Origin of the sequence: Nocardiopsis coralli, from assembly GCF_014892575.1 — a bacterium.
GTDB lineage: Bacteria > Actinomycetota > Actinomycetes > Streptosporangiales > Streptosporangiaceae > Nocardiopsis > Nocardiopsis coralli.
Genome location: NZ_JADBGI010000026.1, coordinates 56,837 through 99,950 on the forward strand (window position 1 = coordinate 56,837; position 43,114 = coordinate 99,950).

Consider the following 43,114-nt stretch of genomic DNA (forward strand, 5'->3'; position numbering starts at 1 on the left):
CCGAGTCGCGGGCCAGTGTGTGCTGGGCGGTCTCGATCAGTCCGGTGAGTTCGTGCGTGGCCCGGGCGTAGGACTGGGCGGCCTCGCGGTGCACCCAGGCGATGGAGCTGCCCGGCAGGATGTCGTGGAACTGGTTGAGCAGCACCGTGTGCCACAGCCCCTCGAGCTGCTCGTAGGGGTAGGCGGCGCCGGTGCGTACCGCGGCGGTGGCCGCCCACAGTTCGGCCTCGCGCAGCAGGTGTTCGCAGCGCCGGTTGCCCTGTTTGGTGGCCACCTGGCTGGTGTAGGTGCCGCGGTGGAACTCCAGGTACAGCTCGCCCCACCACACCGGGGCCTGGGGGTACTCGGCGCGGGCGCGCGCGAAGAAGGTCTCGGGGTGTTCGATCTGCACCCTGGGCGAGCCCTCCAGGTCCCGCAGCCGCCGGGCGCGGCCCAGCATCTCGCGGGTGGGCCCTCCTCCGCCGTCGCCGTGGCCGAAGGGCACCAGGGAGTGCGAGGAGCCGCCCTTGTCGCGGAAGGTGCGCGAGGCGTGGGCGAGCTCGGCGCCGGTGAGTTCGGCGTTGTAGGTGTCCACCGGCGGGAAGTGGGTGAACACGCGGGTGCCGTCCAGGCCCTCCCACCAGAACGTGTGGTGGGGGAAGGCGTTGGTCTGGCTCCAGGAGATCTTCTGGGTGAGGAACCAGCGCGACCCCGACAGCCGCACGAGCTGGGGCAGGGCGGCCGAGTACCCGAAGGAGTCGGGCAGCCACACCTCCTGGGTGTCCACGCCCAGCTCGTCGCGGAAGAAGCGTTTGCCGAAGCTGAACTGGCGGGCCAGGGCCTCGGACCCGGGCATGTTGGTGTCCGACTCCACCCACATTCCGCCCACGGGCACGAACTGGCCCCGGCGTGCGGCCTCGGTGACGCGGGCGAACAGGTCGGGTTCGTGCTCCTTGAGCCACGCCCACTGCTGGGCCTGGCTCATCGCGAAGACGAACTCCGGGTGCCCCTCGGCCAGGGAGACCACGTTGGCGCTGGTGCGCACCACCTTGCGCACGGTCTCGCGCACGGGCCAGAGCCAGGCGGAGTCGATGTGGGCGTGACCCACGGCCGAGAGCCGGTGGGCGGCGGGGGAGGCGGGCGATTCCAGGGCGGGTGCCAGGTGCCGGCGTGCGTCGGCGGCGGTGGCGGGGACGTCCTGCAGGTCGAGCGCGTCCAGGGTGCGTTCGAGGGCGCGCAGCAGTTCCCAGCGGCGCGGGTCGCCGGTGTCGAGCTCGCGCATGAGCCCGCCGGCCACCTCCAGGTCCAGGACCAGTTCCCACACCTGGTGTTCGAGGACGGCCAGGTCGGCGCGGGCGAGCCGGTAGAGGGGTTCGTCCTCGGGCCCGCGCCCGGAGCCGCGGTCGGTGGGCCGGAACGGCGGGTGACCGAGGATGACGGGGTTGGCGGCGGCCTCCACGTGCAGGGCCACGTCCTCGCCGCCGCGGGCCGCGTCCGTGACGGGGATCCAGGCGTTGCGAGGGTTGAGCCCTTTGACGATGCTGCCGTCGGGGCGCCGGACGAGCCCTTCGGCCTGGAACCCGGGGTTGGCGTCGTTGAAGCCGAGGTCGACCAGCGCCTCGACGGTGCGCCCGGCCCACGCCTCGGGCACCTGCCCGCGCAACCGGAACCAGGTGGTGCCCCAGGCCGGGCCCCAGGCGTCGCCGACGCGGGCGGGGGAGTGGGGCGCTGCGAGGGCCTCGTCGGCGGGCACGGGTTCGCCGGGTGCGTCCCAGCGGGCCACGTCCAGGGGGTGGAGGGTGGTGTGCACGGCTGGTCGGATGCGTTCTTCGAGGACCCGGTCCAGTCGTGCTTCGGTCAGCCGCCGGTCGTCGTGCACGCAGTTACCCCGTTCGGTCGTCGGGCCGGCTCACGCCGGTCACGCTCCCACCGCGCGGGGGCCGCGTCAACGGTCCGGGCCGGGGCCTGCGTGCGCGCCCAGGGAGCGCAACAGGTAGGGCAGGAGCTGGTCGGCCATCCGGTGTCCGGGGCCGGGCCCCTGGCCCGGGGTGTGGGGGATGAGGAAGGTGTGGCTGACCATGGGGCCGATGACCATCTCCCCGACCACGTCGGGTTCCTGCACGGGTTCGATCTCCCCGCGTTCGGCGGCACGCTCCAGCAGGGCCGAGACGCGCTGTTGCAGGGGCACGACGAAGTCGTCGAAGAGCACGTCGGCCAGGGCGCGGTTGTGTGCGGCCTCGCCGAGCACGGCGCGCAGCAGGCGCCCGGAGGCCCCGTCCAGGGCGCGTGCCTTGTCGTGCAGCAGGGTGGACAGGTCGCTGCGCAGGCTCCCGGTGTCGTGGTCGGGGCCCAGGTCCTCGGCCCAGGTCTGGGCGGCGCCCACGACCAGGTGTTCCTTGGAGCGCCAGCGGCGGTAGAGGGTCGCGGTGGAGACCCCCGCCTCCTTGGCGACGGCGGCGGTGGTCAGGCCGCTGTAGCCGTGGGACTGCAGGACGGAGAGGGTGGCCTCCATCAGCGCGCGGTCCCGCGTGGTGTCGCGGGGCCGTCCCCGGGTGGAGGCGGGTTCGGCCTCCGGCAGGTGCTCGGTGGTCATGACCGGAATCTTATGCGGGTCCCGTCGGGGGGTTGGAAACGAAACACTTTCGTTTACCATCGGTCCATGACGCGAACCGAAACCCCCGGCGAACCCCTGACGCTGACCACCGACATCCCGCCGACCGTGGCCCGCCTGCGTTCGGCCTTCGCCTCCGGGCACACCAAACCCCTGGGGTGGCGCCGCGCCCAGCTGCGCCAGCTCCGGAGCCTGCTCGTGGAGCAGCGCCCCGTGCTCGAGCGCGCGCTCGAGGAGGACCTGGGCAAGAGCCCGGTCGAGGCGCACACCACCGAGATCGGTTTTGTGATCAACGAGATCGACCACACGCTGCGCCACCTGTCCGGTTGGCTGCGCCCCAAGCGTGTGGGCGTGCCCATGGCCCTGGCCCCCGCCAAGGCCCGCACGGTGCGCGAACCGCTGGGCACCGTGCTCATCATCGCGCCGTGGAACTACCCGGTGAACCTGTCCCTGGCGCCCCTGGTCGGCGCGCTGGCGGCCGGCAACGCCGCCGTGCTCAAGCCCAGCGAACTGTCCCCGGCCACTTCCGGTGCGCTGGCCGAGCTCCTGCCGCGTTACCTGGACACCGAGGCGGTGGCCGTGGTCGAGGGCGGTATCCCCGAGAGCACCGCCCTGCTCGAGGAGCACTTCGACCACATCTTCTACACCGGCAACAGCGCGGTGGCGCGCATCGTCATGTCCGCGGCGGTCAAGCACCTGACCCCCGTGACGCTGGAGCTGGGCGGCAAGAGCCCCGCCATCGTCGAACCCGGGGTGGACCTGGCCACCACCGCCCGGCGCCTGGCCTGGGGCAAGTACACCAACGCCGGCCAGACCTGTGTGGCCCCCGACTACGTGCTGGCCGTGGGCGACACCGCCCAGAAGCTCCAGCAGGAGCTGGCCGCCGCGATCACCGAGATGTTCGGTGAGGATCCGCAGAAGAGCCCCGACTTCGGGCGCATCGTCAACGAGCGCCACTTCGAGCGCCTCAACGCCCTGCTGGAGAGCGGAACCGTCACGGCCGGCGGGCAGACCGACCGCGAGGACCTCTACATCGCCCCGACCGTGCTCGGCGGCGTCGAACCCGACACCCCCGTGATGGCCGAGGAGATCTTCGGCCCGGTCCTGCCGGTGATCAGCGTGCCCGACCTGGACGCGGCGATCCGGTTCGTCAACGAGCGCGACAAGCCCCTGGCCCTGTACGCCTTCACCGACTCGGCCGAGACCAAGCGCCGCCTGACCGCCGAGACCTCCTCGGGCGGGCTCGCCTTCGGGCTGCCCATCGCGCACCTGGCCGTGCCGGACCTGCCCTTCGGCGGGGTCGGGGAGAGCGGTATGGGCGCGTACCACTCCAGCGCCTCGATCGACACCTTCTCGCACGTGAAGTCGGTGCTGGACAAGTCGCTTGCCATGGACACCATGCGGGTGGCCTACGCGCCCATCGACTCCTTCAAGGAGAAGGTGCTGCGGCGCATGCTCTGAGGTCCAGGGCCTGCTTGGCGAACACCCGGTTGCCCGGTGTCACCGAACAGGCCCTCGCCTCACTGGAACCAGGGGTCGTTCCCGGGTTCGGACTGCCCGTCGTCCCCGCTGTCGGGCTCGGGCGTGGACCCGTCGACGTCGCCGGGCTGGGGCGTGTCCTGCAGTTCACTGCCGTCACCGGGCTGGGGCGTGTTCTCCAGCTCGGTGCCGTCGCCGTACTCGGGCCCGCCGTCGGGCCGGGCGTGGTTGTAGGTCGCGCCCGACTCCAGCTCCTGGCCGTCGAAGAGCTGGTCGACGGTCACGAAGGTGAAGCCCTGCTTGTCGAGCTCCTTGAGCACGTACGGGATGGCCTCGACGGTGCTCTCGTGCACGTCGTGGAAGAGCACGACGCTGCCCTGGGCGGTCTCCTCCACGGCCACGTCGGTCACCGCTTCGGGGTCCAGGCTCTGCCAGTCGAGGGTGTCCACGTCCCACAGGAGCATGGGGTGGTCCACGGTCTGGCGCACGGTCTCGTCGAGTTCGCCGTAGGGCGGGCGCATGGTCTCGGGAACCTCGCCGGTGACCTCGGCGATGGCCTCGTCGGTGCGCTCGATCTGCTCCGCGATCTCCTCGGTGGAGAGCGTGGGCAGTTCGGGGTGGTCCCAGGTGTGGTTGCCGACCTCGTGGCCCTCCTGGGCCATGCGCTCGACCGTGGCGGCGTGGTCCTCGACCTTGGACCCGAGCAGGTAGAAGGTGGCGGCCGCCCCGTGTGCGTTCAGGGTGTCCAGGAGCTCGTCGGTGTACTCGTCCGGACCGTCGTCGAAGGTCAGCGCGACGCACTGCTCGACGGAGCAGTCGGGCTCCGGCTCCTGGTACTGGTGCTGGGTGTCGGCGGCGGCACTACCGGGTCCGGCCAGCAACAGCCCTCCGGAGAGCAGGAGGGTGGAAGTTGCAGCAAACCCGAACTTTGGTATCGATCGCGTAACGTTCACAGCATGCACTGTAAATGATGGGGTGACCTGCGTGGGGTGGGCCCGCTCACGTTCTGCTGGTGGCATGGACGACACGGAACCGGCTCAACCTTTTCCGCACACACGCCGGCGCCCGCGATCCCGGGCGGATCGCGGGCGCCGGCGGTCGGGGTCCTGCCTTCCGGGTCAGCCCATCCGGGCGTCGGTGAGCACGTCACCCGACCCCATGCCACCCAAACCGAACAGGTCGGTGATGGTCACGAAGTGGTAACCCTCTTCGTGCAGGCCGTCCAGGACGTCCGGGACGGCGTCGACCGACTTGCCGTGGATGTCGTGGAACAGGACCACGCTGCCGGTGTCGGTGTGGGTCAGGGCGTGGTCGGCCACCTTGTGCGAGTCCCGGCTCTGCCAGTCCTGGGTGTCCACGTCCCACAGGATGATCGGCTGGTCGACCGCCCCGCTGACGGTGTCGTTGACCGACCCGTAGGGCGGGCGGATCGTGGGCGGATCCGACCCGGTGATCTCGCTGATCGCGTCGTTGGTGCGCGCGATGTCCTGGCGCACCTCCTCGGCCGACAGCTCGGCCAGGTCGTCGTGCTTCCACGTGTGGTTGCCCAGTTCGTGGCCCTCGTCGGCCATGCGTTCGAGGGCCTCGGGGTGCTCGGCCACCAGCTGGCCCAGCACGTAGAAGGTGGCCCGGGCGTCGTACTCGTCCAGGATGTCCATGAGCCGGTCGGTGTGCTCACCGGGACCGTCGTCGAAGGTCAGGGCCACGCACTTCAGCCGCGCGCAGTCCATGCTGACCCCCTGCTCGTCGGTGGATCCGTCCAGCGGGAACTCCCCGGGGCCGGACTCGTTGTTCAGGGCGGCATCGCGTGCGGCCAGGCCCAGCTCGGACAGCACACCCTCGGTGGCCTCGGCCTTGACCGGAAGCACGACCGCCTGGCCGCCCGAGGCCTCGGGCACCTCCCCGGGGGCCATGTCGACCGCCATGCCCCCGGCCGTACTGAAGGCCAGGTCCTCCAACGGGGAACCGGCCCAGTCCTCGGCGGCCTCGGCGGCCTGCTCGGGGTCGGACAGGTCGAGCGAGTCCTCCGGGGCGGCCGCCTCCTGGTTCTCACCGTCGGCCGCGGCCTCCTCGGTCTCCTGTGCCTCGTCGGCGCGGGAGGCGACCTCACCGAGCACCCCGGGCAGCTGCTGGGCGGTCATGCCGTACTCTTCCTGCAGCGCGGCGGCCGCGGACAGATGGGCCCGTTCCAGCGCAGCCTCGTCGGCGAACAGGGAGGTCCAGGGCAGGACCTCGTCGGAGGAGGCGTCGTACCACAGGGTCTGGTTCTCGTCTTCGTCCTGCACGCCCGAGGAGACCGCGGCGGTGATCCGGGCGCCCACCACCTGGGATGAGACGGCCAGGAACGTCGCGTCCTGCTGCAGTTCGGAGCCGCCCTGGTCCGGCAGCCCTTCCAGGAACTCGGTCTGGCGCTCGGCCATGCGGGTGCGCACTTCCATCATCAGCGGGTGCGAGGCGGCCACACGCGGGTAGCTGGTACCCACGGTGCTGTGACCGGCCTCGACGGTCGTCGATTCGACCGCGACCCCCTCGAAGGCGTCCAGCGGGGTGCGGATCGCTTCCGCGGGTGCTGCGGGCTCCTCGGTCGCCTGGCAGGCAGGGATCAGGAGCAGTCCGGCGGCGGCGGTAACGGACAACGTTCTGCGCAGTGAGGTGTCAGCCACGGGGGGACCATAACGGAGCGGCCCCGCACAAATAGAGACGCACCGCAGTCGGTTAACTACTCTGGGTCGATCATTGCCCCAGAAGTTCCGGATGTGTCAGGACGTGTCCCCCGGGGCTACGGACGCGGATGACCTCACTCGGGCAGGGCCGATTCGGCGGCGGCGGCGACCAACGCGCGTGTCTGCTCAAGGATCTCGGCCCCCTGTTCCTTGGGCAGGTGCACGTGCCCGGACGGCAGGCCGCGCTCCGAACGGTCGCGCAGCAGGGTGTTGCGGTAGGCGATCTCGTTGGACAGGTAGTCGCCGCCGCTGCCGCGCACCGCTACCGAACCCGGCGTGGGGCCGTCGTGGCGCTCCACCTGCGGGTCGCCCTCGACCACGTGCGTGTTGACCCGGACCGGGACCGGACCGGCCGCCGCCCGGGCCATCTGCTCGGTCGGCAGCGACGTGCGGGTCCACTGCGGGCCGCCGCCGGGTACCGGGATGGTTCCGCTGCGCCGCACCCCCAGGTTGTCGGCGCCGCCACCGCGGTGGGCCCCGTTCCACACTTCCAGGTCGAATCGGCCGCTGCGACCGCGGCTGAGGGTGAGCACCGCCTCGGCGCGCTCGTGCTGCTCGGCCAGGGCCTGTTCCACGAGCCCGTCGTCGAAGTCGGCCCAGCGCACGGGGAAGATCGCCGCGCGCACCACGGCGGTGCGCCGGCCCACGGGGAAGGTCCACCCGTTCAGGTCCAGGGCCGCGGCGCCGGAGGGGTTGGAGCAGGAGGGGTCCTCGTCCAGGCGGAACGGGTCGAACCCGGTCACCACCACACGCACCCACCGCTCGCCGGGCGGGAAGTCCAGGTCGGTGATCCCGCGCGACTCCACCTCCAGCACCCGCATGAGGTCGGCGCGGCCGGCCGGGTCCAGGGCGAAGGAGGGGCGCCAGGTACGCAGCCGGGCGGCCAGCGCCAGGCGCGCCCAGTACAGGGGCCGGTCGTCGAGCTCGTCCAGGCCGGTGCGGGTGGCCTCGGTCCACAGGCGCGAGCCGTGTGCGGCCACCACCTCACGCGCCTGGGCCAGGTCCTCGGCATCCTTGAGGTCGGCGGTGAACAGGGGTTCGGCCGCACCGAAACCGGAGCGGGCCAGGAGCCGACGGGGCTCGGGGAGGTCGACGCGGGCCTCTTCGGGCGTGGTGTCGTGGTGCACGGGGTCGCAGACTGGTGTCGGGGTCGGAATCGGGGGCGGTCGGGGCGCCGGTCCGACAGCACAGCCTAACGTCGCCGGGTCCTGCGCGTGCGCCCGGATCCGGGCCCTGGCGGGGGAGAGGGGATCCTCACGTACGGCCGCGGCCGGGTCTGGACCGGCGGGCCCGGACTTGGCAGGGTGTGGAGTGTCCACCGTCCCTCTCAACGGAGAGAGAAACACATGAGCACTGCTGCCCTCCCCGAGACCGAGGTCCTGGCGCAGCGGGCGCGCACCGCCCTGGAGCGCTGCGGCCTGGCCCGGCTGCCCGAACCGGTCGGGGCGGCCGGTATGGCGCGCACCCCCATCACCGGGCAGTACCTGTTTCCCGTCGAGTACGACACCCCCCAGTCCGCCGGGCGTGCCGTGGGCGCCGCCCAGGAGACCTTCGCCTCCACCTGGCGTGAGACCCCCGCCCCCGAGCGCGGACAGCTCGTGCGCCGCTTCGGTGAACTGCTGCGCGAGCACAAGGCCGACCTGGCCGAGCTGGTCACCATCGAGGTCGGCAAGATCCGCTCCGAGGCCCTGGGCGAGGTCCAGGAGATGATCGACATCTGCGAGTTCGCCCTGGGGCTGTCCCGGCAGCTGTACGGGCGCACCATGCCCTCGGAGCGCCCCGGCCACCGGCTCATGGAGACCTGGCACCCGCTGGGTGTGGTCGGTGTGATCACGGCGTTCAACTTCCCCGTGGCCGTGTGGTCCTGGAACACCTGTGTGGCGCTGGTGTGCGGCAACACGGTGGTGTGGAAGCCCTCCGAGCTGACCCCGCTGACGGCGCTGGGCTGCCACAGCCTGCTGCGCCGGGCCGCCGAGGACGTGGGCGCCCCGGCCGACGTGCACCGCCTGGTGCTGGGTGAGGCGCAGGTCGGCGAGGCCCTGGTGGAGGACGAGCGGGTGGCCCTGCTGTCGGCGACCGGATCGACCGCCATGGGCCGCACCGTGGCGCCGAGGGTCGCCGCCCGGATGGGCCGGTACCTGCTGGAGCTGGGCGGCAACAACGCGGCCGTCGTGGCCCCCTCGGCCGACCTGGACCTGGTCGTGCGCGGCAGTGTGTTCGCCGCCGCGGGCACGGCCGGGCAGCGCTGCACCAGCCTGCGCCGGCTCATCGTGCACGAGGACGTGGTCGACCGGGTGGTGGAGGGCGTCGTGGGCGCCTACGGCCAGCTGCGCGAGCGCATCGGCGATCCGTACCAGGAGGAGACTCTGGTGGGTCCGCTGGTGGCCGAGCGCGCCCACACGGCGATGCGCGCGGCCCTGGAACAGGCCGAGGCCGAGGGCGGGCAGGTCCTGGCCGGCGGCGCACGGTGCCTGGAGAAGGAGGCGCCCGACGCCTACTACGTCGAGCCGGCCGTGGTGCGCATGCCCGAGCAGACCGACACCGTGCGCCGGGAGACCTTCGCGCCGATCCTGTACGTGCTGACCTACCGCACCTTCGAGGAAGCGGTGCGGCTGCACAACGACGTGCCCCAGGGCCTGTCCTCGGCCGTCTTCACCCAGGACCAGGCCGAGGCGGAGCGTTTCCTGGCGGCCTCGGGCTCGGACTGCGGCATCGTCAACGTCAACATCGGGACCTCGGGCGCCGAGATCGGCGGTGCCTTCGGGGGCGAGAAGGACACCGGCGGCGGCCGCGAGTCGGGCTCGGACGCCTGGAAGGCCTACATGCGCCGGGCCACCAACACGGTCAACTACGGGGGTGAACTCCCGTTGGCCCAGGGGGTGCGTTTCCTCTGAGGCCCCGGCCGGGGTCCCCTCTCTGTATGGGACGGGGATCCCTCGGGCCGAAATAGTTGCCCACAACCTTGTTGTGCGCAACCAACCTTGTTAGCGTGAGGGAAGGACGAGAGAGAGGGGGAAGCCGTGGCACACGAGGCCGGAGCGGACCGGCTGGCCCTGGACAACCAGCTGTGCTTCTCCCTCTACACCGCCTCCCGGGCCCTGACCGGGTTCTACCGGGAGCTCCTGGAGGATCTGGGGCTGACCTACCCCCAGTACCTGGTCATGCTCGTGCTCTGGGAACGCGGCCCGCTCACCGTCAAGGAGCTCGGCAGCGCCCTGCACCTGGACTCCGGCACGCTCTCGCCCCTGCTGCGCCGCCTGCAGGGCGCCGGGCTGATCACCCGCGAGCGCGCCGACGAGGACGAACGCATCGTCAGGGTCGCCCCCACCGAGGACGGGGCCCGACTGCGCGAGCGCGCGCACAGCATCCCCGACTCCCTGCTGTGCGCCACGGAACTGTCCACCGAACGGGCCCGCGCCCTGCGCGAGAGCCTCGACGCGGTCACCCGCGCGGTGGAGGGCCGGGACGAACGAGCCCGGCCCGCACAGGACACGAACACACCCGATCCAGGCCCCGCCGAGGGCCGAGAGAGGCAGTAATGGCACGCCAGACCCTGTACACCGCAGACGCCACCGTCACCGGCGAAGGCCGCAAGGGCCACGGCAAGACGAACGACGGCCGCCTCGAGGTCGACCTGTCCGTGCCGGCCGGCGTGGGCGGCGACGACGGCCCGGGCACCAACCCCGAGCAGCTCTTCGCCGTGGGCTACGGCGCCTGCTTCCACGGCGCCCTGCGCAAGGTCGCCCGCGAGTCCAAGACAGAGATCGGCGAGTCCACCGTCGACGCCCAGGTCGGCCTCGGCAAGTCCGAGGAAGGGCTGGACATCGCCGTGGACCTGACCGTCACCATCGCCGGTGTCGACCAGGCCACCGCCGAGAAGCTGGTGGAGACCGCCCACCAGGTCTGCCCCTACTCGCGCGCCACGCGCGGCAACATCGAGGTGAACCTGACGGCCAAGGCCGGCTAGGCGTCACCCGCACGACCGTCGGGCCGGGCACGCACTGCGCGTGTCCGGCCCTTCGTGTGTGCCGCGCTCAGGCCCCTTCACCTCGGCGGTAGGCGGCCAGCGCGCGCTCGAACCCGGGGTCGACCGGATGCGAGGCGGGCCTGGAGCGGTCGACGACCACCACGGTGGCGGTGGAGGGTTCCTGGAGCAACGAGGCCACCGCCAGGGCGAAGGTGTCGGGGTCCAGGACCGGTTCGGCGCCCAGGGCCAGCGGGCGTCGTCCGTTCGGGCTGATGCGGCCCCACCCGCGCTGCTCGTCCCAGCACAGCAGCAGCCCCCGTTCGGACTGCGCGCGCGGCACCCTGACAAGGGCGCTGCGCACGTCGTGCCGCTGGACATGGCACTCGGGCAGGTACAGGCGGGGCGGGTGCACGAGCTCCTTGGCCAGGCGCCGCACGCACACGTGGATGTAGGCGTGGTGGTTCAGCGGCCAGGGCGTGGAGTTCGCGTCGGGGTAGGACAGGCAGGGCGTGGAACTCATCGCTGTCCTCCTCCTCATTCGCCGACCGGGTCGGGGTCGGTCTCGTGGTCGGGTTCGTGCGGTGCGCCCGCCACCGTCAGCAGCACGGTGATCGGCATGCCCCCGTAGGTGCCGGTGACGGTCACCAGGCGCTCGTCGGGGCGCTCCCGGTGGGTCTCGCGCTCCTCCTCGAGCACCGAGCGCCAGCGGGCCAGCACCCCGTCGGGTCCGAAGAGCTCCGATGCTCCCCGGCTGCCCGCGCCGGCCGCGTAGTGCACGGCGGCCAACCCGTCGACGTCGACCACACAGGCGGTCAGGCACGGCCACAGTCCCGGCTCCCGTTCGAGGAGATCGGCGACATTGTGGGTGCAAGTGATCGCCCTCTGGGGGCCACGGGGTGCAGTTTCGATTGCCACTGCGGTTCCCCGGTTCCGATTTGCGGGGGATCGGGTTCCACTCGGGGCGGACATGATGGAACGCATTCTTCTATCCCCTTCGGTCGGGGGTCGCTCTCTCGGTAGTTCTCCGTGTTTCTTTCCTGGCCTCCTCCACGTAGCGGTTCAACGATTCACAGGTGATGCGCCGGATCCATTTCTTCGGTCCGATTTTCACCGATTCGAGTTCCTGGTTGTAGCACAGCTCGTATACGACGCGCTCCGAAACATCCAGGACCTCCGCAGCTTTACGCACGCTGACCAGGAGTTTCGGCTGGTCGACGATGCGGATTTCTGGCGGCCTGGCCATGCGGAAAACCTAACAATCGACGGGAAGGGTGTACAGGCCTCTTCGCTTCTGCATGCCCGTGCAACCGGCGTTCTTTGTCGCGGTCGGGACCTTGGTGCGTGCAGTGGCACGGGCTCGGACACTTCTTCAGGCTCTGCGAGCTTCTGCAGGGCTCGAATCCGAGTCTGCCCCACCGGGCTCCGGGATGTCCGCAAAAAAATTTTCTGACACCGCGAACGATGTCAGAAAAGAGAACTTTCGGCGAGGGGTGCAATGCCGTGCATGGTGACGCTCAGCTGTCGGCGGGGCCGGTCCTTCCGCCGGACCACAGCCGGTCCAGAACCCCTCCCAGGGTCACCAACCCGGTCAGGGACCCGTCGGCGCCGCGCACCAGGCACAGGTGGCTGCGGCTCTCCCGCATCACGCCGACAGCCGCCGACACCGGGGTCCACTCCTGCAGGGACAGCACCGGACGCATCACCTCACGGGCCGTGGTGCTCGCGTCCCGGCCCAGAACCTGGCGCACGTGCACCTTGCCCAGGACCCGGCCGGACTCCATGACCACCAGCCGCAGGTGGGTGCTCTCCCGGCACACCCGCACGATCTCGTCCACCCGTGCCTGCGGGCCCACCGAGGCGATGCGCTCCACCGGTTCGGCCGCCTCGCTCAGCGGCAGCGCGTTGACCTCCAGTGTCGAGGCCAGGCGGTCGCGGCGCCCGGCCTCCAACACCCCGGCGGCCACCGAGTGGTCGGCCAACTCCCGCACCGCCTCGGGGCCCACCCCGGCGCCCGCGGGGTGGGAGAGGTCGACGCCCACGCGCCGCAGACACCACAGGGACAGCGCCTCCAGGGCCACCAGCAGCGGGCGCGTGCACCACAGGAAGGCCCGCATCGGCAGCGCCAGCCACCGCACCGAACGTTCCGGGGCCGAGATCGCCCAGGACTTGGGTGCCATCTCGCCCACCACCAGGTGCACGAACGTCACCAGTACCAAAGCCAGGGTGAAGGCCGCCGCGGAGGCCGCCACCGGGGGCAGTGCGGTCCCGAGCAGCGGTTCCAGGGTGTGGTGCACCGCGGGTTTGGAGACCGCGCCCAACGCCAGGGTGCACAGGGTGATGCCCAGCTGGGCGGCGGCCACCATCAGCGACAGCTCGTCCAGGGCCCGCACCCCCGCCCGGGCGCCCACCCCCGGGTGCCGCGCCAACCGGTTCCGGCGTGCGGCCACCAGGGAGAACTGCGCGGCCACGAAGACCCCGCTCAACGCCACGAACAGCACGGTCAGGGCCAGGGCGACCCACACGTTCATCCCGCTCACGCGCCCACCTCCGCACGGTCGCCGCGGCGCAGCAGCAGCTCGACGGTCCCCGGGACGTGGTGCTCCACCGTCTCGACCACCAGCACCAACTCCGCCGGCGGGCCGTCCCCGGTCCCCTCCAGTTCCAGACGCACCTGGTCGCCGGCGCGGGGGAGCCGGTGCAGGTGTTGGACGGCCAACCCTCCGACCGTCTCGTGGCGCCCCGGCGGCAGGGCCTGCCCGAGCAGCCGCTCGGCCTCGTCGATGTGCAGGGAACCGGGCACCCGGTAGGCGCCGTGGAACCCGGGCCGGACCAGGGGAGCGGCGGTGACCGGTTCGGGGGTGAACTCGTCGGCGATCTCCCCGACCAACTCCTCGGCCAGGTCCTCCAGGGTCAGCACCCCGGCCAGCCCGCCGTACTCGTCGAGCACGCAGGCGAACTCCTCGCCGGGCCCGCGCAGGTGCGCCAGGACCTCGGGCAGTTCCAGGGAGGCCGGAACCAGCACCGCGGGCCGGGCGATCTCCTCGGCACGGGTGCTCCCGGGATCGGGGACCGCGAGCACGTCGCGCAGGCACACCACCCCGGCCACGTCGCCCTCCCGCAGGACCGGGAAGCGCGACCGCGCCCTGGCCATGTGCGCCACGACCCGTTCCAGGGGCTCGCCGGCCCCCACCGTGTGCACGGCCGCGCGCGGGGTCATGGCGTGCTCGGCGGTGCGTTCGTGGAACTCCAGGGCCCGCGTGAGCTGGGTGTACAGCTGCGGCGACAGGTCACCGCTGCGGCGCGACTCGGCCAGGATGTGCGACAGGTCGTCGGGCGTGGCCGAGCTGTCCACGTCCTCCCGGTGTTCGACGCCCACCAGCCGTAGCAACAGCCCCGCCGCACGGTCGAAGAGCCGCACCAGCCACCCGAACAGCACCAGGTACAGGCGGGCCGACCACGACAGGGCCCGCGCGACCGGTTCCGGGCGGGCGATGGCCAGGTTCTTGGGCAGCAGCTCGCCGAAGACCATCTGCACCACCGTGGAGAAGGACAGCGCCAGGGCCGCGCCGACGGCCGGGCCCGCACCCTCGGGCAGGCCCGCCGCGCCCAGGGCCCGGCCCAGCCCCGAGCCGAGCAGGGGCTCGGCGGCGAAACCCACGACCAGGGTGGTGACGGTGATGCCCAACTGGGCGCCGGAGAGGGTGAAGGAGGTGCGTTCGGTGATACGGGCGACCCGGGTCATGGCACGGTCCCCGCGGGCGGAACCGGCCCGGACCCGGGAGCGGTCCACGGCGGTGTAACAGAACTGCTGGGCGACGAAGTAGCCGGTGCCCGCGGTGACCACGACGATCACCAGCACGCCCAGTGCGATGTCCGCGGCGGCGCTCATCGGGCGGCCACCGCCTCACCTGGCGGTGTCGGGACCTTCCGGCCCCTGGGGGATGCGGCCTGCACGGGGGACTCCTTCGTGGACGGGGGGATCGTGCGTCGAAACGCTACGCCCGCCCCGCGTGCGCCCGCCCGCGCAACAGGACCCGGTGACCGGGACCAACGCAACGCGCCGGAGGGGACCAGTGGCGCGTTCTCCCTCCTTCGGTGACGAAGCACCCCCCCGGAACGACACGAGGGGCGCAGGGAACCCGCGGGCTCCCTGCGCCCCTGACCGGAACGGCGGTGCTCCTACCTCAGGCCGCCGTCTCCAACAGCAGCAGGCGGTCGAGGATGTCCTGGAGGGTGACCAGGCCGATCAGTTCGCCCTCCCGCTCCACCAACGACAGGTGGCTGCGGCTGTCGCGCATGATGCCCATCGCCGCGTACATCGGCGTGGACGCCGGCAGCGTCAGCACCGGGCGCATCAGGTCCGCGGCCGTGGTGCCGGCCGGGCTCGTCAGCGCCTCGCGCACGTGCAGGACCCCCACCGGGACGTCCTCGTCCGGTTCGGCCACCACCAGGCGCAGGTGGGTGGACTCGCGGGAGACCTGTTTGATGCGCTCCACGTCGTCGTCGGGGTGCACCCACGCGATCTCCTCGCGCGGGGTGAGCGTCTCGTCCAGCGGGCGGGAGTTGACCTCCAGCGCCGTGGCCAGCTGGTCGCGGCGTTCCGGGTCCAACGCACCGGCCTTTGCCGAATGGTCCACCAGCTCGCGCACGTCCTCCGGGTTGTGGCCGCTGGAGAGCTCGTCGACCGCCTGGACCCCGAACCGGTGCAGCACCCAGTTGGCCATGCCGTTGAGCATCAGCAGGGCCGGACGGGTCACCCACATGAAGGCCCGCATCGGGATCGCCAGCAGCGTCGCCGACTTCTCCGGGTGCGAGATCGCCCAGGACTTGGGCGCCATCTCACCCACGACCAGGTGCAGGAACGTCACGATGATCAGCGAGAACGTGAACGAGAGCACGTACCCGACCGCACCCGGCAGCGAGCCGAAGAGCGGTTCCAGCATCTGGTGGAAGGCCGGCTTGGAGACCGCACCCAGGGCCAGCGTGGCCAGGGTGATGCCGAGCTGGGACCCGGCCAGCAGCAGCGACAGGTCCCGGGCGCTCTTGAGCGCCGCCCGGGCCGAGGCGCTGGTGTGCGCGGCCTGCTCCAACCGGTAACGGCGGGCCGCGACCAGGGCGAACTCGATCGCCACGAAGAAGCCGCTCAACGCGATGAACACGACGGTCAGCGCCATCGCCAACCACAGATTCATGTCACTCACGTGCGCACCTCCTGGGAGCCGCTCTCGATCTCGTGCAACCGCAGTTCCACCGTGTGGGGCACGTGGCGCTGGACGGTGTTGACCACCATCGTCAGAGCCATGTCCGGGTCGCCGTCGTGGGCACTGGCCGGACGCGGCAGCGCCAGGTCGACGCTGTCACCCGGGTGGGGCAGGCGGTGCAGCTCGTGGATGACCAGCCCGCCGACGGTCTCGTAGTCGCCCCCGGGCAGGTCGTGCCCGATGAGGCGCTCGACCTCGTCGATGTGCAGCGCCCCGGGGATGAGGTAGCTGCCCTCCCCGTCCAAGGACGCGGGGGACTCCTCCTCCGGGGTGTGCTCGTCGGCGATCTCCCCGACCAGTTCCTCGGCCAGGTCCTCGGTGGTCACGACCCCGGCCAGGCCGCCGTACTCGTCCACGACACACGCGAACTCGTCGCCGGCCTCGCGCAGGTGCGCCAGGACCGAGGGAAGCGGGAGCGAGGCCGGGACCATGACGGTCTCGCGGGCCACCTCCCTGACCTCGACGCCCGACAGGTCGCGTTCACCCAGGGCCAGGACGTCGCGCAGGCAGATCACGCCCACGATGTCGTCGACGCCCTCGCCCAGGACCGGGAAACGCGAGTGGTCGGAGGCCATGAGCTCCACGACGCGGCTGACGGGTTCGCCGTCCTCGACCGTGGTGACCTCCGGGCGCGGGATCATGGCGTGCCCGGCGGTGCGCTCGTGGAAGTCCAGCGTGCGGTCCAGCAGGGTGGACAGCTCCGCGGGAAGGTCGCCGCTCTGGCGGGACTCGGCGATGATGCTCTCCAGGTCGCGCGGGGTCGCCGCGTGCTGGACGTCCTCGACCGGTGTGATGCCCACCAGCTTGAGCAGGCGGATCGAGGCCTGGTCGAACAGCCAGATGACGGGCCCGAAGATCTTCAGGTAGATCTGCGTGGACAGCGACAGCCAGCGCGCGACCGGTTCGGGCCGGGCGATGGCCAGGTTCTTGGCGAAGAGCTCGCCGAAGACCATCTGCACGACGGTGGAGAACAGCATGGCCAGGGCGATACCGATCGCCAGACCGGTGCCGGTGGGGACCCCGGCCAGGCCGAGGAGCTCTGCCAGACCGTCACCGATCAGCGGTTCGGCCACGTAACCGACCAGCAGGGTGGTGACGGTGATGCCCAGCTGGGCACCGGAGAGCATGAAGGAGGTGCGGTTGGTGATGCCCAGTACCCGTTGGGCGCCGTGGTCACCGGCCGTGGCGCGGGCGCGGACGCGCGAGCGGTCCACGGCCACGTATCCGAACTCCTGAGCGACGAAGTAGCCGGTCAGGACGGTGATCAGGAAGACCACCAGGGCGCCGAAGGCGATACCGAGGACGGTGCTCATCATCGGGCACGCACCGCCATGCGGGGGAGGACCCCGGGTCGGACGGGGTCAGGCGAACGGTACGCACCCTTCCAAGAAGGGGGTTCGTCGGAGTCTGGGTCGCAGCATCCCGCGGGGATGCTGCCGGTACTTCGGGACGGGTCCACTGTTCCTCTCTCTGCGCTGTCGCGCGTTGGGTGTGTGACTGGAGTGGTCCAGGTGAAGTCAATGACGTCGGGGGCGGGCGGAAAGTTCCCGCGCCCGGCTCAGGCGCCGACGGGGGCGTCGGCCTCGTCGCCGAAGCCGGCCCACTCGCGGCGGCGGATCTCGGCGAGGGCGATCGCGGTGGCCACGGCCACGTTGAGCGATCCGACCCGGCCGATCTGCGGAATGTAGGTGATGGCGTCGGCCCCCGACAACAGGGCGGGGGAGCAGCCGTGGTCCTCGGCGCCCACCGCCAGGCACACGTCGCCCTCGAGCGGGGCCGCGTGCAGGGGTACGGCGTTCTTGGCCAGCTCCAGGGCCACGACCTTGTAGCCGTCGGCGCGCGCGGCCTCGATGGCCTGCCCCGTGGTGGACAGGCGGGTGTGCTCGACCTTGGCGGCGGTTCCGAGCGCGGTCTTGCCGACCTTGGGGTCCTCGGGGTCAGCGCTGTTGCCGCTCAGCCAGAGGTGGTCCACGCCCAGGGTGGCGCAGGTACGCAGGATGGAGCCCAGGTTGTAGGGCTGGGTGACGGACTCGACCAGAAGGGCGAGTCGCCCCTCGGTGCGCCTGCGCCACTGGCGGTTCAGGCGTTTGACGTCCGTGGGGCGCAACTGCGAGCTCAACGCTTCCTCGATGGTTCGGGTAGCCGGAGGGACCGGCGACGAAAGTGTGCGGAACAGATTACCGGCCGGGCGCCTGACGTGCACGTATGATGCCGGACACATCGGGCGGGACCGGTCAGGACGGGCTGTGGCGGACAGCCAGGACACGGAAGCCCGCCCGCGAGGCGGTGCGCTCGACGTGCCACCCCTGGCCGGTGAGCCACTTGTGCAGGGAGTCCGCGCCCAGGTGGCGCTGGACGACCAGGTGTGCGGTGCCCTCCGTGGACAGCCGGCCCAGCCAGGTGCGCAGCATCCCGTGCAGCACGGCCTTGCCCACGCGGATGGGCGGGTTGGACCAGAGGGCGTCGAAGGGGCCCTGCAGGTCCTCCGCGGCGGGTCCGGCAACCGCCTCGGGCAGCGGCCCCTGCTCGACGGCGAGCCCGGCCTCGGGTGCCACGACGGCGAAACGGGCACCGAGCCCGAGCTCCGCTGCGTTGCGCCGGGCCAGTGCGACCGCGCGGGCGTTGACGTCCACTCCGAGGACGGTGGCCTTCGGGGCCCGGGAGGCCATGGTCAGGGCAATGGGACCGTAACCGCAGCCCAGGTCGAGCAGGCGCCCGTGCTCGGGCGGGGCCGGCACGCTCTCCAACAGCACGCGGGTGCCCAGATCGACCTTGTCGGGGGAGAAGACCCCGCGGTCGGTGTGCAGACGCAGGTGCACATCGGGCAGAACCAGGTCGGCGGTCGAGGGCCGGCTGGTGCTGTCGGGGTCGGGGTCGAAGTAGTGCTGGGCCACGCCGTGACGCTACCAGGCCCGGGAAGCGGCCCACCCCTGCAAAAACCTCACAGCGGTGCGGAAACGAACCGCCAACAACGGTGGAATGTCCACGATCCGGAGGAAGATGGATGTAGGAGAAGTCCGCAACGCGGGAGGGGACCGATGCCATGCAGACGATGAAGCGCTGGGACGTCGACGTGGTCGTCGCCGAGGAGAACGAGGGCGACAACGCACGCACTTGGGCCGAGGTCGGCCTCATCGCCGACGACGGCACCGCACTGCGCGGGCACGGGATGGCACGCAAGCACCCGTACGACGGCGACGTCCCCGAGATCGGCGAGGAACTGGCCGTCTCACGCGCCCTGTCGGACCTGTCACGCCAACTCCGGCAGGTCGCGGCCGAGGACATCAACGACAACACCGGTAACCCCTGGCGCCCCACCTGAGCGCCTCGGACCCGCACACCGCACCGGAGGGTGCCCCGCCGCAGGCCTGGGCGGGGCACCCTCCGATCGCGCCCGCGACCTGCACCGGTCCCGCCCGGCCCGGCCGAACGGGACCGCCACGGTGCGGTGGCCGCATCCTCCGGTCACCGGCATCGGGCACACTCGGAGGACGGACCCGTCACTCCCATCCACGGGCACGAGGCACCGCACAGACCCTGACCGGCCCGGCCGGTGAGGGCGAGGGCCCGGTGCCGCCCCGGACGCACACCGGGGTTGACCACACAAGGAGACCCCGTTGACCACCTCTTCCGGACCGCAGGCCAGACCGCACCGGAGCCTGGGCACCATCGACGCCGCCGCCATCGGTGCGGGCGCGATGCTCGGTGCCGGGGTGTTCTCGGTGTTCGCGCCCGCCGCCGTCGGCGCGGGCGCCTGGCTCCCGGTGGCCATCGCCATCGCCGGGTTCGTCGCCTACTGCAACGCCGTCTCCTCGGCACGGCTGGCCGCGCGCCACCCCGAGTGGGGCGGCGCCTACGTGTACGGGACCGAGCGCCTGGGCGAACTGTGGGGCTTCCTGGCCGGATGGGCGTTCGTGGTGGGCAAGATCGCCTCCTGCGCCGCCATGGCCCTGACCTTCGCGCACTACGCGCTGCCCGGCTGGGAGAGACCCGCCGCCGTGGCCGCTGTCGTGGTGATGGTCGCACTCAACTTCCGCGGCATCAGACGTTCCACGTTCGTGGTCAAGGTCCTGGTGCTGCTGGTGCTGGGCGTGCTGGCGGTGTCCGTGGTCGCCATGCTCATGAGCGGGCGCCTGGCCGCGGTGGCCGAGGTCGACGGGCTGGGTCCCTGGCCCGGTTCCTTCGGGCTCCTGGGTTCGGCCGCGCTCATCTTCTTCGCCTTCGCCGGGTACGCCCGTGTGGCGACCCTGGGCGCCGAGGTGCGCGAACCCCGCACCACCATCCCCCGTGCGATCAACCTGTCGCTGGCCACCGTGCTGGTGGTCTACATGGTCGTGGGCACGGGGCTGCTCATCGTCCTGGGGCGCGAACGCCTCATCACCAGCGAGGCGCCGCTGGTCGACGCCGTACTGGTCTCCGGCCAGCCCGCGCTGGTGCCGGTGATGGTCGCCGGCGCGGCCGTGGCCAGCCTGGGTGCGCTGCTCTCGCTGCTGCTGGGGATCTCGCGCACGACCGCCGCCATGGCCTCGGACGGGCACCTGCCCCGCAGGCTCGGCATCGTGCACGAGCGCTCCGGGGTGCCCCACCGTGCCGAGACCGCGGTGGGCGCCGTGGTCATCGTGCTGATCCTGTTCGGCGACCTGACATCGGCCATCGCCTTCTCCGCCTTCGGCGTGCTGGTCTACTACACGATCACCAACGCCTCGGCGCTGCGCCTGGGCCCGGACGAGAACCGCCCGCCCCTGGTGGCTCCCCTGGGCGGGCTCGTCGGCTGTGTGGTGCTCGTGTGCAGCCTTCCCCTGCCCGTGATCGGGCTGGGTGTGCTGGTCCTGGGCGCGGGCGCCGGGCTGTGGTGGGTGCGCGACCGCATGTCCCACCGCCCGGGCTGAGGGGCGACCGCGCCCCGGGTTTCAGGGGCGGTGGCCGACCAGGAACTCCAGCCCGCGGCGCGCGGTGGTGGACAGGCGCAGATCCGAGAGCTCCTCGGGCGTGAACCAGCCGCACTCGCACGTCGAACCACCGCTCTCCAACACCTGTGCCGGCCCGGGCTCGGGCACGAACACGTGCGAGAACACCCAGACGGAGTAGATGTCGGTGCCGCTCTGCACGGCCCTGCGGTGGCTGGTCACGGTGATGAGCTCGCCGACCACGCCGTGCTGGCCGGTCTCCTCCAGCACCTCGCGGCGCAGGGCGGAACGGGAGTCCTCGCCGTCGTCGACCCCGCCGCCGGGCAGGTGCCAGGTTCCGGCGCCCGGGAACCCCTCGGAGATCCGGCTGAGCATGATGCGCCCGGCCGCGTCGGTGACGATGCCGTAGGAGGCGAACCGGCGCAGGCGCGGTCGTTCGGCCTCCTCGCCCGTGATCTCCTCCTCGGCCTCCAGGTCGGCGGGGCCGGGGGCCAGGGCCGCGGAGCCGGCCAGCTGTGCCCAGCTGTGGCGGTGTGCGGGCTCGGCGAAGACCACCCGGTCGATGTGCAGACGCCGACCGCCGGGACGCGGCACCAGTTCGGTGATCACGTCCACGGCGGTCAGCGGTGCCTCGGGCGCCAGACCGTTGCTCTCGCGCAGCAGCACGGCCGGGTCCTGGCCGAACAGCACACGCTCTCCGCGGAGCTCGGGCCCGTGCGCGCCCGCGGTGATCAGGTGCGCGGTCACGCGCCGCGTCGTCCCCTCCCGGGGGTCGGGCCTCACAGGGTCCCCACGGGGGCCGGGCCCGAGACGCCGGCCATGGTGAGCAGTTCGTCGAGCGAACCGATGGTGGTCAGGCCCTCGTTGCCGGGGCGGCGGTGGCGGTCGATGACGACCGGTCGCATGCCCGAGGCCACGGCGCCCACGGCGTCGGCCTGGATCTGGTCGCCCACGTGCCAGCAGTCGGCGGGGTCCACGCCCAGGCGCTGGGCGGCGGCCTCGAAGATGCGGGGCTCGGGCTTGCCGGCGCCGGCGGTGTCGGCGCACACCACGGTGTGGAAGTACCCGGCCAGTTCCATGCTCTGGAGCTTGGGGTGCTGCATCTGCTCGGGGCCGTTGGTGACCACGGCCAGGCGGAACCCGGCCGAGCCCAGGGCCTGCAGGGCGGGGTGCGCGTCGGCGAAGACCTGCCAGGAGCTCTGGTGGGTCTCCAGGTAGAGACGGTAGAGCTCGTCGCAGTGGTGGTCGGAGATCTCCGAGTGCCCGGCCTGTACGGCCAGGGCCCGGATGCGTTCGCGGCGCTGCTGGTCCAGGCTCAGTTCCCCGCGCAGGTAGGCGCTGAAGGAGATCTCGGTCTGGACGTCCCACAGGCTGCGTGCTGCACCGAAGTCGGGGTGGCCGAGCCGCTCCATGACCGCGCGCAGACCCGCCGAGGACGCGCCTGCGTCGTCGATGAGAGTGTCGTCCAGATCGAAGCAGATCGCGGTCGGGGTTGCGGGATTGTTCGGCATCGTTCCTCTATGGATGGGCAGGACAAACAACCCAACGCTAACCCGTTGATCAGACGGAAAAGGTGTAAACCCCACCGAAAGGGATGTGCCCAAGGTCACTGTACGGCCCGTCGGCGCAGGGCTCCGCACCGCGGTCGGCTCACGGCATCCGCTGGAACCACAGCAATGAGGCCACAGCCGTACCCAGGAACAACAGGATCGCGACCACCACGAACCGTGTGACGATCTCCTCGTGCACGACCTCGGTCCCGAGCGAGGACCCGATGTCCTCGTAGACCTGGTCGAGCTCCTCCTCGCTCTCGGCCTCGTAGAAGTGGCCCCCGGTGTCGTCGGCCAGCCCCTGCAGGGCATCCTTGTCGATGTCGGCCGGCACCTGGTACCCGTCGATCTCGATCATCGCCGCCCCCGAACCGAAGGCGATCGTGGAGACCGGGACCTCCTCCTCGGCCGCCACCGCCGAGGCCTGCGAGATGTCGCGGCCGCTGGTGTTCTCCCCGTCCGAGAGCAGCACGATCGCCGACGGCGGGGGATCCTCGGCCGACTCCTCGTCGAAGCCGCGGATCGCCTCCATCGACGCGAACACCCCTTCGCCGATGGCCGTGCCCGGTCCCAGCCGCAGGTTCTCGATCGAGGAGATCACCGCCTGGTGGTCATGGGTGGGGGAGGAGACCACGGTCGCGGTCGAGGAGAAGGACACCAACCCCACGTTGAACCGGTCCGGCAGCGTCTCCACGAACCCCTGCGCAGACTCCTTGGCCGCCGCCAGCCGATCCGGTTCGATGTCGTTGGCCGCCATCGACAGCGACACGTCCACCGCCACCATGATCGTGGCGCGTTCGCGCGGCTGCTCCACCGGCATCGCCGGCTGGGCCACCGCCGCCACCAGCACACCGAGCGCCGCGGCGAACAGCGCCGGAGGCACGTGCCGGCGCACGTCCGGGCGGTACGGAACCACCTGGTCGAGCAGTTCCAGGTTGGTGAAGCGCACCGTGTACTGGCGCCGTCGGCGCTGGACCACCACGTAGGCGGCCACCACCGCGACCACGAGCAGCAGCAACCACAGCCGCTGGGGTTCCAGAAAGGTCATGGCCTGAGCCCCCCGTGCCTCGTTCGGCTCGTCCTCGTCCCGGTCACCGTGGAGCCCCCGGAGTGTGGCGGGCCAGGTGGTGGGCGGTGCGCCGCTGGTGGATGACAAAACGCGCGAAGTCCAGGACCCAGTCCCGGTCGGTGCGCAGCGGAAGATGGTGCACGCCCGAACGCCGCAGTGCCCCGCGCACCGCCTCGCGCTGGGCCGCGGCCGCTTCCCGGTACTTGGCACGCACCGCACGGGTCAGGCGCACATCGCGCACCCGCCCCGTACGCGGATCCCGCAGCGGTACGTCCCCCACCTCGGGCAGATCGAGCTCGCGCGGGTCCAGCACCTCCACGACCAGCACCTGGTGGCGCGTGGACAACTGCCGCAACGGGCGCTCCCACGTCGCCTCACCCCCGAAGGCCGGGGTGTCCAGGAAATCGGAGACGACCACACGCAGCCCGCGGCGCCGCCGCGTGCGGGCCAGATCGTCGAGGGCGTCGGCCAGGGTCGCCCGGCGCGGGTCGGGATCGTCCACGTCCCCGGTGGGTGCGGCCGCCACCGTCGCCAGCAGCGACAGCAGCGCCTCCTTGCCCGACCGGGCCGGCCAGCGCCGGATCGCGCCCTGGTGCAGGAAGTGCGCCCCGAACCGGTCTCCCACACGCTGGGTCAGCAGGTTGGCCGCCACCATGGCCCCCACCGCCACCTCGCGCTTGGTCCGGGTCTGTGTACCGAAGTCCATGCTCGGAGACAGGTCCAGCAGGGTCCAGCTCTCGAGCTCGCGGTCGGCGACCAGGTCGCGCACGTGCGGGGCGTCGGTGCGTGCGGTGACCGCCCAGTCCATGTGGCGGACGTCGTCCTCACCGGGCTGGTACAGGCGCGCCTCGGCCGCCTCCGAGCCCGGCCCCAGTCGCAAGCCCAGGTGCTCGCCGTGCAGCAGGCCGTCCAACCGGTGCACGATCTTCAGGTCCAGGCGGCGCAGCGCCGCACGCAGTCGGGGGTCGGTGCCGATCGCGGGTGGTCTCACGCCGCTCACCTCGAGGGGGCGAAGGAGGCGCTCTCCCCGCTGGGTGGTTCGTCCCAGATCACCCGCGGTGCCATCACGGTCGACAGGATGCGCTCGACGACCTGCCCGGCGGTGATGCCGTCGGCCAGGGCGTCGAAGGTCAGCACGAGGCGGTGGGCGATCACGTCGCGCGCCAGTGTGCGTACGTCGTCGGGCAGGACGTAGTCGCGCCCGCGCAGCAGGGCCAGCGCGCGGGCGGCGGCCACCAGCCCCAGGCTGGCGCGCGGGCTGGCGCCCACCTCCAGCACCTGGCGCAGGTCCGGCATCTGGTAGTTCTCCGGCTCGCGTGTGGCCATGACCAGGCGCACCACGTAGTCGGAGATGAGCTGGTGCACGTGCACCCTCTGGGCGTCGGCCTGGAGCTCGCCGAGGGTGACCGGGTCCAGGATCTGGTGGGCCGTGGGCGGCGTTGCCGACATCCGCCGCAGGATCTCCATCTCCTCGTGCGCCTTGGGGTGGCCCACGTCGACCTTCATGAGGAAGCGGTCGCGCTGCGCCTCGGGCAGCGGGTACACACCCTCGGACTCCACCGGGTTCTGGGTGGCGATGACGATGAAGGGCGCGGGCAGCGGGTAGGTGGTCCCGCCCAGGGAGACCTGGCGTTCGGCCATGACCTCCAGCAGCGCCGACTGCACCTTGGCGGGGGCGCGGTTGATCTCGTCCGCCAGCACGAAGTTGGCGAAGACCGGCCCCAGCTCGACGTCGAAGCGCTCGGTGGAGGGGTGGTAGATGCGGGTGCCCACGATGTCGGAGGGCACCAGGTCCGGGGTGAACTGCACCCGGGCGAAGGACCCGCCGGTGACCTTGGCCAGGGTCGACACGGCCAACGTCTTGGCGATGCCCGGAACCCCTTCGATGAGACAGTGGCCCTGGGCGACGAGGGCGATCAAGGACCGTTCCACCATGGACTCCTGGCCCACGATGACCGTCGAGACTTCGTGCAACGCCGCCCGCAGCAGTCTGGTCGGCTCTCCCGGTGTGCTCTCAGCACCCGGGGAGGGAGCGGAGCCGTTGCCGGTGTCTGCCATGTTCCGCCTTCCCGACATGGGTACCCCGTTGGCATGGGGACGCGAATAGGGTGTGGATCACCCACCTGTGGCGACACTACCCTTTCGGCGCAGCGGCCGTCGGGTAGACAACGCCGGGACCACAGCGGGCGGGTGAGCGCGAGAGGGGGCACGAGATGGCCGGTCCCGCATCGGGCCTGACCGAGACCGACCCGACCCAGCTGGGCGGTTACCGCCTGGAGGGCCGGCTGGACACCTCCTCGCTCGGGGTGGTCTACCTGGGACGCGACAACACCGGCGCGCCGGTCGATGTGGCCGTGCTGAACGCGGGTGCGGGCATCGACCCGGGGTCGAAGCAGCGTTTCGTCGAGGCCGTCGGCGGGGGAGAGGACGTGCTCTCGGCCCGCACACGCGGGCGCGCGCCGCTGTGGGTGGCGGTCGCCCACGACGAGGAGGGCCAGGGGGCCGGCGAGTACCTGCGCAAGGCAGGTCAGGGTGGTCCGGTCGTGGCCGCGGGTCCCGTGGTGATGCCGCACTGGGCCGGAGAGCGTGCGGGTGCGGTGCGGTGGACGGCCTGGGACGGCCGGCGGGGGAGCAGCGCCGCCGCCGGGCCGGGCAACTGGGGGCTGATCCTGGCCCTGGCCCTGTTGTTGCTGTTCCTGCTGTTGGTGATCACGCTCCTGTACTGGTGGATGCTGCAGTTCCCCCAGCCGGACATGTCGATGGACGGCAGCCCCGACATGGAGTCCGGCCCGCCCGAGGATGAGCCGAGCCCTTCACCGGGGGAGGGGGAGGAGTCCGAGGAGGGCGACGAGGAGGTCCCCGCGCCCACGACCGGTGAAGAGGGCGGTGAGGGCTGGGGCGAGCAGCCCGAGGACAACCTCTGATGGTGGATTCTGGGCTACCCGGGCAGGGGATCGGGGCGCCTTCGGCCTGACCCGGTACAGGGCAGGGGAGTGTGTCGTCGCTGGTCAGAGGGGCTTTTTCGGGGTAGGGGCGAGCAGGCCCCATCGCTTTGCGGGAGCGACCTCCCCTGCCTCAAATTTTTTGCGCCGGCTCGACATGATCATGATAGATCTACAACGTAAAGGCGCCCCGGCTTTTCTCTGAAAAGCCTTGAAAAAATTCGTGTGCGGCTACGCCGCACACCCTTACTCATGGCTCCGCCACAGCCGCCCCGAGCCGGTCGGGGCGGCTGTGGCCTGTGTGGCTAGAACGCGTTCAAGGTCTCGTTGCGGGCCCTGTGGCCCAGCGCCGGGGGAGCGGTGCCCTGTGATCGGCCGATCGTTCCTCGCGCTGTTCACGCATTCAGTGGAACCTCGGACGTCGTCCAGTTCCAGTCCGTCGGCGCGTACTCCTTCTTGAGCCGGTGACGTGCCCGGCGGAAATGCGCCAGCGCATCGGTCACCGCGTCGGGCAGGTCCGACACGTCGTCCGGGAGTGGGACGGTGAGTACGAGGTGCTGTTTCTCGTGCACCAGGACCAGGCCGCCGTTCCCGTCGATGTCGTGCAGGCGGAAGTGCTTGAGCGGGGCGAAGCGCCGGTCCTCGGTGGAGAGCTGACAGGTCCTGTTCCCGGAGAGGTCGAACGTGTACAGGCCGAAAGTGTTCAGGTGCACGATGCGGTCGCGGCGGTGGTCGGTCACCACGTCGTAGCGCACCCCACGGCACGGCGAATCCCGGTGGGTGTCGAGATCGAGGTGTCCCAGGAGTGTGCCTTCGGAGTCCACCAGGCCGAACAGGAAGTCGCCCCCGCGCTGTGCCGCGTGCTTGAACCACCCGAGCATGAGGACCACGAACGTGGAGTCGTCGATCGGGACCACATCACGGACGCTCTCGGGCCGGGGCACACGGAACCCTGTGCCGTAGCGGCCGGTGATCTGTTCGGCCAGTTCGGTGCGTGGCTCGCCCTCACCGGAGCCGTCGCTCGGAGGGTAGTACCGCGGGCCACGCAAGGCGGGTCGCTCACGCCGCAGGGCGGTGACCGCGGTGAGCTCGGGGAGTTCCGTCCCGACCGGTTCCTGCGAGACCGCCACGACGTTGTCGCCGAGCAGGCACAGGACGCGGCCGGACGGTGTGGTGCGGGTGCGGTGGGCCCACCGGTCGGTTCCCGGTGCGCACACCGGCTCGGCGGTGTCGAGCCCGGGCTCCAGGACCCGGGCCCGGTTGTCGCGTGTGGAAAGCAGTGGTCTGCCGTCGGGCAGCACGCTCAGGGCGTCGGCCACGGACCACTCGTGTGAGCCGCGCACCAGGGTCTGGGCCGACGGCCGGCCGTCCGGCGAGTAACGGGTGAGGACCTGTTCGGTGACGGCCCCGCGGTCGTTGTGGCTGACACCGGCGTGGGTGAGGTCGGGGCCCACGTCGGAGAGGGTGTAGCGCCCTCCGTCGGGGGCCGTGCGCACTGCGAGGTGCTTCCAGGTGTGGCCACCGGTCAGGCCGAGGCCGGCGACGTCGAGGCTCTGGGGGAACAGGATCGGGTGGAGGGTCGCCATGGGGGTCTTTTCCATCTCGGTGCGTGTGCGCCACGACCCTAGGGCGCAGGTGTGACAGAACCACCGGGGCGGGCATGCCGGGCGGGCGGTGTGCCGTGGGTGCCTATGCTGGTCGGCGTGCTGAAAAAGGTGATCGCCACGCGGTACGTGTTGCCGCTGCGCGAAGGAGGATCGCTCCCGGGGTTGGTGGAGGCCGACGACCTCGGGACCTACGTGGTCAAGTTCATCGGCGCCGGCCAGGGGCGCAAGACGCTCGTGGCCGAGGTCGTCACCGGTGAGCTGGGCCGGGTGCTGGGGTTGCCGGTGCCCGAACTGGCGGAGGTGGAGTTCGACGCCGTCATCGCACGAAGCGAGCCCGATCAGGAGGTCCAGGAGCTGCTCAGGTCGAGCGGCGGGCTCAACCTGGGCATGGACTTCCTGCCCGGGGCGCTCGGGTTCGACCCGCTGAGTTTCGACGTCGGTCCCGATCTGGCCGGGCGCATCCTGTGGTTCGACGCCCTGACCGGAAACGTGGACCGTTCGTGGCGCAACCCGAACATGCTGGTCTGGCACGGGAAGCCGTACCTGATCGACCACGGTGCGACGTTGATCTTCCACCACAGCTGGGCCAACGCCGACCGGTTCGTCAGCCGACCCTACGACGCCGAGGACCACGTGCTCATCGGTTCTTCACCGGACCTGAAGGCCGCCGACACGGCGCTGGCCCCGCTGGTCACCGAGGAGGCGCTGCGCGGTGTGGTCGCGATGGTGCCCGACGAGTGGTTGGTGGACGAGCCGGGGTTCGCCTCGGCCGACGAGGTGCGTGAGGCCTACGTGCGGCACCTGTTGGCGCGGGTCGCCGACCGCCGTTGGCTGCCGGAGGTGGCGCAGTGAACCAGGTGCAGAGGTACAGCGACGCGGTGACGACCGGACGGGTCGGTGAGCAGCGCGACCGTGTGGTGTTCGAGTACGCCCTGTTGCGTGTGGTGCCGTGCTTGGAGCGGGGCGAGTGTGTCAACGCCGGGGTGATCCTGTACGCGCAGGAGCAGGGGTTCCTGGCGGCCCGGTGGTCGCTGGACGAGGACCGGTTGCGGGCTCTGGCGCCGCACGTGGATGTCGAGGGTGTGCGCCGGGCTCTGGAGTCGGTGGCGGCGATGTGCAGGGGTGGTGCCGAGGCCGGTTCGGCCGGGCGTGAGCGTCCGGGGCAGCGGTTCCGGTGGTTGACGGCGCCGCGGAGCACGATCGTGCAGCCCGGGCCGATCCACGGGGGGTTGACCGAGGACCCTGAGGCCGAGGTGGAGCGGTTGTTGGAGCGTCTGGTGCGCTGAGGTTCCGGTGGTGTGTGGCGGCGGGTGCGTGGTGCCCGCCGCCACTGGTGTGTCCGGGGTGGTGTCGAGGACGTGGTGTGTTTCGTCCAGGTAACCGAGGTCACATTCTTACCGGGTGGTACGGGGCAGCTTTTCGGGTGTGGGCGGTGTTGGTATGGAGTGGCCCCTTGTCGGTGGATGCGCTCCCAGGGTGTGTGCGCCGGCTTTTCCGTCTTGTGTGAACTGGAGTGCTTGTGCGGTCCCCGAACTCCCCCGACCCGGTCGCCGACCACCAGGGTCCGGAGCCCTCCGAGACAGCGCCCAGGACGCGCCGTTCGGTCGTGCTCCTGGTGTTGGTGCTGGGTCTGCTGACGGCGACGGGTCCGTTGGCCACCGACATGTACCTGCCCGCGTTCCCGCAGATCACCGAGGATCTGGGGACGGTCGAGGCGCAGGTGCAGCTGACGTTGACCTCGATGATGCTGGGGTTGTCGCTGGGGCAGCTGATCATCGGGCCGATGAGCGATGCGCTGGGCCGGCGCAAGCCGTTGCTGGTGGGGGTCGCCGTGTTCACGGTGACGTCGGTGCTGTGTGTGTTCGTGCCGAACGTGACGGCGTTCATCGTGTTGCGGTTCGTCCAGGGGATGGCTGGTGCCGCGGGTGCGGTGATCGCCCGTGCGGTGGTGCGTGACCTGTTCCGCGGTGACGAGGCGGTGCGGTTCTTCTCGCGGTTGGCGCTGGTGATGATGTTGGCGCCGCTGCTGGCCCCGTTGTTGGGGGCGCAGTTGCTGTTGGTGGGGCCGTGGCAGCTGAGTTTCTGGGTGTTGGCGGCCATGTCGGCGCTGAGCTTCGTGGTGACGCTGGTGTGGCTGCCGGAGTCGCTGCCGGAGGCCGAGCGGGTGCGGCGGGGGCCGCGTGAGTTGGTGGCGACGGTGGGGCGCCTGGTGCGTCAGCCGCGGTTCATGAGTCCGGTGCTGACGCTGGGGCTGAGTTTCGGGATGCTGTTCACGTACGTGTCGGCGTTCTCGTTCGTGTCCCAGCAGGAGTTCGGTGCGTCGCCGCAGACCTATGCGTGGCTGTTCGCGGTGAACTCGTTGGGGATGATGGCCGGTACGCAGACCAACGGGTTGTTGGTGGGCCGGGTGGAGACGCTGCGCCGGTTGGGTGTGGGGCTGTCCCTGGCGTTGTCGTCGGTGCTGGTGCTGACGGTGCTGTCGTTGGCGGGGGTGGCCTCGTTGTGGACGGCGGTGGGGTTGCTGGCGGTGATGATGTTCAGCGTCGGTTTCATCATGCCGAACGCGACGGTGACGGCGTTGGACGGGCAGCCGGTGGCGGTGGCCGGTACGGCGTCGGCGTTGATGGGGTCGTTGCAGTTCGCGATGGGTGGCGGTGTGGCCGCGTTGGCGGGGTTGACGCCTTCGGGTGAGGCTTCGTTGGTGAGTATGTCGGTGGTGATGGCCGGGGCGGCGTCGTTGTCTGCGGTGGCGTACGTGTGGTTGCTGCGTGCGAAGCGGGCGTCGGTGGCCGGCTGAGTGGTGTGCGCGGGGCCGATGTGCCTGTGTATGGGCGGTGTGGGTGGTGGGGTCCGGGTTGCCGTGGTGTGGGGGTTGCGGGCACAGTAGGGCCGACTTCCCCGATGTGTGCGGGTCTGTTCTGGGCCCGTTCTTCGACGCGGCAGAGGAATGAGTGGTATGGGCGAGGCGAGTGTCACCCCTGGTACGCGGGCTCGGCGGTTGTCCGGGTTGGGCGAGCTGGTCTACGAGGTGGCGAACGCCGACGCTCACGCTCAGACGTGGTCGGTGCCCTCCGGTGTGGACGGTGACTGGGAGCGTGTGACCGCGGGGGCCTTCGCCACTGATGTGAGCGGTGTGGCCAAGGGTCTGGTGGCCGCCGGTGTGGGTGAGGGCGACCGGGTGCTGTTGGTGGCCGACAACCACCACGACTGGGTGCGTGTGGCCTTCGCGGTGTGGACGGTGCGTGCGGTTCTGGTGCCGTTGCCGTCGGTGGCCTCGGCCGAGCGGGTGGCGCACGTGGTGCGTAGTGCGCGTCCGGCCGCTGCGGTGGTCGAGGGGCGGCGTGCGCACCGTGTGGTGGCGGGGATGCAGCGGGAGTTGCCGGATCTGGGGCGTGTGTGGCGGTTGACGCCGGGGTTGCCCGAGGTGGTCTCGCTGGGGGCGTACATGGACGCCTCGGCGGTGCGGTTCCGGCGTGAGGCGGCTTCGGCGGAGGATCCGGCGGTGATCGCGTTCCCGTTGAGCACGGTGTCCAGGTCGATGCGCGGTGTGGTGCTCACGCACGGGGCGTTGTTGGCGGCCGGTGCGGATGTGGTCGACCGGATGTGGCCGCGGTTGTCGGCGTTGGATCCGGGTGCGGCGAGTGCCCTGTTGGACGAGCCGTTGTCGCAGGCGCAGGGGTTGGCGTCGTTGGTGGCGTGTGTGGCGGGCCGTGTGCGTGTGGGGTTGGGCCGGCCGGGTGCGTTGCGGGCGTCGTTGGGCGAGTTCCGGCCCACGGTGGTGGTGTGCGGGGCGTCGTTGCTGACGTCGGTGTACGACGAGCAGCGGGCGGCGGCCAAGTCGACGGGGTGGGACTCGTTGGGGACCTTCAACGCGTCGGTGGATGCTGCGGTGCAGTTCGACCGGTCGCCGAAGAAGGGTGCGTGGCGCCGGTTGTCGCGGTCGATGTACGACTGGTCGTTCTCGAAGGTGCGTGAGGTCTTCGGTGGGCGTGTGCATCTGATCGTGTGCTGGGGCGGTGCTCTGCCGGAGAAGTTGGATGCTTTCTACACCGGTGTGGGGATGCCGGTGATGCAGGTGTGGGGTTGCGCGGAGACGGCGGGGGTCTTTGCTGCGAACGGTCCCGATGAGCGTGTGGCCGGTTCGGTGGGGCGTGCTCTGCCTGGTCGTGAGGTGTGGGCCTCGCGGGAGGGTGAGGTGTTCGTGCGCGGTGGTGCGGTCTTCTCGGGGTACTGGGACGACGGCGAGGGGTCGCGTTCGGCTTTCCGTGAGGGTTGGTTGGCCACGGGGTTGGCGGCCGAGGTCGACGGTGACGGTGTGGTGTGGCCGCGGGGCCGGGTGCGGGTGCAGTCGGCGTCGGCGGCGGTGCCGGGGCGTTTCGTGGCGGGTGCGGCCGCGGCGGGCCCGGGGGTCGGCGGGCCGGCTCAGGTGGGTCCGGCGCCGGGCGGTGAGGTGCGCGGTGGTGAGCAGGCCCCCGGTGGTGCGGGTGCCGGTGGCGGGCTGGAGCGGCGTGCTGTGGGTCCGGCCCCGGCTGCCCCTGCGGGACCGGCGGCTGCGCAGGGTGCCTCTGAAGGGGCGGCGACGATGGAGCTGCCGGTGGTGGGTGGTTCGGCGCCCGGTGGCGGGGCTGTCGGCCCTGTGGAGCCTTCGGATGCGGAGTTGGTGGCCGGGTTGGAGGCTCGGCTGCGGGCTCATCCGTTGATCAGCCAGGTGATGGTGATCGTGGAGGGGCGGCCGTTCGCGAGTGCGTTGGTGACGTTGGTGCGTGACCAGTTGGAGTACTGGCGGTTGGTGAACGGTCGGCCGTTGTCGATGGCGGCGGAGGAGATCGCGGGGGACCGGGATCTGTTGCGTGAGGTGCAGGGGTTGGTCTATGAGGCCAATCGGAGTGTGCCGCGGCGGTTGGCGGTGCGTTCGTTCCATGTGTTGGCGGAGGAGTTCACGGCGCAGTCGGGGTTGGTGTTGGCCTCGGGTGAGTTGCGGCGTGAGGCGGTGTTGCGGGCGTTCTCGGAGGAGATCGAGGGTCTGTACCGGTCTCGTCCGTAGGGCGGGGTGTTTGCGGGCGGTGTCGGCTGTGGGCCGGCGCCGCCCGCTCGTGTGTGCGGGGCGGCCCTGGGTGCTGGGGTGGGGGCGCCTGGTGGGTGGGGCCTGTGGGCCCTTTTTTGTGTGTGGGGGTCAGGTGGGGGTGTCGGTGCCGTTGAGGTAGGCGAGGACGGCGAGGACGCGGCGGCTGTCGTCGGTGGAGGGGGCGAGGTCGAGTTTGGTGAAGATGTTGTTGATGTGTTTGCTGACGGCTTTGTCGGTGATGTAGAGGCGCTGGGCGATTGCGGGGTTGGAGCGGCCTTCGGCCATTTCGCCGAGGACTTCGCGTTCGCGGGGGGTGAGGTCGGCCAGGGGTCCGCTCTGGTCCTGGCTGGCCAGGAGTTGGGAGATGACGGCGGGGTCCATGGCGGTGCCGCCCTCGGCGACGCGGCGGATGGATTCGATGAACTGGCCGATGTCGAAGACGCGGTCCTTGAGGAGGTAGCCGACGCCGCCGTGGTCGTCGGAGAGGAGTTCGCGGGCGTAGAGCTGTTCGACGTGTTGGGAGAGCACGAGGATGGGCAGCCCGGGGACCTGGGTGCGGGCGTCGATGGCGGCCTGGAGCCCTTCGTCGGTGAAGGTGGGGGGCAGGCGGACGTCGACGACGGCGACGTCGGGGCGGTGGTGGGTGAGGGCGGCGTGGAGTTCGGGGCCGTTGTCGACGGCGGCCACGACGGTGCAGTCGTGTGCCTGCAGGAGGCGGATCAGGCCGTCCCGGAGGAGGGCAAGGTCTTCTGCGATGACAACGCGCACGGGATCTCCAGGGTGATGATGGTCGGTCCGCCGGGTGGGCTGGTGATGTTCATCGTGCCATCGAAGGCGTCGATGCGGCGTTCGATGCCGGCCAGGCCGCTGGCGGGGGTGGTGGTGGCTCCGCCGTGGCCGTTGTCGGTGACGGTGATGACGAGGCGGTTGTTGCCGTGGTTGATGTGGACCCGTGCGTGGGTGGCGTGGGCGTGTTTGGCGGCGTTGGTGAGGAGTTCGGCGGTGGCGAAGTAGGCGGCTGATTCGACGGGGTCGGCGGGGCGGCCGTCCAGGTGCACGGTGACGGTGACGGGGAGTTGGTGGGTCAGGGCCAGGGCGTGGACGGCGCCGTGGAGTCCGCGTTCGACGAGGACGGGTGGGTGGATGCCGCGGACGAGGTCGCGTAGTTCGGTGAGGGCGTGGCGGGTGGTTTCGCGGGCTTCGGTGAGCATGGTGCGGGCGGTGTGGGGGTCTTGGGTGACGATCTGTTCGGCCATGCCCAGGTGCATGCCGAGGGCGACGAGGCGGGCTTGGGCGCCGTCGTGGAGGTCGCGTTCGATGCGGCGGATCTCTGCGGCTTGGGTGTCGATGGTGTTGGCGCGGCTGGTGGCGAGGTGTTGGACGCGGGCGGTGAGTCGGGCTTTGGCGGTGGAGGTGAGCAGGAGGTGGTTGAGGCGTGTGTAGAGGGTGAGTGTGGGGCGGGTGAGGAGGTGGGCGAGGTAGAGGAGGGCGGCGGCGAGGGTGATGAGGAGGAGGCGGGCGGTGAGGGTGTGGGGGGTGGTGAGGTCGTAGATGGGTTCGGGGTTGGGGGTGAGGGCGGTGGTGGCTTGGTAGAGGGCGTGGGTGGCGAGGGTGGGTGGGATGGCGAGGATGAGGAGGCTGAGGGGGGCGGAGATGAGCCAGAGGAGGTCTTTCCAGGTGGCGGGGTCGGTGATGAGGGTGCTGGCTCGGCGGTTGATGCCGTGGTGGGGGATGGGGCGGTAGCTGGGGGTGAGTGGTTGGTGGGTGAGGTGGGTGAGGGTGTGGCGTTGGCTGTTGGCGAGGGTGCGTAGGAGGGTGCCGGTGAGGATGACGAAGGGCAGGCCGATCCAGATGAGGGTGAGGAGGGCGGAGGCGATGACGAGGGGTAGGAGGAGGAAGGCGGCGATGTGTTGGGAGAGCAGGAGGATGAGGTAGGCGAGGGTGGTGTGTGGGGGGTGGCGGGTGCGGTGGTGGGGTGTGGTGGTCATGGTTCCTGCTCGTGGGTGGTGTGGGTGGGTGTCCTTTCCATTGTGGGGGTGGTGGGGCCCCGGCCGGTGGTGGCCGGGGCCGTGTGGTGGTGTGGGTTGTGGGCCTGTGGGGCCCTTTTTTGTGTGTGGGGTCAGGGCCAGCGCATGTCGGTGGCGGGGCCGAGTTCGTCGGTTCCGAGGGCGTCCTTGAGTTGGGTCCAGGCTTGTTCGGGTGTGTTGTCGGTGCCGTCGCAGGTGCGTTGGTCGCAGGCGGTGTGTTGGCTCATGGCGCCGGTGAAGTGGAGGGTGCCGTTGTCGCCGTGGGTGTGGATGTTGGCCCATTGGCGGGCTTGGGTGCCGTCGGTGCGGTAGATCTGCGGGATGAGGTGGACGTTGTCGTGGGCGGCGCCGGCGGCGGTGTGGACGTCTTGGAGGGTCCAGTCGTTGTTGCAGGGGCCGTCGCCGTCGGTGGGGCAGCCGTCGGCTGAGTTGGCGGCGTAGAGGGGTGCGGTGGTGGTGGAGGTGTAGGCGTTGAGCCAGTCGTGGGCCCAGTCGGGGGTGGACCAGGCGGGTTCGGCGTCGATGGCGCCGGTGATGGTGACGTTGGGTGTGGTGGAGCGTTGTTGGGCGGTGTCGATGGTGGTGGCCCAGGTGGTGCCGGCGTGGGTTCCGGTGGGTCCGCCGTCGTCCTTGTTGTTGACGCCGAGGGCGAGGTGGGTGGTGGTGTCGGGGGTGGCGCATTCGGTGAAGCCTCGGGCCCAGTGGTGGGCGTAGTCGAGGGCGTCGGTGGTGGGTGTGCGTTCGGTGGTGGTGTCGGGGCCGGTGCCGGGTTGGCGGAGGGTGTCGTCGTCTTCTTGGGTGCCGAAGAAGAGGATGGTGAGGCCGTTGGTGTCGGCTTGGGCTTGGGTGCATCCGTTGGTGTGGGCGTGGTCGTTGGTTTGTGGGAGGGGGATGTAGTGGCTGGTGGTGTGGCCGGGGTAGTCGGGTTGTGGTGTGGGTTGGGCGGTGGCGGGTGTGGCGAGGGTGAGGGTGAGTAGGGCGGCTGCGGTGGTGGCGGTGGTGGTGGTGAGGTGTGTGTGGTGCATGGGGTCCAGTTGAGCGCGGGGGTGTGGGGTGGGACACGCATGTGGGGTGTTGGGAGGTTGTGGGGCATTCGGGGTGGGTGTTTGTTGGGGGTTTCTGGTGCGACTCGCCGTCGGCGATTTCCCGTGTCTTGGCCCGACCTGTGATGATCGGGGGTGTGTGGCGTGAACTGATCTGGGAGATGTATCCGGAGGCCGTGTTGGCCGATCCGGTGGACGAGGTGGCCTTGTCCGAGGTGGAGAAGCGGTTGCAGCTTCCTCTGCCGTTCGAGCTGGCGTCGTTGTTGCGCGAGGTGGACGGGGTGGCCAATGAGTACGGGGACGCGGTGGTGTGGAGTGCGCGTCGTCTGGTGGAGGACAACCTGGGGATGCGGCGTGAGCCGGATTATCGGGAGTTGTATGCGCCCTTCGACGAGATGATCTTCTTCGGTGATTCGGACATGGGGCCGCAGTTCGCGTACGTGCACACGGACTACGGGCCGGGGATCGTGGTGTGGGATCATGAGACGGATCGGCGCCGGTTGGTGGTGGTGTCGTTGCGGGACTACTTGGCGCGGTGTTTGATCCAGGGGAATTCGTGGTTCCGGTGAGTCGGGGGTTGACCTGCCGGTTCGTGCTACTTTTTCGGTGTTGACCGAGGTTGAGCACGTTTGAGAGTAGGACCATGTCGGAGCAGTCCACGGCCTCGCAGGTGGCCGCTGTGGTGCAGGGCCGCCAGGTGTCGGAGTTCGGTGAGTTCGCCCCCGAGGCGGTGCGCGGCGGGGTGTTGCGGGTGACCGAGGTGGGCGAGGAGGTCCTGCACCGGCGGTGTGCGGATGTGGGGCCGGAGATGTTGGGCGGTTCGGAGCTGGGGGCTCTGGTCGATGACATGTTCCGGACCATGTATGCGGCCGAGGGTGTGGGGTTGGCGGCCAACCAGGTGGGTGTGGACCTGCGGGTGTTCGTCTACGACTGCCCTGATGATGAGGGTGTGCGGCACGTGGGGCATGTGGTGAACCCGGTGTTGGACGAGCGTGATCTGGACGATGCGGTCGTGGTGGAGCCCGAGGGGTGTCTGTCGGTTCCGGGGCCGCATGCGGATCTGGGGCGGGCCGAGCATGCCACGGTGCGGGGTGTGGACCGTGACGGGGAGCCGGTGGTGGTGTCCGGGAGCGGGTTCTTCGCGCGGTGCTTGCAGCACGAGACCGATCACACGGTCGGCAAGGTGTATGTGGACCGGTTGTCCAAGCGTGAGCGCAAGAGGGTCCTCAAGCGCATGGAGGAGATGCGCGAGGAGGTCCTGGAGCGGCGTGAGGAGCGTGCCGGGGAGCTGGGTGAGGAGCTTGCGGCTTCCTGAGGGGGCTTGATGTACCGGTTGTGAGGGCTTCGACCTGCGGGTCGGGGCCCTTTTGTCGTGTTGGGGCCAGGTCGGGGCGGTGGGGGCCTTTGCGGGGGTGTGTGGTCCACTGGTGGGCTCGTGGGGGTGCCGGTGGGGTGGATTGGCTCTGACAGTGGCCCCGATGTGGGGGGCTGTGATCCTTCCGTGATGCGCGGGGGCGGTAGATTGCCCGGCATGCAGAACGGGGACACAGGCGGCGGTGAGCCGACACAGCAGGTGGTCATTTACACCGACGGGGCGTGCAGCGGCAACCCCGGCCCGGGAGGGTGGGGTGTGTGGTTGCGCTACGGCGACCACGAGAAGGAGTTGTTCGGCGGCGAGCGCGAGACCACCAACAACCGGATGGAGCTGATGGCGGCGATCCAGGCGTTGGAGGCGCTGCACCGGCCGATGCCGGTGGTGGTGCACACCGACTCCTCCTACGTGCGCGACGGCATCACGTCCTGGGTGCAGGGGTGGAAGAAGCGCGGGTGGCAGACCTCGGCGAAGAAGCCGGTCAAGAACGTGGACCTGTGGCAGCGCCTGGACGCGGCCCGTGAGCGCCACGAGGTGGAGTGGCGGTGGGTGCGCGGCCACAGCGGCGACGAGGGCAACGAGCGCGCCGACGAGTTGGCGCGGCGCGGCCGGGACGAGGCCGCGGTGGGCTGAGTGCGCCGGCCACCGGGTGTGGGCCCGTGTCCCCTTGTGTGGGGGTGCGGGCCTTTGGTGTGTGCGGGCTCAGGTGTGATCGGCGGGGTGGTCGTGGTCCTGTTCGTCGCGGAAGCGTTCGACCATGAGGCGACGGGGTCCGGTGCCGTCCTCGGAGAGTTGGTCGTCGGGGTTGGAGAGGGTGCAGGTGCTCAGGGACAGGCAGCCGCATCCGATGCAGTCGCTGAGGTCGTCGCGCAGGCGGGTGAGTTGGTCTATGCGGGCGTCGAGTTCGTCGCGCCATTGGGCGGACAGGTCGGCCCAGTCGGTGCGGGTGGGTGTGCGGTTGTCGGGGAGTTGGTCCAGGGCTTGGCGGATGCGGGCCAGGGGGATGCCCACGCGTTGGGAGATGCGGATGAAGGAGACCCGGCGCAGGGTGTCGCGGCGGTAGCGGCGTTGGTTGCCGCTGGTGCGGCGGCTGTGGATGAGGCCTTTGCGTTCGTAGAAGTGCAGGGCCGAGACGGCCACGCCGGAGCGTTCGGCCACCTGGCCGACGGTGAGTTCCTTGGTGATGGGTGCCACGGGGCCGAGTTTATGCGGGGCGGGCGTGGGGGCCGGTGAGGGCGTAGGCGCGGGCGTAGCGGCCGCCTCGCAGGAGGAGTTGGCGGTGGGTTCCGGTTTCGGTGAGGTGTCCGTGTTCGAGGTAGAGGATGCGGTCGGCGGTGTGGGTGTGGGTGGGGTGGGTCATGGCGGTGATGTGTGCGCGGTGGTGGGTGGTGGTGATGAGGGCGGTGGTGGGGTCGAGGGTGCGGATGTGGGCGGGTTGGGGTGTGTGGAGGTGGCCGGTGGTGGGGCGGGTGTGTCCGGTGAGGAGTTGGATGAGGGTGGTGGGGTCGGTGAGGCCGACGAGGGCGAGGCGTTCGCCGGGGTGGAGGGTGAGGTCGAGGTGGTGCAGGTGTGGGGGCAGGGTGAGGTCGACCAGTTCCACCAGGGGTGGGGTGTGGCGGGTGGGTGCGGGGCGGGTGCGGAGTGTGTGTCGGTGGGTGAGCCTCACGGGTGTTCCGTTCTGGTGGTGGTGCCTCTCGGGTGCTTCGATCACCGCGGGAGGGTGAGAGTTCTTGTTGTGTGTTCGTGTCCCGGGGTGGTGGGGCTCACGGTGTCGGGGCTGGTGGTGGGTGTTGGGGGTTCAACGTTCGGGTGGGGGCGTGGGTGCCCGTGGGTGGGGTGGCCGTTGTGGTGGGGTGTGCGACCTTGTGGCCGTGGTGGGGGTTTGGTGAGGGTGGGGGTCATGGCGCACGAGGTGGTTCTGGTCTGTTTCGAGGACATGTTGGCTCTGGACCTGTCGGGGCCGTTGGAGGTTTTTGCGGCTGCCGACGGGGGTGAGGGGTTCTACCGGGTGCGTACGGCGTCGTTGGGCGGGCGCGGGGTGCGCGCCTCCAACGGGTTGCGGGTGGGGGTGGATGTGGCGTTGGAGGAGGTGGAGGGGGCGCACACGCTGCTGGTGGTGGGTGGTCCGGGTGCGCGGGGTGGTGATGCGGTGTTGGCCGGCCAGGTGGGGCGGATCGCGGCCCGGTCGGAGCGGGTGGTGTCGGTGTGCACGGGTGCGTTCGTGTTGGCGGGTGCGGGGTTGTTGGAGGGGCGGCGGGTGGCCACGCACTGGCGGCACGGGGCGGAGTTGGCGCGGGTGTGCCCGGGGGCGGTGGTGGAGAGCGATCCGGTGTTCGTGCGCGATGGGCGGGTGTGGACCTCGGCGGGGGTGAGTGCGGGCATCGATCTGGCGTTGGCGTTGGTGGAGCAGGACCGGGGCCGGGCGGTGGCGTTGGAGGTGGCGCGGTCGTTGGTGGTGTTCCTGCGGCGTCCGGGTGGGCAGGCGCAGTTTTCGGCGGCGTTGTCGGGGCAGTGGGCGCAGCGTTCTGGGGTGCGTGCGGTGCAGCACTGGGTGGTGGAGCATCCGGGGGCGGATCTGTCGGTGGGGGTGTTGGCCGAGCGTGCGGGGTTGTCGGTGCGTCAGTTCTCGCGGGTTTTTGCGGCGCAGGTGGGGTGTACGCCGGGCCGGTATGTGGAGCGGGTGCGGGTGGAGGCGGCGCGGCGGTGGTTGGAGGAGTGTGATGCGCCGGTGTCGGCGGTGGCGCGTCGGTGCGGGTTCGGGGGTGAGGAGGTGATGCGGCGGGTGTTCGTGCGGGTGGTGGGGTGTGCGCCGTCGCGGTACAGGGAGCGGTTTCGTGGTGTGTGAGTCGACAACTGGGGTGTGTTGCGGTGCAGGTGGCGATCGTGGTGTTCGAGGGTGTGACGTTGCTGGATGCGGTGGGCCCGTATCACGTGTGGCGGTCCTTGCCGGGTGTGGAGGTGGTGTGGGTGGCTGAGCGCCCGGGTGTGGTCGGTGACGGGCGCGGGGGTGCGGTGGTGGCCGAGTACGGGTTGGAGGAGGTGGCGCGTCCGGACGTGGTGTGTGTTCCGGGCGGGCCGGGTCAGGAGGCGCTGATGGGTGGGGGCGCGGTCGTGGACTGGGTGCGTGCTGTGGATGAGGGCAGTGCGTGGACGGTGTCGGTGTGTACGGGTGCGTTGGTGTTGGCGGCTGCGGGGTTGTTGGAGGGGCGGCGTGCGACGACGCACTGGTTGGCGCGGGGGGAGCTGGGTGCGTGGGGTGTGCGGGTGGTCGAGGAGCGGGTGGTCTTCGACGGCAAGTACGCCTCGGGTGCGGGGGTGAGTGCGGGTATCGATGTGGCGTTGGCGTTGGGTGGGCGTCTGGTGGGGGTGGAGGCGGCTCAGCGGGTGCAGTTGATGAGTGAGTACGATCCGGCGCCGCCGTGGGATGCGGGGTCGCCGGGGCGGGCTCCGGGGTCGGTGGTGGCGTGGGCGCGGGAGCGGTCGCGGTTCTGTCGGTAGCCGGGGGCGGCGCTGTGGGGTGGTGTGGTCGGGGGTGGGGAGGTCTGGCTTGCTGGCCTACCTATCGGTAGGTAGGCTCGTGGGATGAGCGAACACACCTCGGTCGCCGTGCGCGACCTGGAGAAGTCCTACGGCAACAAGACCGTCCTCGACGGCCTCTGCCTCAGCATCCGGCGGGGCAGCCGCACCGTGGTCCTGGGCCCCAACGGCGCCGGAAAGTCCACCCTGCTGGAGATCGTGGCGACGCTGCGCTCCCCGGGCTCGGGAACGGTCGTGGTGGAGGGCCAGGACGTGGTCGCGCACACCCGGCAGGCACGGCAGCTGATCGGGCTGGCGCCCCAGTCCAACGCCCTGGACCCGCTGGCCTCACCCCAGGAAGTGCTCGACTTCCAGGGGGCGGTTCTGGGGCTGCACGCACGGGCCGCGCGCCGCCGGTCGAGCGAGTTGCTGGACCTGTTCGGGCTGGGCGAGCACCGGCGCACGCGCATCGCGAAGCTCTCCGGCGGGACCCGCCGCAAGGTCGACCTCGCCGTCGCCCTGGTCAACGCGCCCTCGCTGGTGATCCTGGACGAGCCCACGACCGGCCTGGACCCCCTGGCCCGGATGGACCTGTGGGAGGAGCTCAAGCGCCTGAACGCCAACGGCGAGGCCAGCACACTGCTGATCTCCACCCAGGACCTGCACGAGGCCGAGGTGTTGGCCAGCGACATCGTGGTCCTGCGCGAGGGGAACGTCGCTGCGCACGACTCGCCCGACGTACTCAAGAGCTTGGTGGGCGAACGCACCCTGACCTTGGCGCTGGATTCGCCCGGGACGGCCCGGGCGCTGGTCGGGGCGAGTCGGGCCGGGTTCCGCGCCGAACCCGGCGACCCGGGCACCGTGCGCCTGGCTCTTCCGCGCGACCCGGCCGTGCTGCGCTCGGCGCTGGAGGACATCGGCTCGGTCGCGGCGTCGGTCCAGCAGATGCGGTTGGCCGATCCCTCGCTGGACGACGTGTTCGCGAGCCTGGCCGCGGCCTGACCGACAGCACGCCCCTCTGCCACGTAAGGAAGAGCTCACCATGACCATGACAGCTGTCCCTCCCACGCGCGCGACTGCCCGCGGCGCCGGTACGTTCCCGGTCACAGCAGCGGCCACGCGGCGGTCCCTGCGCGCGGTGTTCCGTTCCCCGGCCCTGCTGATCACCCCGTTCGCCCAGTCGCTGTTCTTCCTGCTGGTCTATGCGGGCCAGCTCGGCGACGTCGGCAGCAGCTACCTCGACGACCAGTCCTTCATCGCCTTCCTCCTGCCGCTGATCGTGCTCACGGGTGTGGCCACCGGTGCCGGCGCCGCCGGGACGATGACGCTGGGCGACATCACCAGCGGCTACCTGGACCGGCTCCGTATGGCCCACGGCACGGCCACACCGTTCCTGGCCGGAACGCTCATCGCCACCCTGGTCGCTGTGAGCGTGCAGGCCCTGCTGACCACCGGGGGTGCGATGCTGGTGGGTTACAGGCCCACCGGGTGGGCCGAGACCTTCGCGATGGTCGGGCTCATGCTGGTCCTGGGCCTGGCGGTGGCCCTGTTCAGCATCGCCGTGGCGGTGCACACCGTCTCGTCCTCGACCACCGGTCTGGTTCCCCTGGCCTTCTTCGGGCTCTCGTTCTTCACGGGTGTGTTCGCCCCCGTGGAGGAGCTCTCCGGTTGGATGCAGGCGATCGCCACGGTCAACCCGCTCACCTACATCATCGACACCGCCCGGGAACTGGAGAGCGGCACCGTTCCCAGCGCCGGTCCTGTTGCGGTGGGCCTGCTGCTGGTGCTCGTGGTCGCCGGGCTCATCAGCTGTGCGCTGGCACTGCACCGGGCCCGCAGGAGGCGATGAAGCCCGGGGGCGGCCCGGGCCGTGACGGCGCCCCGGGCCGAGAGCGCGGGTGTGTCGGAGCTCTCGTGCGGGCCTTCGGTGGGGGTGGGTGGGGCGGGGGTAGGTGGTGGGTGCTTTTCGTTTCCCCCCGATGGAAAGGTGTGTGGG

At 70.8% G+C, this 43,114-nt stretch carries 43 protein-coding genes (1 of these 43 only partly in view); 18 read left to right on the forward strand and 25 right to left on the reverse strand.

The features are described from left to right. Both IDM40_RS23260 and IDM40_RS23265 read right to left on the reverse strand, forming a co-directional pair. Nucleotides 1-1,858: the 5' portion of an alpha-mannosidase gene (locus IDM40_RS23260; RefSeq protein WP_193124182.1), read on the reverse strand. Its footprint begins 1,214 nt before the window's first position; the window shows 1,858 of its 3,072 coding nt (coding positions 1-1,858); it begins with the start codon at nucleotides 1,856-1,858; its stop codon lies off the left edge, out of view. 66 nt (nucleotides 1,859-1,924) lie between these two features. Beyond that, nucleotides 1,925-2,572 carry a TetR/AcrR family transcriptional regulator gene (locus IDM40_RS23265; protein WP_193124183.1) on the reverse strand — a complete coding sequence of 216 codons (648 nt, stop codon included), beginning with the start codon at nucleotides 2,570-2,572 and terminating at the stop codon, nucleotides 1,925-1,927. 66 nt (nucleotides 2,573-2,638) lie between these two features. Here IDM40_RS23265 and IDM40_RS23270 point away from each other — a divergent pair, with 66 nt between their 5' ends. Continuing rightward, nucleotides 2,639-4,051: an aldehyde dehydrogenase family protein gene (locus IDM40_RS23270; protein WP_193124184.1), complete on the forward strand. Its 1,413-nt coding sequence runs from the start codon at nucleotides 2,639-2,641 to the stop codon at nucleotides 4,049-4,051. Nucleotides 4,052-4,110: 59 nt separating this feature from the next. Here the strand turns inward: IDM40_RS23270 and IDM40_RS23275 are convergent, their stop codons facing one another. The 3 genes from IDM40_RS23275 to IDM40_RS23285 form a co-directional block, all read right to left on the reverse strand. After that, nucleotides 4,111-4,950 carry a polysaccharide deacetylase family protein gene (locus tag IDM40_RS23275; RefSeq protein WP_193124185.1) on the reverse strand — a complete coding sequence of 280 codons (840 nt, stop codon included), beginning with the start codon at nucleotides 4,948-4,950 and terminating at the stop codon, nucleotides 4,111-4,113. Between the two features lie 237 nt (nucleotides 4,951-5,187). Next, nucleotides 5,188-6,732 carry a polysaccharide deacetylase family protein gene (locus tag IDM40_RS23280; RefSeq protein ID WP_193124186.1) on the reverse strand — a complete coding sequence of 515 codons (1,545 nt, stop codon included), beginning with the start codon at nucleotides 6,730-6,732 and terminating at the stop codon, nucleotides 5,188-5,190. 134 nt (nucleotides 6,733-6,866) lie between these two features. Continuing rightward, nucleotides 6,867-7,919: a pyroglutamyl peptidase gene (locus tag IDM40_RS23285; RefSeq protein WP_193124187.1), complete on the reverse strand. Its 1,053-nt coding sequence runs from the start codon at nucleotides 7,917-7,919 to the stop codon at nucleotides 6,867-6,869. A 219-nt stretch (nucleotides 7,920-8,138) separates the two neighbouring features. Between IDM40_RS23285 and amaB the strand changes: the two genes are divergently transcribed. The 3 genes from amaB to IDM40_RS23300 all read left to right on the forward strand — a co-directional run bounded on the left by amaB (nucleotide 8,139) and on the right by IDM40_RS23300 (nucleotide 10,759). Further along, entirely contained in the window at nucleotides 8,139-9,686 is a 1,548-nt protein-coding gene (gene amaB, locus IDM40_RS23290; protein ID WP_193124188.1) for an L-piperidine-6-carboxylate dehydrogenase, read from the forward strand. A gap of 126 nt (nucleotides 9,687-9,812) precedes the next feature. Next, nucleotides 9,813-10,331, forward strand: a complete 519-nt coding sequence (locus IDM40_RS23295; protein ID WP_193124189.1) for a MarR family winged helix-turn-helix transcriptional regulator — start codon at nucleotides 9,813-9,815, stop codon at nucleotides 10,329-10,331. Then, nucleotides 10,331-10,759 carry an organic hydroperoxide resistance protein gene (locus IDM40_RS23300; RefSeq protein WP_193124190.1) on the forward strand — a complete coding sequence of 143 codons (429 nt, stop codon included), beginning with the start codon at nucleotides 10,331-10,333 and terminating at the stop codon, nucleotides 10,757-10,759. The genes IDM40_RS23295 and IDM40_RS23300 overlap by 1 nt, the downstream gene beginning before the upstream one ends. 67 nt (nucleotides 10,760-10,826) lie before the next feature. On the opposite strand, the gene IDM40_RS23305 is transcribed toward IDM40_RS23300, so the two are convergent. The 9 genes from IDM40_RS23305 to IDM40_RS23345 form a co-directional block, all read right to left on the reverse strand. Then, nucleotides 10,827-11,279 carry a hypothetical protein gene (locus tag IDM40_RS23305; RefSeq protein WP_193124191.1) on the reverse strand — a complete coding sequence of 151 codons (453 nt, stop codon included), beginning with the start codon at nucleotides 11,277-11,279 and terminating at the stop codon, nucleotides 10,827-10,829. 14 nt (nucleotides 11,280-11,293) lie between these two features. Next, nucleotides 11,294-11,674: a hypothetical protein gene (locus tag IDM40_RS23310; RefSeq protein ID WP_193124192.1), complete on the reverse strand. Its 381-nt coding sequence runs from the start codon at nucleotides 11,672-11,674 to the stop codon at nucleotides 11,294-11,296. 70 nt (nucleotides 11,675-11,744) lie between these two features. Continuing rightward, entirely contained in the window at nucleotides 11,745-12,002 is a 258-nt protein-coding gene (locus IDM40_RS23315; RefSeq protein WP_193124193.1) for a helix-turn-helix domain-containing protein, read from the reverse strand. Nucleotides 12,003-12,273: 271 nt separating this feature from the next. After that, complete coding sequence (locus IDM40_RS23320) at nucleotides 12,274-13,296, reverse strand: CNNM domain-containing protein (protein WP_193124194.1); 1,023 nt, start codon at nucleotides 13,294-13,296, stop codon at nucleotides 12,274-12,276. Next, a complete protein-coding gene (locus IDM40_RS23325; RefSeq protein WP_193124195.1) occupies nucleotides 13,293-14,648 on the reverse strand; it encodes a hemolysin family protein in 1,356 nt (451 codons plus the stop codon). The genes IDM40_RS23320 and IDM40_RS23325 overlap by 4 nt, the downstream gene beginning before the upstream one ends. Before the next feature lie 295 nt (nucleotides 14,649-14,943). Then, on the reverse strand, nucleotides 14,944-15,960 hold the full coding sequence (locus tag IDM40_RS23330; RefSeq protein ID WP_193124196.1) for a hemolysin family protein: 1,017 nt from the start codon (nucleotides 15,958-15,960) through the stop codon (nucleotides 14,944-14,946). Beyond that, the gene (locus tag IDM40_RS23335; RefSeq protein ID WP_193124197.1) at nucleotides 15,957-17,336 is read right to left on the reverse strand and encodes a hemolysin family protein; all 1,380 of its coding nucleotides are present in this window, start codon (nucleotides 17,334-17,336) and stop codon (nucleotides 15,957-15,959) included. The genes IDM40_RS23330 and IDM40_RS23335 overlap by 4 nt, the downstream gene beginning before the upstream one ends. Nucleotides 17,337-17,578: 242 nt before the next feature. Further along, nucleotides 17,579-18,139 carry a TrmH family RNA methyltransferase gene (locus tag IDM40_RS23340; RefSeq protein ID WP_193124198.1) on the reverse strand — a complete coding sequence of 187 codons (561 nt, stop codon included), beginning with the start codon at nucleotides 18,137-18,139 and terminating at the stop codon, nucleotides 17,579-17,581. Nucleotides 18,140-18,254: 115 nt separating this feature from the next. Further along, nucleotides 18,255-18,914 (reverse strand): class I SAM-dependent methyltransferase, encoded by a 660-nt coding sequence (locus IDM40_RS23345; protein WP_193124199.1) that lies wholly within the window; start codon nucleotides 18,912-18,914, stop codon nucleotides 18,255-18,257. A gap of 149 nt (nucleotides 18,915-19,063) precedes the next feature. On the opposite strand from IDM40_RS23345, the gene IDM40_RS23350 reads away from it, so the two are divergent. Then, entirely contained in the window at nucleotides 19,064-19,342 is a 279-nt protein-coding gene (locus IDM40_RS23350) for a DUF1876 domain-containing protein (protein ID WP_193124200.1), read from the forward strand. A gap of 295 nt (nucleotides 19,343-19,637) precedes the next feature. Beyond that, nucleotides 19,638-20,909 carry an APC family permease gene (locus tag IDM40_RS23355; protein ID WP_193124201.1) on the forward strand — a complete coding sequence of 424 codons (1,272 nt, stop codon included), beginning with the start codon at nucleotides 19,638-19,640 and terminating at the stop codon, nucleotides 20,907-20,909. Between the two features lie 21 nt (nucleotides 20,910-20,930). On the opposite strand, the gene IDM40_RS23360 is transcribed toward IDM40_RS23355, so the two are convergent. From IDM40_RS23360 to IDM40_RS23380, 5 genes are all read right to left on the reverse strand, one after another. Next, nucleotides 20,931-21,674, reverse strand: a complete 744-nt coding sequence (locus IDM40_RS23360; RefSeq protein WP_193124202.1) for an NUDIX hydrolase — start codon at nucleotides 21,672-21,674, stop codon at nucleotides 20,931-20,933. 32 nt (nucleotides 21,675-21,706) lie between these two features. Continuing rightward, nucleotides 21,707-22,438, reverse strand: coding sequence for an HAD family hydrolase (locus tag IDM40_RS23365; protein WP_193124203.1), 732 nt, complete (start codon nucleotides 22,436-22,438; stop codon nucleotides 21,707-21,709). A gap of 139 nt (nucleotides 22,439-22,577) precedes the next feature. After that, on the reverse strand, nucleotides 22,578-23,525 hold the full coding sequence (locus IDM40_RS23370) for a VWA domain-containing protein (RefSeq protein WP_193124204.1): 948 nt from the start codon (nucleotides 23,523-23,525) through the stop codon (nucleotides 22,578-22,580). A gap of 43 nt (nucleotides 23,526-23,568) precedes the next feature. Continuing rightward, nucleotides 23,569-24,537, reverse strand: coding sequence for a DUF58 domain-containing protein (locus IDM40_RS23375; RefSeq protein ID WP_193124205.1), 969 nt, complete (start codon nucleotides 24,535-24,537; stop codon nucleotides 23,569-23,571). 5 nt (nucleotides 24,538-24,542) lie between these two features. Beyond that, entirely contained in the window at nucleotides 24,543-25,604 is a 1,062-nt protein-coding gene (locus IDM40_RS23380) for an AAA family ATPase (RefSeq protein WP_193124206.1), read from the reverse strand. 155 nt (nucleotides 25,605-25,759) lie between these two features. Here IDM40_RS23380 and IDM40_RS23385 point away from each other — a divergent pair, with 155 nt between their 5' ends. Next, nucleotides 25,760-26,470: a hypothetical protein gene (locus IDM40_RS23385; RefSeq protein ID WP_193124207.1), complete on the forward strand. Its 711-nt coding sequence runs from the start codon at nucleotides 25,760-25,762 to the stop codon at nucleotides 26,468-26,470. 413 nt (nucleotides 26,471-26,883) lie between these two features. Here the strand turns inward: IDM40_RS23385 and IDM40_RS23390 are convergent, their stop codons facing one another. Continuing rightward, entirely contained in the window at nucleotides 26,884-28,074 is a 1,191-nt protein-coding gene (locus IDM40_RS23390; RefSeq protein ID WP_193124208.1) for a hypothetical protein, read from the reverse strand. A 105-nt stretch (nucleotides 28,075-28,179) separates the two neighbouring features. Here IDM40_RS23390 and IDM40_RS23395 point away from each other — a divergent pair, with 105 nt between their 5' ends. From IDM40_RS23395 to IDM40_RS23410, 4 genes are all read left to right on the forward strand, one after another. Further along, a complete protein-coding gene (locus IDM40_RS23395) occupies nucleotides 28,180-28,947 on the forward strand; it encodes a HipA family kinase (protein WP_193124227.1) in 768 nt (255 codons plus the stop codon). Next, a complete protein-coding gene (locus IDM40_RS23400; protein WP_193124209.1) occupies nucleotides 28,944-29,381 on the forward strand; it encodes a DUF3037 domain-containing protein in 438 nt (145 codons plus the stop codon). The genes IDM40_RS23395 and IDM40_RS23400 overlap by 4 nt, the downstream gene beginning before the upstream one ends. Before the next feature lie 233 nt (nucleotides 29,382-29,614). Further along, nucleotides 29,615-30,892: a multidrug effflux MFS transporter gene (locus IDM40_RS23405; RefSeq protein WP_407940040.1), complete on the forward strand. Its 1,278-nt coding sequence runs from the start codon at nucleotides 29,615-29,617 to the stop codon at nucleotides 30,890-30,892. A 159-nt stretch (nucleotides 30,893-31,051) separates the two neighbouring features. Next, nucleotides 31,052-33,139, forward strand: coding sequence for an AMP-binding protein (locus IDM40_RS23410; protein WP_193124210.1), 2,088 nt, complete (start codon nucleotides 31,052-31,054; stop codon nucleotides 33,137-33,139). 129 nt (nucleotides 33,140-33,268) lie between these two features. Here IDM40_RS23410 and IDM40_RS23415 read toward each other — a convergent pair whose 3' ends face one another. From IDM40_RS23415 to IDM40_RS23425, 3 genes are all read right to left on the reverse strand, one after another. Then, a complete protein-coding gene (locus tag IDM40_RS23415; RefSeq protein ID WP_193124211.1) occupies nucleotides 33,269-33,928 on the reverse strand; it encodes a response regulator in 660 nt (219 codons plus the stop codon). Then, nucleotides 33,880-35,148 (reverse strand): sensor histidine kinase, encoded by a 1,269-nt coding sequence (locus tag IDM40_RS23420; protein ID WP_193124212.1) that lies wholly within the window; start codon nucleotides 35,146-35,148, stop codon nucleotides 33,880-33,882. Before IDM40_RS23420 ends, IDM40_RS23415 begins: the two co-directional genes overlap by 49 nt. A gap of 131 nt (nucleotides 35,149-35,279) precedes the next feature. Continuing rightward, nucleotides 35,280-36,212: a hypothetical protein gene (locus IDM40_RS23425; protein WP_193124213.1), complete on the reverse strand. Its 933-nt coding sequence runs from the start codon at nucleotides 36,210-36,212 to the stop codon at nucleotides 35,280-35,282. Between the two features lie 143 nt (nucleotides 36,213-36,355). Here IDM40_RS23425 and IDM40_RS23430 point away from each other — a divergent pair, with 143 nt between their 5' ends. The 3 genes from IDM40_RS23430 (at nucleotide 36,356) to rnhA (ending at nucleotide 38,235) form a co-directional block, all read left to right on the forward strand. Continuing rightward, a complete protein-coding gene (locus IDM40_RS23430; protein ID WP_193124214.1) occupies nucleotides 36,356-36,799 on the forward strand; it encodes an SMI1/KNR4 family protein in 444 nt (147 codons plus the stop codon). 74 nt (nucleotides 36,800-36,873) lie between these two features. Next, the gene (gene def / locus IDM40_RS23435) at nucleotides 36,874-37,545 is read left to right on the forward strand and encodes a peptide deformylase (RefSeq protein ID WP_193124215.1); all 672 of its coding nucleotides are present in this window, start codon (nucleotides 36,874-36,876) and stop codon (nucleotides 37,543-37,545) included. Nucleotides 37,546-37,761: 216 nt separating this feature from the next. Further along, the gene (rnhA, locus tag IDM40_RS23440; protein ID WP_193124216.1) at nucleotides 37,762-38,235 is read left to right on the forward strand and encodes a ribonuclease HI; all 474 of its coding nucleotides are present in this window, start codon (nucleotides 37,762-37,764) and stop codon (nucleotides 38,233-38,235) included. A gap of 69 nt (nucleotides 38,236-38,304) precedes the next feature. On the opposite strand, the gene soxR is transcribed toward rnhA, so the two are convergent. Together soxR and IDM40_RS23450 are read right to left on the reverse strand one after the other, a co-directional pair. Then, nucleotides 38,305-38,796 carry a redox-sensitive transcriptional activator SoxR gene (gene soxR / locus IDM40_RS23445; RefSeq protein ID WP_193124217.1) on the reverse strand — a complete coding sequence of 164 codons (492 nt, stop codon included), beginning with the start codon at nucleotides 38,794-38,796 and terminating at the stop codon, nucleotides 38,305-38,307. 10 nt (nucleotides 38,797-38,806) lie between these two features. After that, nucleotides 38,807-39,268 carry a P-loop NTPase family protein gene (locus IDM40_RS23450; RefSeq protein ID WP_193124218.1) on the reverse strand — a complete coding sequence of 154 codons (462 nt, stop codon included), beginning with the start codon at nucleotides 39,266-39,268 and terminating at the stop codon, nucleotides 38,807-38,809. Nucleotides 39,269-39,502: 234 nt separating this feature from the next. On the opposite strand from IDM40_RS23450, the gene IDM40_RS23455 reads away from it, so the two are divergent. The 4 genes from IDM40_RS23455 (at nucleotide 39,503) to IDM40_RS23470 (ending at nucleotide 42,967) form a co-directional block, all read left to right on the forward strand. Continuing rightward, nucleotides 39,503-40,447, forward strand: a complete 945-nt coding sequence (locus tag IDM40_RS23455) for a GlxA family transcriptional regulator (RefSeq protein ID WP_193124219.1) — start codon at nucleotides 39,503-39,505, stop codon at nucleotides 40,445-40,447. Beyond that, the gene (locus IDM40_RS23460; protein ID WP_328807106.1) at nucleotides 40,444-41,100 is read left to right on the forward strand and encodes a DJ-1/PfpI family protein; all 657 of its coding nucleotides are present in this window, start codon (nucleotides 40,444-40,446) and stop codon (nucleotides 41,098-41,100) included. Before IDM40_RS23455 ends, IDM40_RS23460 begins: the two co-directional genes overlap by 4 nt. Nucleotides 41,101-41,184: 84 nt before the next feature. Continuing rightward, nucleotides 41,185-42,120: an ABC transporter ATP-binding protein gene (locus IDM40_RS23465; protein WP_193124220.1), complete on the forward strand. Its 936-nt coding sequence runs from the start codon at nucleotides 41,185-41,187 to the stop codon at nucleotides 42,118-42,120. 40 nt (nucleotides 42,121-42,160) lie between these two features. Then, nucleotides 42,161-42,967, forward strand: a complete 807-nt coding sequence (locus IDM40_RS23470) for an ABC transporter permease (protein ID WP_193124221.1) — start codon at nucleotides 42,161-42,163, stop codon at nucleotides 42,965-42,967. Nucleotides 42,968-43,114: the final 147 nt, after the last annotated feature.

Coding starts and splice junctions, on each gene's coding strand:
- rnhA (WP_193124216.1), top strand. CDS start 37,762: ATGCAGAACGGGGACACAGGCGGCGGTGAGCCGACACAGCAGGTGGTC.
- IDM40_RS23380 (WP_193124206.1), bottom strand. CDS start 25,604: ATGGCAGACACCGGCAACGGCTCCGCTCCCTCCCCGGGTGCTGAGAGC.
- IDM40_RS23335 (WP_193124197.1), bottom strand. CDS start 17,336: ATGATGAGCACCGTCCTCGGTATCGCCTTCGGCGCCCTGGTGGTCTTC.
- IDM40_RS23305 (WP_193124191.1), bottom strand. CDS start 11,279: ATGAGTTCCACGCCCTGCCTGTCCTACCCCGACGCGAACTCCACGCCC.
- IDM40_RS23470 (WP_193124221.1), top strand. CDS start 42,161: ATGACCATGACAGCTGTCCCTCCCACGCGCGCGACTGCCCGCGGCGCC.
- IDM40_RS23325 (WP_193124195.1), bottom strand. CDS start 14,648: ATGAGCGCCGCCGCGGACATCGCACTGGGCGTGCTGGTGATCGTCGTG.
- IDM40_RS23390 (WP_193124208.1), bottom strand. CDS start 28,074: ATGGCGACCCTCCACCCGATCCTGTTCCCCCAGAGCCTCGACGTCGCC.
- IDM40_RS23365 (WP_193124203.1), bottom strand. CDS start 22,438: ATGCCGAACAATCCCGCAACCCCGACCGCGATCTGCTTCGATCTGGAC.
- IDM40_RS23410 (WP_193124210.1), top strand. CDS start 31,052: ATGGGCGAGGCGAGTGTCACCCCTGGTACGCGGGCTCGGCGGTTGTCC.
- IDM40_RS23300 (WP_193124190.1), top strand. CDS start 10,331: ATGGCACGCCAGACCCTGTACACCGCAGACGCCACCGTCACCGGCGAA.
- IDM40_RS23270 (WP_193124184.1), top strand. CDS start 2,639: ATGACGCGAACCGAAACCCCCGGCGAACCCCTGACGCTGACCACCGAC.
- IDM40_RS23385 (WP_193124207.1), top strand. CDS start 25,760: ATGGCCGGTCCCGCATCGGGCCTGACCGAGACCGACCCGACCCAGCTG.
- IDM40_RS23425 (WP_193124213.1), bottom strand. CDS start 36,212: ATGCACCACACACACCTCACCACCACCACCGCCACCACCGCAGCCGCC.
- def (WP_193124215.1), top strand. CDS start 36,874: ATGTCGGAGCAGTCCACGGCCTCGCAGGTGGCCGCTGTGGTGCAGGGC.
- IDM40_RS23350 (WP_193124200.1), top strand. CDS start 19,064: ATGCAGACGATGAAGCGCTGGGACGTCGACGTGGTCGTCGCCGAGGAG.
- IDM40_RS23420 (WP_193124212.1), bottom strand. CDS start 35,148: ATGACCACCACACCCCACCACCGCACCCGCCACCCCCCACACACCACC.
- IDM40_RS23395 (WP_193124227.1), top strand. CDS start 28,180: ATGCTGGTCGGCGTGCTGAAAAAGGTGATCGCCACGCGGTACGTGTTG.
- IDM40_RS23465 (WP_193124220.1), top strand. CDS start 41,185: ATGAGCGAACACACCTCGGTCGCCGTGCGCGACCTGGAGAAGTCCTAC.
- IDM40_RS23430 (WP_193124214.1), top strand. CDS start 36,356: ATGATCGGGGGTGTGTGGCGTGAACTGATCTGGGAGATGTATCCGGAG.
- IDM40_RS23315 (WP_193124193.1), bottom strand. CDS start 12,002: ATGGCCAGGCCGCCAGAAATCCGCATCGTCGACCAGCCGAAACTCCTG.
- amaB (WP_193124188.1), top strand. CDS start 8,139: ATGAGCACTGCTGCCCTCCCCGAGACCGAGGTCCTGGCGCAGCGGGCG.
- IDM40_RS23265 (WP_193124183.1), bottom strand. CDS start 2,572: ATGACCACCGAGCACCTGCCGGAGGCCGAACCCGCCTCCACCCGGGGA.
- IDM40_RS23455 (WP_193124219.1), top strand. CDS start 39,503: ATGGCGCACGAGGTGGTTCTGGTCTGTTTCGAGGACATGTTGGCTCTG.
- IDM40_RS23370 (WP_193124204.1), bottom strand. CDS start 23,525: ATGACCTTTCTGGAACCCCAGCGGCTGTGGTTGCTGCTGCTCGTGGTC.